Here is a 56,328-nt window from a genome sequence, read left to right as displayed (position 1 = left end):
GTGACCGTGTGTTTGTCGGCGCCGCCGATCCGCACGTCGTGCACGCCGGGCAGGCGGGACAGCCCGTCGACGGACTCGGTGACCTCGGCGCGGATCGAGGTGCGGGTGAGATGGCGCAGCTCGGTGAGGGTCCCGGACTCCACCGTACGGCCGTTGCGGATGATGCTCACCCGGTCGCACAGCCTCTCCACCTCGGACAGGATGTGGCTGGAGAGCAGGACGGTGCGGCCCCGGTCGCGCTCCTCGTCGACGCAGTCCTGGAAGACGGACTCCATCAGGGGGTCCAGTCCCGAGGTGGGCTCGTCCAGGATGAGCAGTTCCACGTCGGAGGCGAGCGCCGCCACCAGCGCCACCTTCTGCCGGTTGCCCTTGGAGTAGGCGCGGCCCTTCTTCTTCGGGTCGAGTTCGAACCGCTCGATCAGTTCGTCCCGGCGTTTCCTGCTGGCGCCGCCGCGTAACCGGCCCAGCAGGTCGATGACTTCGCCGCCCGAGAGGGTCGGCCAGAGGGTGACATCGCCGGGGACGTAGGCGAGCCGCTTGTGCAGTTCGACGGCGTCCGCCCAGGGATCGCCGCCGAGCAGGGAGACCTTGCCGCTGTCGTAGCGCAGCAGTCCCAGCAGAACACGGATGGCGGTCGTCTTCCCCGCGCCGTTGGGCCCGAGGAATCCATGCACCTCCCCGGCCTCCACGGTGAGGTCGAGCCCGTCGAGGGCCCGGACGGGGCCGAACGTCTTGACCAGTGAGGAGAGTGAGATCGGAGGCGTCATGATTTTAACGCTACTTGAATATTTCGAAATTTGCGAGAACTGGAAGAATGCCGGGTGGCTGGTTAGGGTGTGTGAAGGAGGTGCCCTACACGTGTCCACAGGCAGTGCAGAATCAGCGAGCGAGGCGTCCGCCGACCCCCAGTGGGCGACCGACGGTGAGGCCCGCGCGGTGGAACGGCTGGCGGGCCGGTTCGCCGAGACGGGGCTTCCCCGGATGAGCGCCCGCGTCTTCGCCGCTCTACTGGTGTCCCCGAACGGCGCGTTGACGGCCGCCGAGATCGGCCAGTTTCTTTCCATCAGCTCCGGCACCGTGTCCACGGCGCTGCAGAGCCTGGTGCGGATCGGCCTCATCAGCCGGGAGAACCAGCCGGGCTCGCGCCGGGACCTCTACCGGGTCCGTGAGGACCCCTGGCCCGACGTCTTCGCCATCCGCAGCCTGTGGCTGCGGGAGTTCGCCAAGGGCTCCATGGAGGACATCGAACTCCTCTCCGAGTCCAACACCGGCGGCCGCGCCCGGCTGATGGACATGCGGGACTTCGGTCTCTTCGTGATGCCCAAGCTGGAACAGATCGTCGTCGACTGGCAGGAGCACCGGGCCTCCGGGAACTGACGCGAAAAAAGAGGGGGTGCCCCGGGGCACCCCCTCTTTCTTCGTGCTGATTCAGGGAAGCACGACGATCTTGCGACCCTGGCCCGCCGCGAACTGCTCCAGCGCCTGCGGGTACTCCGCCAGCGGCATCCGGTGGCTGATGAACACCTGCGGATCCAGCACACCCGTGGCGAACAGGTCCGCCGCCCGCTCGTAGCTGTGCAGCACCGCCATGGAACCGGTGATGGTGATCTCCTGGTTGTAGATGCGGTACGGCGAAATGGTCGCCGTGGTCGCGTAGTCGGAGACCCCGAACTGCAGGAACGTGCCCGCCTTGGCGACCCGCTCCAGGCCGTCCTGGATGGCGGCGGCGTTGCCGGTCGCGTCGACGACCACGTCCCAGCCCTCCGGGCGGCCCAACTCGTCGGCGGACAGGGCCGTTCGGCTGCAGCCCAGCTTCTCCGCCGTGGCCAGCCGCTCCGGGTTGACGTCCACGACCTCCACCGAGGCGGCGCCGGTGCGCTTGGCCAGCTCCAGCATCATCAGGCCCATCGTGCCGCTGCCGTAGATCAGCACCTTCGAGGCGAGCCGGCTGTTGAGCACGTCGTAGCCGCGCACCGCGCAGGACAGCGGCTCGATCAGCGCCGCGTCCTGGACGTCGACGTGGTCGGGCAGGCGTACGCAGTTGGCGACCGGGGCGAGGGCGTACTCCGCCGCGCCGCCCGAGACGGTGACGCCGATCGCCTGCCACCGGTCGCACAGGTTGTTGCGGCCCACCCGGCAGTAGCGGCACTCGTTGCAGTACAGCGAGGGGTCCACCGCGACCCGGTCGCCGATGGCCAGTTCGGTGACCTCGGAGCCGAGACCGACCACCACCCCGGCGAACTCGTGGCCCGGCACGACCGGCAGGGTGGGCGCGAACTCGCCCTGGAGGATGTGCAGATCGGTTCCGCACAGTCCGCAGGCCGCCACGTCGACCACGACCTCGCGCGGTCCGGGAGTGGGGTCGGGCACCGTGGTGACGGTGACCTTGCCGGGGGCTTCGATGACAGCGGCCTTCACTTGACTGCTCCTAGGGACAGGCCCCGGACCAGCTTGTCCTGGGCGGCGAAACCGGCGATGAGCACCGGCAGGGAGACCAACGTGGCGGCGGCGCACAACCGGGCGAGGAAGAGACCCTCGCTGGTGATGAAACCGACCAGGAACACCGGCGCGGTCGAGGCGTTGGTCGCGGTGAGGTTCACGGCGAACATGAACTCGTTCCAGCTGAAGATGAAGCAGATCAGCGAGGTCGCCGCCAGCCCCGGCATGGCGACCGGCGCGACCACCCGCCACAGCACCGTCAGCAGGTTGGCGCCGTCGACCTCGGCGGCCTCCAGGATCTCCTTGGGCACCTCGGCGAGGAACGAGCGCATCATCCACACCGCGATCGGCAGATTCATCGCCGTGTAGAGGATGACCAGCGTCCACACGTTGTCCAGCATCCCGGCGTCCTTGACGATCAGGTACACCGGCAGCAGCGCCGCGATCGCGGGCAGGAACTTGGTGGACAGGAAGAAGAACATCACGTCGGTCCACTTCTTGACCGGCTTGATGGACAGCGCGTAGGCCGCTGGCACCGCGAGCGCGAGCACCAGGACCGTCGAAATGACGCTGGCCATGGCCGAGTTGAGAAGGAACGGGGTGATGTCGCGTTCGAACAGCAGCTTGTACTGGTCGAGGGTGACGGGGGCGAACAGGCTCGGCGGGTTGGTCGCCGCGTCCGCCTCCTGGTGGAAGGAGGTGAGCACCATCCACGCCACCGGGGCGAAGAACGCCAGCGTCGCCAGCCAGGCGATGAACGTCCAGAAGGGGGACAGGCGCGCGGTCATCGGGACACCTCCTCACGGAACAGCGACGCGATGGTGCGCAGTGCGAAGGTCGCGATCACGATGGAACCGAGCACGACGACCACACCGGCCGCGGCGGCCTGGCCGTACTCGAACTTGCGGAACATGGTCAGGTAGATCTCGTAGGGCAGGTTGGTGGTCTGTGATCCGGGGCCGCCCTGGGTGATCGTGTAGACCGCGTCGAAGGTCTGCACGACGTAGATCGTGCCGAGCAGGATGCCCAGTTCGATGTACTGGCGCAGATGCGGCAGCGTGACGAAGCGGAAGGTCTGCATCGGCGACGCCCCGTCCATCCGGGCCGCCTCCAGCACGTCACCGGGCTGCGCCTGCAGACCGGCCAGCAGGATCAGCATCATGAACGGCGTCCACTGCCACACCAGCGAGATCACGACCGCGGGCATGGGGTACGTCGACACCCAGTCGATGGTCGGCCCGTTCTCCGCGCCGAAGAGGCGGTAGACGGCGTTGAGGGTGCCGTTGAGCAGACCGTAGTCGGGGTTGTAGATGGCGTGCTTCCACAGCAGCGCCGCCGCCACCGGCATCACCAGGAAGGGGGCGATGAGCAGGGTCCGGGCCAGGCCCCGGCCGACGAACTTGCGGTCGAGCAGCATCGCCAGGGCCAGTCCGAGCACCACGCTGATGACGACCACCGACGCGGTGAGCACGATGGTGTTCAGGACCGCCGTGCGCAGCCGCTCGTCGGTGAAGACGAAGGTGAAGTTGTCCAGGCCGACGAAGTGGCGCTCGCCCGGCTTGAGGACGTTCCACTGGAACGTGGAGATGACGATGGTGGCCACGAAGGGCAGCTGGGTGACGACGATCGTGAACACGAGCGCCGGCAGCAGTGGGATACGGCGGCGCCACTTGCCGGAGCTTTGCTTGGTGCGCTGACGGCTGGGCGGTGGTGCCGTCCTGGGCGGGGCGGTGAGCGTGGTCATGGGAGGTTCCTCTGCCGATGGTCGGCGGGAGTGGGAAAGGGGCCCGGCCGGGGGAGGAGGTCTCCCGGCCGGGCGGCACGGGGGTTACTGGTAGTTCTTGGCGACGTCCTCGGCGAGCTTCTGGCCGTCCTCAAGTGCCTTGTCCACGCTGGTCTTTCCGGCGATGGCGGCGGAGATCTCCTGGGTCACCTTGGTGCCCAGGTCCTGGAACTCGGGGATGGCCACGTACTGCACGCCCACCGTCGGGCGCGGCTGCACACCGGGGTTGGCCGGGTCGGCCTGCTCGATGGACCTCAGGGTGATCTCACCGAACGACGCGGCGGCCTTCTTGTACTCCGGCAGCGCGTACGTGCTGGCCCGCTTGCCGGCCGGGACCCGCGACCAGCCGAGCTTCTCGCCGACCAGCTTCTCGTACTCCTTGCTGGAGGCCCACAGCATGAACTTCGAGGCGGCGTCGGCCTTCTTCGTGGTCTTGGGCATGGCCCACGCCCAGCTCCACAGCCAGCCGCTGCTCTGCGTCTCCACGGTCGGCGCGTACGCGTAGCCGACCTTGCCGGCGATCTTGCTGGAGCTGGGGTCCTCCAGCGAACCGGCGGCGCTGGTCGCGTCGTACCACATGGCGACCTTCTTCTGGCTCATGGCGTTCAGGCACTCGGTGAAGCCGGCCTGGGCCGCGCCCGCCTCGCCGTGCTTGCGCACCAGGTCGACGTAGAAGTTGGTGGCCTTCTTGAACTCCGGGCTGTCGACCTGCGCCTTCCAGTCCTTGGTGAACCAGGTGCCGCCGAAGGTGTTGACGACGGTGGTCAGCGAGGCGCCGAGTTCGCCCCAACCCGCCAGGCCGCGCAGGCAGATGCCGCGCATGCCGGGCTCGGCGCGGTCCACCTTGGCCGCGATGTCGGCGATCTGCTGCCAGGTCGGCCGCTCGGGCACCTTGATGCCCTTGGCCTCCATGACCTCCTTGTTGTACATGAGCATCGACGACTCGCCGTAGAACGGCAGGGCGTAGAGCTTGCCGTCGGAGCCGGACAGCGAGGTGACCATCGGCTTGAGCAGGTCGGCCTTGTCGAACTTGGCGTCCTTGTCGGCGTAGGAGCTCAGCTCGTGCAGCCAGCCGTTCTTGTTCCAGATCGGTACCTCGTAGGCGCCGATGGTGGCGACGTCGTACTGGCCGGCCTGGGTGGCGACGTCCTGGGTGACCTTGTCGCGCAGTTCGTTCTCGGGAAGGATCGTGAACTTCACCTCGATGCCGGTGTCCTTGGTGAAGTGGTCCTTCGTCAGCTTGGCGATGTCCTCCATCTGCGGGTTGCCGACCATGAGCACATTGATGGACTCGCCGTCCCCACCGGAGGCCGAGGAGCCGCCCGCGCCGCTGCAGGCGACGAGCAGGGAGCCCGCTGCCGCGGCGGTGACGGCGACGTGGATCATTCTTCGAGTGCGCATGACTGACTCCAGGGGATGTTTCGGGCGTGCGGAACCAGACCCCCTGACCTGCGGGGGTGCGGAAATCGGGGAGTTGACTGCGGCTAGGCCCGGATGACCTCGGGGCCGAGCAGGGAGTAGCGGTGTGCTTCGGAGGCGGGCAGCCCGGTGTCGGTGACGATCGCCTCGAACTGGGTGACCTCGGCGAACCGGCAGAAGCTCGCCACACCGAACTTGGTGTGGACTCCGGAGAAGACCCGGCGCCTGGCGGCCTTGAGCACCTGGGTCTTGACCTCGCTGACCGCGGGGTCGGGGGTGGTGAGCCCGTACTCGCGGGAGATGCCGTTCGCTCCGACGTACGCCAGGTCGATGACGAAGCCGGACAGCATACGGGTCGCCCAGTGGTCGACCGTGGCCAGCGTGCCGCCCCGCACCCGGCCGCCGAGCAGCACCACGGAGATGTTCTCCGAGGACGCCAGGGCACCCGCGGTGGCCAGCGAGGAGGTGACGACGGTCAGCGGCCGGTCGCGGGGGAGCGCGGCGGCGATGAGCTGCGGGGTGTAGCCCTCGTCGATGAAGACCGTCTCGGCGTCGCCCAGCAGCTGGGCCGCCGCCGCGGCGATCCTCGCCTTCTCGGGGACGTGCATGGTGGTGCGGAAGGCGAGCGTGGTCTCGAAGCCGGCGCTCTCCACGGGGTGGGCCCCGCCATGGGTGCGGCGGACCAGCCCGTGCCGTTCCAGCAGGTTGAGATCGCGTCGCACGGTCTCCCGGGAGACCTTGAGGTCGGCTGCGAGTTCTCCGACATCCACGGATCCAGAACGGCGTGCCGTCTCCAGAATCCCGCGCCTTCGTTCATCGGCGTCCACGGCGACACCTCCGTTTCACGGCTCTGTGCGCGATCCCGCGCCGGTGATTTTCCGCAACCCGTCCCGTCGGGTTCCGGTGGCCAAATTTCTACCGGCGCGGGCCACTGCTGACCAGGTTCGCCGTAGCGCCACCGATGACCGAATATGCCCGCTTTCCGGGGGTGGGAGGCCCAGCCCGAGGCCTCAGTGGGCCTTCGGGCGCGGGCGGCGCCTGCCCGCTCGGCCGTGGATCCGTGCCCGAAGTCTGCCCGCTCGTGTCTGTCCTGATCCGGCCGGTCGAACGCTACCCGCGTGGACCCGAGTGCCACAGCGAGTGCCGCACGGGTGGAACGCACCCGTCCTCATTGCTCTCTAGCACGGCGACACACCCTGTCCGATCCATCCGATCTTCTACGACTTCCACGAGAAGGGACGCATTGTGCGCCGACGTACGCGTTCACGTACGAACCCCGCCGGACCCGTGGTTCTCGCCCTGGCCGCGGCCGGGTCCGTCCTGGCCGGACCGCAGCAGGCCCTCGCCGCGGAACCGTCCGTGCGGGCCGATCTGCGCGCCGACGTGAACCGTGACGGGCGGGTCGACGTCAGCGGCGACACCGACCGGGCGGGCGAGGACACCTGGACCGTCCGGCGCGGGGCGGTCTACCTGCCCAACATCGACGACGACACCAAGCGCTGCCCCGTCAGGGACGCAGGCGGCAGACCACTGTCCGACGCCAAGCTCGCGGCCTGCAACGACGCCTCCGACACCAAGGTCAACGGCACCGCCGACACCGCCGACCTGGCCCGGGTGCGCACCGTGCCGATGCCGGACGTGGCCTCCGGTGCCCGGGGCAGCGTGAAGGTCACCACCGGCGCCCAGCACACCCGCGTCTTCCTCAAGCGGGACGGCAAGTGGGTCCTGGTGACCGGCCAAACCCGGCTGGGCGCCGCCGAGTTGCGCTCCGGCGCCGAGTTCGGCGTCGAGGCCACCGACATCATCCGCGACAGCGCCAAGTGGGACGGCCGTGCCGTGATCCGCCTGAGCGTGACCTCCGGCGGACAGACCACCACCGACTCCGTCACCCTGCGCGTGGCACCGCTGCTGACCCACCATCACCTGCAGAACGCCCAGCAGATGATGGTCACCAAGCTGCGCGGCGCCGGGGACTGGAACGAGATCCAGCGCGAGTTCGTGGGGGCCCTGGAGAAGGAAGTGAAGGCCGCCGGCATCACCCGGCCCCTGGTGACCTTCGAGAAGTACGGCGACATCTGGGCGCAGGACTTCTTCGAGCCCGCCTACGTCAGCATGACCGGACCGCGCGGACGGCGGCAGGTGATGCGGGTGATGCTGCGCTCCGACCAGCCGGGCCGCGAGGCGGGCCGTGAACTCTTCGAGAAGGTGCGCGGCCGGGACATCGGCGTCGTCCAGGCCTTCGACCGGGGCGAGCCGGACGACTGGTCACTGAACTCCATGGGCAACCTGGAGACCATCCCGCCCTACACCCTCGGCGACCGCTCCTACCCCGCCGGGCGGGTCATCCAGGGCTGGCGCAAGGACAGCGGCGAGAAGCCCTCCAAGGCCGTGACCAAGCTGCTCAAGTCGCAGGGCATGCAGGACCCGTTGCTCCTGGACACCTCCTGGCTCGGCGTCGGCCACGTCGACGAGTTCGTGCAGTTCCTGCCCGCCGACACCCCGCGCGGCTGGCGCATCGGCATCGCCGACCCCGACGCCGGGCTCCAGCTCCTGCGCGACGCCCAGCGCGACGGCCACGGCCGGACCAAGATGTTCTCGGTGCCGCGCGAACAGGGCATGCCCGCACCCCGGGAGACCATCGACGAGGCCCTCGCAAACCGCGACCTGCTGGCCGACAACAAGCTGGCGGCCGAACGCATCGCGGCCAACCTGGCGATACTCAAGCGCGAGACCGGCGTCACCGACGACGAGATCGTGCGGGTGCCCGCCCTGTACGTCCGCGAACACCAGCCCGTGGGCGAGCGGAACGGCGTCCCCGTGCCCCGCCTGACCAGGCTCGGCGCCGACACACCCCTGATGGACCGGCTGGAGGAGCACGGCCAGCACAAGTGGAGCGCGCGGGGCGAACAGGGCGACCGCGCCGCCGCCGATCCGACGGTGCAGACCAGCGCGTACGTCCCCGGCGCCGTCAACGGCATCGTGGTCGCCCGCGACCGCTATCTCGCCCCGCGCCAATGGGGTCCCGTGATCAACGGCAAGGACATCTTCACCGAGGCCGTGACCGACGTGTACCGGCGGGCCGGGATGCGGGTCTCCTACCTGGACGACTGGTTCACCTACCACCTGGGCCAGGGCGAGATCCACTGCGGCACGAACACACTCCGCGACGCGTCGGCGCCGTGGTGGGGAGGCCGCATGAGCGCGCCCTGGACCTGATCCCGGCGCTGAGGGGGGCGTCCGACGGGCACGGGCCCGTCGGACGCCCTGTCCGACCGCTCCGCCACGCTCAGCGGCTCAGCGACTCAGAAGAAGCCCAGCTTCTTCGGCGAGTACGACACCAGCAGGTTCTTCGTCTGCTGGTAGTGCTCCAGCATCATCTTGTGCGTCTCGCGGCCGATGCCCGAGCCCTTGTAGCCGCCGAACGCCGCGTGCGCCGGGTAGGCGTGGTAGCAGTTCGTCCAGACCCGGCCCGCCTGGATCGCGCGGCCCGCGCGGTAGGCGGTGTTGGCGTCCCGGGTCCACACGCCCGCGCCCAGCCCGTACAGCGTGTCGTTGGCGATCTTGATGGCGTCGTCGAAGTCGTCGAACGACGTCACCGAGACCACCGGACCGAAGATCTCCTCCTGGAAGATACGCATCCGGTTGTGGCCCTCGAAGATCGTCGGCTGTACGTAGTAGCCGCCCTTGAGTTCGCCGTCGTGCTCGATGCGCTCGCCGCCGGTGAGGACCTTCGCGCCCTCCTGCCGTCCGATGTCGAGGTAGGAGAGGATCTTCTCCAGCTGGTCGTTGGAGGCCTGCGCGCCGATCATCGTGTCCGTGTCCAGCGGATGACCGGTCCTGATCCTCTCGGTGCGGGCGATCGCCGCCTCCATGAACTCGGCGTAGTGGCCCCGTTGGACCAGCGCCCGGGACGGACAGGTGCACACCTCGCCCTGGTTCAGCGCGAACATCGTGAACCCTTCCAGCGCCTTGTCCCGGAAGTCGTCGTCCGCGCGCCAGACGTCCTCGAAGAAGATGTTCGGGGACTTGCCGCCGAGTTCGAGGGTGACCGGCGTGATGTTCTCCGACGCGTACTGCATGATCAGCCGGCCGGTCGTGGTCTCACCCGTGAACGCCACCTTCGCCACCCGCGGGCTCGACGCCAGCGGCTTGCCCGCCTCCACGCCGAAGCCGTTCACCACGTTCACCACACCCGGCGGCAGCAGATCGGCGACCAGGCTCAGCCAGTAGTGGATCGAGGCAGGAGTCTGCTCGGCCGGCTTGAGCACGACCGCGTTGCCCGCCGCGAGCGCCGGGGCCAGCTTCCAAGTGGCCATGAGAATGGGGAAATTCCACGGGATGATCTGCGCGACCACACCCAGCGGCTCGTGGAAGTGGTACGCCACCGTGTCGTCGTCGATCTCGCCGAGCGTGCCCTCCTGCGAGCGGATCGCGCCCGCGAAGTAGCGGAAGTGGTCGATGGCGAGCGGGATGTCGGCCGCCAGCGTCTCACGCACCGGCTTGCCGTTCTCCCAGCTCTCGGCGACCGCCAGCCGCTCCAGGTTCGCCTCCATCCGGTCGGCGATCTTCAGCAGGATGTCGGAGCGCTCGGTCGCCGACGTACGTCCCCAGGCCGGGGCCGCCGCGTGCGCCGCGTCCAGCGCGCGCTCCACGTCCTCCGCCGTGCCCCGCGCGATCTCCGTGAACGGCTGCCCGTTCACCGGCGAGGGGTTCTCGAAGTACTGCCCCTTCAGCGGCGGCACGTACTCACCACCGATGAAGTGGTCGTACCGCGCCTGGTAGGAGACGATCGCGCCCTCGGTCCCGGGTGCCGCGTAACGGGTCATGTCGGCCAGCCTCCTCGCAACAGCGCTGCCCGCCGTTGGACAGCTCCTGGCGGGAGGCTAGGGACGGGGAGGTTGCAAGGACGTTGCGCGGGCCGGGGCCCTCTCCGGCCTGCCCGGCGGATGCTCTCCGGGTGGGGTTGCGCGGCAGCCCGTGGGCGCGCGCTGCCGCGCCCAACTGCGCCCCGGGCCCGCCGCTGGGAGCCATGTCCCGGCTATCCGGCCACCCTCGGCGGCGCCGCCACACCCAGTTCCGACTCCAGCGCCGCCAGCCGCGACCGGACCGCCGCCGTCGGACGTACCGCGGCCAGGGCGCGCCAGATGTCCAGGTCGTCCTCGCCCCACGGCGCGTGCGCCCAGTCCGCCAGGAGGTCGGGGTCACGGCGGGCGATCAGCGCCGTCCGGAGTCCGTCCGCGAGCCGCCGACGGATCCGGGCCACCGCCGGTGCCTGCGAGCCGGGCAGCAGCGGACCCGCGTACGCCGTCGCCGCGGCGCTGACCGCGCCCACTGCCAACCTCCGTTCCACGACGGCGACATCGGACTCGACCGGGGCGGTGAGCCGGTACGGCCGCGAGGCCAGCAGCCCGGGTCCGAGGATCCGGCGCAGCCGCGCCAGCTCCGCCCGCAGGGTCACCGGCGTGACCGTCTCGTCCTCGTACAGCGCGCACAGCAGCTCGTCCCCGGTCAGGCCCTCCGGATGGCGGGCGAGCAGCACCAGGATCTCGCTGTGCCGTCGGCTCAGCCGGATCCGGCGGCCACCGGTGAGCAGGTGCGCCTCGTCCCGGCCCAGGGCGGACAGCTCGTGCCGGTCCGCCGCCGGGCCCGCCGGGGCGAGCAGCGCGAGCTGGGACTCCGCCGCCCGCGCCACCGCCTGTACGAAGCCCAGGCTGTGCGGATGGGCCAGCCCGTCGCCCCCGGTGATGTCCACCGCCCCGAGCACCCGCCCGGTCCGCGGATCGTGGACCGGCGCCGCCGCGCACGTCCACGGCTGCACCCGCCGGATGAAGTGTTCGGCCGCGAACACCTGCACCGGCCGGTCGACCGCCACCGCCGTGCCCGGCGCGTTCGTCCCGACCGCCGCCTCCGACCACCGCGCCCCGGGCACGAAGTTCATCCGCCCCGCCCGCTGCCGGGTCGTGGCGTGCCCCTCGACCCACAGCAGCCTGCCGTGCTCGTCGCACACCGCGAGCAGATGCTCCCCGTCGGCCGCGAACGAACCCATCAGCTCCCTGATCAGGGGCATCACCCGAGCCAGCGGATGCTCCGCGCGGTAGGCGCCGAGGTCGCCGTCCGCCAGCTCCACACTCGCCGTGCCGTCCGGCCCGACCCCCGCTCTCGCGGAACGCCGCCAGGAGTCGGCCACCACGGAGCGCACCGGCTGCGGCACGGTGCCCGCCGCGGTGAACGTCTCATGCGCGCGGCGCAGCACCCGCGCACGCTCGGCAGGGTCGGCCCCCGGCTCCAGGGCCACCCACGGATCGGTCAACTCGGCCTCCCGGGGACACGATGCGGCTGGGGGACATCGTCACTCCGGGTATACGCGCTGACAACCGTTTCGACGTCGGTCACCCGAACGACGGGCCGGTCGCGTTGAACGCGGGCGGTGCCGCTTTCGCGATCACATGGCCGCCTCCACGAGGGTCATGTAGCGCTCCCAGTCCCAGTGCGGCCCGGGGTCGGTGTGGTCGGTGCCGGGTACTTCGTGGTGTCCGATGATGTGCCTCCTGTCCGTCGGGATGCCGTGCCGGGCGCAGATCGCCGCGGTCAGCGCGGCCGAACGCCCGTACAGGGCACCGGTGAAGTAGCCGGGCTCGTCCACCCAGCCCTCGTGTTCGATACCGATGCTGCGTGTGTTGTGCTCCCAGTCGCCCGCGTGCCAGGCCACGTCCGCCTCGCGGACGCACTGCGCGACATGACCGTCGCCGGAGCGGACGACGTAGTGCGCGGAGACCTTCTTCTTCGGGTTCCGGAAGACGTTCAGGGTCTGGGAGTAGCGGGTCTGGGTGACATGGATGATGACGAGGTCGATGCTGTACTGCGCGGGGCGGCGGGCCCGGGTGTAGTTCGCGGCGCTCGCCGGCTGCCACTCGGCGGTGGGGTGGTCGGGAGCCTGGACATGCGCGCCCGCCCGCGGCCAGGGGAGCAGCGCGTAGGGCACGGCGGCGAGGGCTGCGCCCCGCAACAGCCGGCGTCTGCTGGTCAGTGGTCGTGCCCGTTCCATACGGGTGATGCCTCTCGGTCGGTGATCGTGATCGGGGCGCGGGGTGCCCTCGTGTGAATCACCGTACGTCGGGGAGGGGTTGGACGGAGGCGCCGATCAGGTTCCGTGGACGGCACGGGGGTTGTGGAAAACCGGGGAACTCGTGTGGGTGAACAGGTGAGGTCCCGGCGGGGCTTTCAGCCCTTACGCCCTTGCGGCGACTCCCGCCGGATCGTCCAGCACCCCGCGCACCACCCAGTGCGCGGCCCCCAGCAGCGGCCCCTCGGGGCCGAGCCGTGACACGGCCACCGGACAGGCCGGACCCGCTGTCCGTCCCGCCAACTCCGCCTCCAGCGACGGCAGCAGCCAGGGCGCGAGCCCGGCCAGTGCCCCGCCGAGCACCACGCTCTCGGGGTCCAGCAGATTCACCGCGCCGGTCAGGGCGATGCCGAGCGCGGACCCGGCGTCGTGCAGCGCGCCGCGTACCTTCGTGTCCCCGTCCGCCGCCCGCCCCGCGAGCAGCCCGACCCGGTCCTCGCCGGGCTCCAGTCCGGCCGCCCGCAGGACGGCCTCCTCACCGGCGTACTGCTCCAGGCAGCCCCGGCCCCCGCACGGACACGCGGGCCCCTCCGGCCGGACCGGCACATGACCCAGCTCGCCCGCGAAACCCCGGGTGCCGCGCAGCAGTTGCCCCTCCACCACGACGGCGGCACCGATACCGATCTCCGCCGACACGTGCAGGAAGTCGCGGGGTGTGCTGTCGCCGAGCCAGAGTTCGGCCAGGGCGCCGAAGTTCGCCTCGTTGTCCACAGTGAGCGGCACGTCGCCCGGCAGCAGCGCCCCGAGGTCGACGTCGTGCCATTCGAGGTTGGGCGCACGCACGACCGTACGGCCGTCGCGGGCCACCAGACCGGGCACGGCCACCGCGAGCCCCGCCGGCCACAGCCCCTCCGTCTCGGCTTCCGCGACGACTCGGCGTACCAGCTCGGTCAGTTCACGGACCACCGGTTCGGCCGCGCGTCCCCGGTTCGCGCCGTGCCGCACGGCCTTCGCCCGTATCGACCCGCGCAGGTCGACCGCGCACACCGCGAGGTGGTCGACGCCGATCTCCGCGCCGATACCGGCCGGGCCGTGCGCGCTGACCGCGAGTGCCGAGCCGGGCCTGCCCACCCGGCCGGGCCGCTCCGGGCCCAGTTCCTCGATGAGGCCGGACCGGATCAGCTCGTCCACGAGGGTGGACACCGCGGCACGGGTCAGGCCGATCCGGGAGGCGACGGCGGCACGGGAGAGGGTCCCCTCCGCGCTGACGGTGTGCATGACCCGCGCCAGGTTGCGGCGGCGCATGCCCTGCTGGGTGTCGGGCAGCGCGCGGCCGGGACCGGGCGGCTGGGGCTCGTGCAGCGGTGCGGTCATGCCTCCGTCAGTCCTCGCTCGGTGGATGCGGTCGCCGCGCCCCGTTCACCGGGCCCGCGACCCCCGCTCCAGCAGCGGGGCCGCGTCGGAGAGTACCCCGGCGATCCGAGCCAGGGCCGCCTCGTCCCGCTCCACGGCGTCCAGCACCGGGCCGGCTGCGGTGTTCCAGCGCCGGGCGACCGCGGCCGGGTCCTCACCGGTGAGCAGGCCGGCGGCCTGCGCCGCGGCGCCGAGGGCCACCAGTTCCTTGGCCTCGGGCACCTGCACGGGACGGCCCGACAGCCTGCGCACGGTCTCCTGCCAGGCCGTGCCGCGCGCCCCTCCGCCGATCAGCAGCAGGGGAGCGGAGCGGTCCGCGTCCGCGTCGAGGACCAGGTCGAGGGCGCCGAGCAGGGAGTGCACGGCGCCGTCGTAGGCGGCCTGGAGGAGCTGACCGGCGCTCGTGTCGTGGCGCAGGCCGACCAGCAGTCCGGAGGCGGCCGGCAGGTTCGGGGTGCGCTCGCCGTCCAGGAAGGGCAGGAACGTCACCTCGGAGGTGGGCTCCACGGCCTCCCGGTCCAGGCCGAGCAGCGCCGCCACCCGGTCCACCGCGAGAGTGCAGTTCAGCGTGCAGGCCAGCGGCAGCCAGTCGCCGTGCGCGTCGGCGAAGCCCGCGACCGTGCCCGACGGGTCGGCGGGGCGGTGCCTGGACACCGCGTACACCGTGCCGGAGGTGCCGAGGCTGAGCACCGGGGTGCCCGGGCGCAGGCCCAGACCGAGCGCGGCGGCGGCGTTGTCGCCGGTACCGGGGGCGACCAGGGTGCCCTTGGAGAAGGGCAGGTCGTGGTGCTCGCGCACGGTTCCCGCGACTTCGCCGGGCCGCACCACGCGGGGCAGCAGGGCGGGGTCGAGACCCACGTGAGCCAGGGTCTCCTCGTCGTACGCCTCGGTCCCGGACACCCACCAGCCGGTGCCGGAGGCGTCGCCGCGGTCGGTGGTGCCCTGGCCGGTGAGCCGCTCGGTGAGGTAGTCGTGCGGGAGCCGTACCGCCTTGGTGGCGCGGACGGACTCCGGCTCGTGCTCGGCCAGCCACGCCCACTTCGTCACCGTGAAGGAGGCGCCGGGCACGCTGCCGGTGCGCTCCGCCCAGGCCTTCGGGCCGCCCAGTTCCTCGACGAGACGGCGGGCCTGGGGCGCGGAGCGGACGTCGTTCCAGAGCATCGCCGGGCGCACCGGCTCGCCCCGCTCGTCCAGCGTGACCAGGCCGTGCTGCTGGCCGCCGATCGACACGGCGGCCGCCTCACGGGCCGCGTCACCGCACTGGCGCAGCGCCTCGCACAGGGCGTCCCACCACTGGCGGGGGTCGGACTCGCGGCCCGCCCCGGAGGTCACGGTGTGCGGGGCCTGGCCACTGGCCACGACCCGTCCGGTGGCCACGTCGACGACGAGGGCCTTGGTGGACTGGGTGGACGTGTCCACGCCGACGACAAGCGGTCCTTCGGCTGCTGACATCGGGGCTCTCCTCTGGTGCGGCTCGGTCTGCGCCGCTGTCGGCGGCGGTGTGCGGGATGCCCCACGTGGGGCACGTCTCTCGTCCGGGGACACCTGTTCTCTTCCCAGGGACGCGTCGGCATACTAATTTGTAAACGGCCATGACGAAATAGTCGGCAGCAAGCAACTCGCAGCAGGCAAGGAGCCGCGGCATGAACTACCAGCCCACCCCCGAGGACAGGTTCACCTTCGGCCTGTGGACCGTCGGCTGGCAGGGACGGGACCCCTTCGGCGACGCCACCCGCCGAGCCCTCGACCCGGTCGAGACGGTGCAGCGTCTGGCCGAGCTCGGCGCCTACGGAGTCACCTTCCACGACGACGACCTGATCCCCTTCGGGTCCTCCGACCCCGAGCGCGAGGCGCACATCAAGCGCTTCCGCCAGGCCCTGGACGCCACCGGCATGACCGTGCCGATGGCCACCACGAACCTCTTCACGCACCCCGTCTTCAAGGACGGCGCCTTCACCGCCAACGACCGCGACGTGCGCCGCTACGCGCTGCGCAAGACCATCCGCAACATCGACCTGGCGGTGGAGCTGGGCGCGAAGACCTACGTCGCCTGGGGTGGCCGCGAGGGCGCCGAGTCGGGCGCCGCCAAGGACGTGCGCGTCGCGCTCGACCGCATGAAGGAAGCGTTCGACCTGCTCGGCGAGTACGTCACCGCCCAGGGCTACGACCTGCGCTTCGCCATCGAGCCCAAGCCGAACGAGCCGCGCGGCGACATCCTGCTGCCCACCGTCGGCCACGCGCTCGCCTTCATCGAGCGCCTGGAGCGCCCGGAGCTGTACGGCGTCAACCCGGAGGTCGGCCACGAGCAGATGGCCGGACTGAACTTCCCGCACGGCATCGCCCAGGCCCTGTGGGCGGGCAAGCTCTTCCACATCGACCTCAACGGCCAGTCCGGCATCAAGTACGACCAGGACCTGCGCTTCGGCGCCGGCGACCTGCGCGCCGCGTTCTGGCTGGTCGACCTGCTGGAGAGCGCCGGCTACGAGGGCCCGAAGCACTTCGACTTCAAGCCGCCGCGCACCGAGGACCTGGACGGCGTGTGGGCGTCCGCCGCGGGCTGCATGCGCAACTACCTGATCCTCAAGGAGCGCGCCGCGGCCTTCCGCGCCGACCCCGAGGTCCAGGAGGCGCTGCGGGCCTCGCGCCTGGACGAGCTGGCCCAGCCCACGGCCGCCGACGGCCTCGACGCCCTGCTCGCCGACCGCGCCGCGTTCGAGGACTTCGACGCCGAGGCCGCCGCCGCGCGCGGCATGGCCTTCGAGCGGCTCGACCAGCTGGCCATGGACCACCTCTTGGGGGCGCGCGGCTGAGGACCAACCACCTTCCGGGGGTGCGTGTCTGAGGACGGACCACCTTCCGGGGGCGCGCGGCTGAGCGGGCACGCGCGCGTACGGTCCCGCGCGCGGGACGCCACAAGCGGGTGAGCGTCTCGCGCGCGGGGCCGTCCTTCGGTGCATACGGCGGAACCGTCCGGTCCGTGCCATGGGCCGGTACCAACTGCCGCGAGTCGCTCGCGTGAGCCCCGTCGGGAGGTGACCCTGGGAGGTATGGCCATCCCGCCCGTACCTCCCCAGCCGCCCGGTGAGCCGGGCGACACGCCGCCCCCAGGCGGTGGATACGGACCACCGACCAACGGATTCGGGCCGCCGCCCCCCGACGACGGCCAACCCATCTACGGCGGCCCGCCGCCCGAGGGCCCGAGGCGGCGTCAACTGCTCCTCGCCGTGCTCGCGGTCCTGGTGGCGGGCGCGGTCGTCGCCCTGGTGGTGCTGCTCAACTCGGGAAGCGACGACCCGAAGGAGGAGTCGCCCTCCAGGAGCAGCGAGAGCGCCTCCCCGAAGCCGTCCTTCAGCATCCCGACCGAGCTGCCCAGCAGACTGCCGAGCGAACTGCCCTCGTCGCTTCCGTCGGAGCTGCCGAGCGGGTTGCCCAGTGAGCTGCCGAGCGACCTGCCCAGCGAGATCGAGTCGCTGCTGCCGGACATCGGTGACGTGGAACTGCCCTGAGCACGGCGCCACGCGCGCGTGGCGCCCCGCTCACCCCTCGACCGAGGCCAGGGCCGTAGCCGGATCCTGCGCCGGACCCGCGGCCGGCACCCAGCGGCCCCGCTCCTTGCGGTACGGCCACCAGCGGCCGTCCCGCCCCAGCCGTACCTGGGCCGGCGCACCGACCACCGTCCACCGGTTGCCCCTCGCCCGCAGCGACGGCCGCTCCTCCTCGTCCCAGGCCGCGTCCAGCGCCGCACGCGCGCGTGCCAGCGCTTCCCCGGTCACGGCCCACTCCTCCTCCAACACGGCGAGCCCGGGCGCTCCGCCGAGCCGCCAGGCCCGTACGGCCAGGGCCAACTGCTCCCGGTCGCGCCCGGAGCCTTCGGCCAGGCGCTCGGCCACGGCCGGGTCGGGAGCGCCGAGGGCGAGCCGTACCGCGTCCTGCGCGAGCGGGAGCTCCTCCGCGCGGTGGTGCGGTTCCGCGCGCAGGGTGCCCATGAGCAGGCGGTGTGCCTCCGCGGCGGTGCGCGCGGCGAGGTATTCCAGGGCGGCGGGGTCGGTGTCCGCCGGGGGAGGGGTCTCCGTGTCGAGCGAGGGCGGCACCCCCGGCTCCTCGGGCGGCTCCGGGAGGTCCGGCAGCGGCGGCAGGATGTCCCCGGCCGCGAACGCCTCCGCCGCGTCCACTCCCCCCGGTTCGGGCGCCGCCCCGACCGGGCTGACGCCGCGGGCGCTGCGGGCCTGAAGGTCCTCCAGCAACGCGCTCTCGCCGCGTCCCCGCAACAGCAGCAGCACGAAGGGGTCCTGGTCCAGCAGCCGCGCCACCTGGTAGCACAGGGCCGCCGTGTGTGCGCAGTGGTCCCAGGCCCCGCAGTCGCACTCGGCCTGCAGTTCGCCCATGCCCGGCAGCAGATCGACACCGGTGACCGCGGCGTCCTCGACCAGGTGCGGCGGCATGTCGCGGTCCAGCAGCGCCGCCACATGCCCGGCGCGCTCGGCCGTCATGTCCAGGAACCGGTCCCACTGTTCGCCGGACAGCTCCTCCAGCAGGACGTCGGCGCGGTGGTGGGTGCGGTCGCGGTCCTGGACCACGGCCGTGACGCGGCCCGGGCGCACCGACACCGCGCCCACACCGCCCGCGCGTGCCAGTCTGCGGCCCGCCTTGAGCTGTTCGTTGTCCAGCGCGGAGTCCTCCAGCGCCTTGAGCCACGCCAGACCCCACCAGGTCCGCGCGAATCCCTTCCCCCGCGCGGGCGGCAGCGCCGCGAACGTGCGCTCCAGGCTCTCGTCACCGTCGTAGCGATTCATCGCGCGCCCCCTCGCAGCTCCACCAGATCGGCCAGTTCCGCGTCCGTCAGTTCCGTCAGCGCCGCCTCCCCGGCGCCCAGCACGGCATCCGCCAGCTCCTTCTTGCGGGTGAGCATGTCGGCGATGCGGTCCTCGACGGTCCCCTCGGCGATCAGCCGGTGCACCTGAACGGGCCGGGTCTGCCCGATCCGGTACGCGCGGTCCGTGGCCTGCGCCTCCACGGCCGGGTTCCACCAGCGGTCGTAGTGCACGACATGCTCGGCCCGCGTGAGGTTCAGCCCCGTCCCCGCCGCCTTCAACGACAGCAGGAACACGGGCACCTCGCCGTCCTGGAACCGGCGCACCAGCTCCTCCCGCTCGGCGATCGGCGTACCGCCGTGCAGGAACTGGGCGTGCACCCCGCGCTCGGCCAGGTGCCGCTCGATGAGGCGGCCCATGCGCACGTACTGGGTGAAGACCAGGACCCCCGCCTCCTCGGCGAGGATCGTGTCCAGCAGTTCGTCCAGGAGCTCCAGCTTCCCGGAGCGTCCGGCGATCCTCGGCCGTTCCTCCTTGAGGTACTGCGCCGGGTGGTTGCAGATCTGCTTCAGGCCGGTCAGCAACTTCACGATCAGCCCGCGCCGAGCCATGCTGTCGGCCCCGGCGATCTCCGCGAGTGTCTCGCGCACCACGGCCTCGTACAGCCCGGCCTGCTCCGCGGTGAGCGACACCGCGCGGTCCGTCTCGGTCTTCGGCGGGAGTTCCGGCGCGATGCCCGGGTCCGATTTGCGGCGGCGCAGCAGGAACGGGCGGACCAGGCGGGCGAGCCGCTCGGCGGCGGCCGGGTCCTGACCGCCCTCGACGGCCTGCGCGTAGCGCGTGCGGAAGGTGCCGAGCCGGCCCAGCAGTCCCGGTGTCGTCCAGTCGAGGATCGCCCACAGCTCCGAGAGGTTGTTCTCCACCGGAGTGCCGGTCAGCGCGACACGCGCGCGTGCCCCGATGGAACGCAGCTCCCGCGCGGTCGCCGAGTAGGGGTTCTTCACGTGCTGGGCCTCGTCGGCCACCACCATGCCCCACCGCACCTCGCCCAGCCGGGGCGCGTCCAGACGCATCGTGCCGTACGTGGTGAGCACGAACTCCCCGTCTGCCAGGCCCCGCAGGTCGCGCCGGGAGCCGTGGAAGCGCCGGACGGGTGTGCCCGGGGCGAACCTCTCGATCTCGCGCTGCCAGTTGCCCATCAGCGACGTCGGGCACACCACCAGCGTGGGACCGGCCGAGGAGTCGTCGGTCTGCCGGTGCAGATGCAGCGCGATGAGCGTGATGGTCTTGCCGAGCCCCATGTCGTCGGCGAGGCAGCAGCCCAGACCGACGGAGGTCATCCGCGCCAGCCAGTTCAGGCCCCGCCGCTGGTAGTCGCGCAGCGTGGCGGCGAGGGCCGCGGGCTGCGGGACCGGCTCCTGCGCCTCGGGGTCGGCGAGCCGCTCCCGCAAGGCCGCCAGCCATCCGGTGGGCCGCACCTCGACGCGGTGGCCGTCGACCTCCGCCGAACCCGTCAGGGCCGCGCCGAGCGCGTCCACGGGGGTCACCTTGCGGTTCTGGCGCGCGCGGGCCCGGCGCACCTCGTCGGGGTTGACCAGGACCCACTGGTCGCGCAGCCGGACGAGGGGCCGGTTGGCCTCGGCAAGACGGTCGAGGTCGGCGCGGTCGAGCTGCCGTCCGCCCAGCGCGAACCGCCAGTCGAAGGAGAGCAGCGCGTCGGCGGACAGGAACGACGGCGTGTCGGCGGTGAGCCGGGAAGGGCCCTCCTCGTCGTCGGGCGGGCCGACCACCGCGTGGGCGGTCAGTTCCCGGGCGAGCTGCCTGGGCCAGTGCACGTCGACGCCTGCGGCGGCCAGCGCCCTGGCGCCCGCGGAGAGGAGGTCGGTGACTTCCTCGTCGGCCAGCTCCACGGCATCCGGCACGGCGGCCGACAGCAGGGGAGTCAGCGGCGGCCACGCGCGTACCGCGCGTCGCAGCGCCAGCAGGGCGTCCATCGTCGCGCGGGGACCGAAGGCGGTGTTCCCGGCCCATACCTCGGCGGCGTCGGCGACCAGCGCCTGATCGCTCACCTCGTGCACCTGGAGCACGGCACGGAAGGCGGGCGCCGGGTCGAGCGTGCCCGTGTCCTCGGTCAGGCCGGGGACCTCGACGCGCAGCGAGAGGCGTACCCCGGCGTCGTGGCCCGCGGCGACATCGGCCGCCCACGCGCGGTGCTCGGGCAAGTGCTGAGGCTTCGGCGCGGCGTAGGCGGGACCGCCGGTGACGAGCGGTGCCGCCGAGGTGCGCGGCAGGGTGTCCGCCACGGCGTCCAGGAAGGCGCGGACCAGGTGCTCGGGATCGGGCAGCCGCAGCGGGCCCGTGGTGGTGAGCGGTACGGCGTGCGCCTCGGGCGGCATCGCCGCGGCCAGTCGGCGTACCCGCTCGATGTCCGCGCCGCTCAGGGGACCCATGCGCCAGGCATCGTGGTCCGAGGGGGACAGGCCGGGCAACAGCAGCCCGCGTGCGGCGAGTTGCAGCGCCAGCACGGCCGCCGCGCCCCAGAACGCGCCCGCGCGGTGCGCCTCGTCCGCTGCGCGGGCGCGGATCAGCACCGGCAGCGCGGCACGTACGGGCAGCAGTACGGCCGGAACGCTCACCCGCTCGACGCCCTCGTCGCCGGGCACGGCCACGGTCAGGGGCTCGGCCGATCCGCCCACGACGGAGGGCGGGGTGTCGGCGCCGGGGCGCCAGAAGGCGACCCTGCCGGTGCGCGCGGGATCGCCGGGTACGAAGACGGTGGAGCAGCGGGCCAGTTCGTGGAGGTCGGAGTGGGGTGCCGGGAGAGCCGTCTGCACGGGAATGGCGTATTCCTCAAATTTGACTACTGGGCTGAGTCGCCGATGGTACAGCAGGTCCGGCCCGGATCCGGCATGACGGGACTGTGTTCCGCGTCACTCCCGTGGGAGGGTGGGGGCACGCGGGAGTACCAGTAAGGGGCACACCTCAGGGGCGTCTCAGGGTCGAGGTCCGGAACCGCGGGGAGCACGGGTCCGTTTTGAGAGCAGAGAGCGGCAGTGCGCCGCGGAGGAGGCGACACACATGACAAGGAACCAGAAGATCGCCGCAGGGGGTGCGGCGGTCGGCATCATTCTGCTCATCTGGCTGCCCTGGTGGGCAGCGCTCCTGATCATCCTGGGCGTCCCGGCCGCCGCGTACCTCGCACTCGACCCCTCGCAGCGACGCAGGCTGCGCCGCGCGGGCCGCAAGGAGCTCGGCCGCTGAGGCGGCGGAGGCCCAGCCGTCAGCCGGGCCTCCGTCACCCTTGATCGACTGCCACCGTCACCCCTGACCGGCTATCGGAGCGTGCAGGAGTTGACCACGTTCACGCCGTCTGCGGGCCTGCCGACGGTCCGGCCCGCGGGCGGGCGTATGTCCCGCTCCACCCAGGCGACCAAGGTGTCGAAGGCCGAGCGATAGCAGGGCAGGATCGGCCGCAGCCGGTCGGGGTGACTGTCGTAGAGCCCGTCCACATGGGTGCCGCCCGCGATCGTGTAGTACCGGTGCAGCCGGGACCTGCCCGCGGCGCCGGTCATGCGGTCGTACACATCCGAGTCGGCCGCCTTCGGCAGCAGCGCGTCCAGGTCGCCGTGCAGGGTGATCAGCGGCTTGCCGATCCGCCCGGTGAGCGCGACCCGGGCCACCGCGCGGTGGACGGAGGCGGGCCGGGAGGTGTAGTCGTAGGCCGCGTCCTCGGCGCACGGGGCGAGGATCCGCTCCGGCGTGCTGCCGGCGGACGGGCCGGGGCAGCCGGGAGCGTACGTCGGATCGAACTCGGCGCGGTAGATCTTCTGTGTGACACCCCAGTAGGCCTTCTCGTGGTAGGGCCACAGGAATTCCGAACCGCGAGCGAAGCCCACCGCGTACAGGTCCTCGTCCCCGGCCCTGCCCAGGGTGCGCGCCACGGTCGTGGGCAGGGAGGTCAACAGGTTCGGGCCGTGCGCGATCCACAGCGTCCCCTCCCAGTCCACGCCCCCGTCGTACAGCTCCGGACGGTTCTCCAACTGCCAGCGCGTGAGGTAACCGCCGTTGGAGACACCGGTGATGTACGTGCGGCTCGGGGAGTGCCCGTAGCGCTGGGCCACGGCCTTGCGGGCCGCGCGGGTGAGCTGGGTGGTCCGGGAGTTCCACTCGGCCACCGCGTCACCGGGCCGGACACCGTCCCGGTAGAAGTCGACGCCGCTGTTGCCCTTGTCGGTCGCCGCGTACGCGTAGCCCTGGGCGAGCACTTGGTCGGAGATGGCCTTGTCCGTCGCGTACTGGCGCCGCGTGCCCGGCGCCCCGGTGACGACCAGCCCGCCGTTCCAGCGGTCCGGGAGCCGGATCACGAACTGCGCGTCGTGGTTCCAGCCGTGGGTCGTGTTGAAGCGCGAGGAGTCCGGGAAGTACCCGTCGATCTGAATCCCCGGCACCCCGGACGGCACGCGAGTTCCGGCCGCCGTGAGTCCGGCCTGGTCGGCGAGATCGGTGTAGGGCGTGCCGGCGAGCCCGGTCGTGGTCAGGTCACCGAGACAGGCGCTCTGTTGGAAGGCCGCGCCCGGCACACGGATCTGATGCCGACGTGCGCAGTGTTCCTGTCCGGCTGAGGCGCCCGCGGCGGGAGCGGGCCACAGGAGCGCCGACGCGAGCAGGGCGGTCACGGCGAGAGGAGCACCTCGGGACAAGCGCATTGCGGCCTCCAGAGCACAGGGAAACATGTCGACAGGGCGACAAGGGGAGGGAGTTGGGGGCGGAGCCGGAGCTGCCCCATGGTGCGTTTCCTTCTGTGCCTCATCCATGGGTTGGGACCACATGGATCGAGGGCGTCGCATGGTGGCCGGTTTGTGAGGCGGCGATGGGACGGTTCTTCCCCGCCCTGCCGCCCGCCGTGGGCGTACCGCTAGTGCGCCCACGGCGGAGGTAGGGCGGGCTGAACAGGACCCGCGCGGGGGAGTGTTGGACGTGCCGCCCCGGGCGAGGGGCCGGGGCCCCGGCAACGGCCCTCAGGCCGCCGCCTCCGTTCGCGCGGGGCGCAGGGCCTCCTGCTGGACGACCCGGCGGCGTCGGACCGGCATGCCCATGGTCGGGTTGGCGATGCCCCAGGCCGCGCTCTTGCAGATCAGTTCCTTGTAGCGGGCGGCCAGCCGACCGGTCAGGGCGCGCTCGACGGCCTGGTCGTCCGCGGTGACGAACTGGATCAGGCCCTCCTTGCGGCCGAGCGAGATGCACTGCTGGAAGTACCGGATCGTGTTCTTCGGGAGCTTGCCGCCGGTGAGGCGGGCCGCGATGCTGTCGGCGGCCAGCCAGGCCATCGGGACACCCGAGGCGCAGGACATGCGCAGCGGCTTGTCACCGGGGCCCATGGCCCGGGCGGCGTCGCCCACGGCGTACACGTCCGGGTGCGAGACCGAGCGCATGGTGTCGTCGACGACGATCTGCCCCCGGTCGGTGACCTCCAGGGTGGTCGCGGAAGCGATCGGGTGGACGGCGAAGCCGGTGGTCCAGATGGTGACGGCGGCCGGGACGACCGTACCGTCGGCGGTCTTCACGCGGTGCGCGTCCACCGCGGCGATCTCGGTGTTCTCGTGGACGGTGATGCCGAGCCGGTCCACGACCCTGCGCAGGTGACCCCGGCCCTTCTCGGAGAGCCAGTCGCCGAGGGCGCCACGGGCGGCCAGGGCGACATCGAGGTCGGGACGGGCCTCGGCGATCTCGGTCGCGGCCTCCAGGCCGGTCAGACCGCCGCCGACCACGACCACGGGCTCACCGGCGCCCAGGGAAGCCAGCCGCTCGCGCAGGCGCAGCGCGCCGGGCCTGCTGGCGATCTCGTACGCGTGCTCCGCGGTACCGGGCACCCCCTGGTCGTTCCAGCCGCTGCCGAGCGCGTAGACGAGGGTGTCGTATGCGAGGACTTCCTCGGCGCCGTCCGCGACGACGGTCACCGACTTCGCGTCCGCGTCCACCGCGGTGACCTTCGCGAGCCTGAGCTCCACACCCGTGCCCGCGAACAGTTCGGCGAACGGCCGGGCCTTGAGTTTCTGGCCGGTGGCGAGCTGGTGCATCCGGACGCGCTCGACGAAGTCGGGCTCGGCGTTGACGAGGGTGACGGACACGTCGTCGCGGTGCAGTCGCCGGGCGAGGCGGCCGGCCGCGACAGCTCCGGAGTAGCCGGCGCCGAGGACGACGATGCGGTGCTTCATGTGACTGCTCCTGTCTGGGTCGGTTCACCGCTGTTCTGCGCGGTGTCGATCCTTGAACCGGGCAGCTCGCCGATTCCTGACAGGATCAGGATGTGAAGCACGTCACATCACGTCGGGGTGCGGTCAGAGGGTCAGAAGCGGGGGCTCCCGGTGGTCCGCGGCGGCCCACTGTTCCGTCGCGCGGGCCAGCTTGTCGGGGTTGACCTGGCTGCGCACCGCCACGATGCCCTCCGGTGTGACTTCCAGGCAGCTGATCGCGACGACCCGGCCGTCCACGACCGCGACGATGGCGGGATCGCCGTTGGCGGTCGTCGCGTAGATCTCGGGCGCGCCCCCGACCAGGGCCCGCTTGGCCTCGCCGGGCTTGAACAGGCCGCGCAGGAACTTGGCGACCGCGAGCGCCCCCTCGAACGGCTTCGTACGGGCCGGGACCTTCCCACCGCCGTCGCCGACCGTGATCGCGTCCTGGGTGAGCAGACGCACCAGGGGCTCGGTCTCGCCGCTGGTCGCCGCGGCCAGGAACTCCTCCACGATGCGCTTGGCGGCGGCCTCGTCGATCTCGGTGCGCGCCTTGCCCGCCGCGACGTGCTTCTTCGCCCGGTGGAAGGTCTGCTGGCTGGCCGCCTCGGTGATGTCCAGGATCTCGGCGATCTCGCGGTGCGCGTAGTCGAACGCCTCCCGCAGCACGTACACCGCGCGCTCATTGGGCGACAGCCGCTCCAGCAGTACGAGGACGGCGTACGACACCGACTCGCGCTGCTCCGCGGTGTCGGCCGGGCCGATCATCGGGTCCCCGGCGAGCAGCGGCTCGGGCAGCCACTGGCCGACGTACGTCTCGCGCCGGGCACGGGCTGAAGTGAGCTGGTTGAGGCAGAGGTTGGTGAGGACCTTGGTGAGCCACGCCTCGGGCACCTCGATCCGCCCGGTGTCCGCCGCCTGCCAGCGCAGGTAGGTCTCCTGCACCGCGTCCTCGGCCTCGCTCGCCGAGCCGAGCAGGCGGTAGGCGATGGCCTCCAGCCGGGGCCGGGCGGCCTCGAACCGGTCCACATCACTCATGATCGACGGCATGACTGCGATCCTATGCGGCCCCGGGCGCCGAGCACATCGGGATTGCTCACCAGGACCGTCGCACCCGCTCCGCCCGGCGGCCTCAGCTCGGGCGCACGGCCATCCTGTCGAGGGCCTCCAGGAGGCCGGGCAGCTCCGGGCCGCGTCCCACCGGCAGGACCTCGCCGGGCTCGTCGTCGAGGAGCACGAACGCGATGTCGTCGGTTCTGGCCACCAGGGACCAGCCGGGGCCGTCGGCGCGCAGGGTGCGGGCCTGGCCCGAGGCGAAGGCGGACCGGACCCGGCCGAGCGGCGGCGGCGATTCGATGTACGCGCGTGCCTCGGCGAGAACGCGACGGATGCCGGCGTGCCCCTTTGGCTTGTCCTCCGAAGCGTCTTCGGGGGAGTTCCCCGAGGAGCCCTCGGACGAGTCCTTTGAGGCGCCTTCGGATGAGTCCTCCCCGGTCTCCTCGGGGGCCGGGAAGTCCGCGTCGTCGATCTGCTCCCGCCACGTCGCCCACTGCAGCGCGATCTCGTCCGCGCCCAGCCGGCGCTGCGCCGGGCCCCACGTGGAGGTGTCCGGCGGTGTCAGCAGCGGGCCGTCCGCGATGTCGGGCTCGGGGTCGTGCGGCGGAGGCACGTTGGGGGCGGCGACGGCGACCGCGAGCGGCCAGCCGGGCAGCGCGGCGACCACCGTGCGCTCGTCCGGCGACAGGTCGTACTCCATGCCGCAGTCCCAGGACGCGATGGCGACCGCGACCAGCGAGACGTCGTCGATGACGACCGTCCAACGGGCGCCCTCGCCGTCCTGGCCGAGCACCAGCCCGTAGCCGTCGGCCAGAGGCGCGAGGCCGAGCGCCGCGCACGCCTCGGGGTAGTCGTCGCCCAGCACGCTCGGGAACTTCGCCGGTGTCAGCAGCACCGCCGTCAGCACATAGAGCGCGTCGTCCTCGGCGGCGACGGCCTGCTCGTCCGTCCCGGCCATCCCAGCCTCCCCATCCATTCGTCCATCGGCGCGCACCCTAGTGCGCCGGGAAGGCCCTTGTCACGACTCCCGCCCCCACGCGGAGCTGCAGTTTTCCGGCTGGACGGGGTGAAATCACCCTTCCCGGGGCGACGCGGGTCACGCCGCCGGAAGCCCGAGCAGGTCCCGCGCGACGGTCCGCGGGGACTCGTCGCGCTCCCGCGCGAGGGCGATGACGGCCCGGCACGCCAGCTCGTTCACCCCGAACGACAGGGCCTCCGGTGAGACCCACCCCGCGGCCTCGTCGATGCGCTCCTGGTCGTCCTCCGCGCAGGCCGAGACGTACGCGGCGGCGGCCTCGAACAGGTTGTGCGTACGTCCGTCCTGCTGGGCGCTCTGTTCCGTGCGCCACGCTTCCCGCATGCGCCCCCAGGACCGTCGGACCTTGCCGAACATGCTGACCACCTTCCCCCTGTGCGGTTGTCATGTCGCGTGTCCATCTCCTGCCGTCCGAAACGGAGTTGCGGTTCCGGGCGGCAGCAGCGAACGGCACGCTCACGAGCATCGGGCACCCGTCCGCGGACCGGTAGTCCCCCTCAGTCCTCCAGGGAGGCGAGGGTCTCGCGCAACCAGCGGGTTTCGGCCCGGGAGGTGGCCCGGGCGATGGTGAGGATGCCGCGCCGGAACGGATCGTCGAACTCCTCCGCGCTCAGCGGCCGGTCGCCGTCGTAGAAGAAGCTGGCGGGTTCCTCCAGGAAGGCGAGACGGCGGCGCAGCACGGCCGACTGGGCGGCCGGGTCGTCGAGGTGCCGGAGGAAGGCGAGCACCGTGAACCAGCGGTTCTCGTCGGTGATGTCACGCCGGCCGGGCTCGGCCAGCCGCCGCCGCAGTTCCTGCCCGCCCGCCCCGGTGAGCGTCAGTACATGGCGGGGCGCCGCCACCGCGCCGGGCTCGGTGGTCCGCTCCAGCAGTCCCGCCTTCTCCAGCCGCTTGATCGCCGGGTAGAGCGTGCTCTCCGCGATCGGGCGCACGTGCCCGGTGAGCGCGGTGATGCGCTTGCGCAGCTCATAGCCGTGCAGGGGGGTGTCGTAGAGGAATCCGAGGATGGCGAGCTCCAGCATGGCCACATCTTCGCGTACCACGCGGGGCGTGCGGTGCTCACGTAAGGGCATGCATCGCTCTCGCAATACATCGGTTCCGATGTATTCTCCTGGAGAGACGTTCGCGACGGGGAGGGTGCCGCAGTGCAGCAGACGGAATTCGACGGCAAGGGGAGCTGCGTCCGGTGGACGGAGGTGCCGGGGGAGGAGCCCGCGCGGGTGTACGTGCACGGGCTGGGGTCGATGTCGTCCGTGTACCACGCGCACATCGCGGCCCGGCCGGAACTCACGGGGCGGCGCAGCCTGTTCGTGGATCTGCCGGGCCACGGCGTCAGCGACCGGCCCGCGCACTTCGGCTACTCCCTGGAGGACCATGCCGACGCCCTGGCCAAGGTGCTCGACGAGGCGGGACTGACCGGCGCGGAGCTGATCGCGCACAGCATGGGCGGGGCCGTCGCCCTCGTCCTCGCCCACCGGCGCCCCGAACTGGTCTCCCGGCTGGTCCTGACCGAGGCCACCCTCGACCCGCTGCCGCCGCCGTCCGCGGGCAGCCGCGAAATCGCCGCCTATGGGGAGGACGATTTCGCCGACGACGGCCACGCGCGCGTGCTGGACCGTGTGGGACCGCTGTGGGCGGCCACGATGCGTCTGGCCGACCCGCGCGCCCTGCACCGCAGCGCCGTCGGGCTCGTCCGGGGGTCGCGGCCCACGGGGCGGGAGATCCTCGCGGTCCTGCCCGTGGACCGGGTCTACGTGCAGGGCGGGCTCAACGGTGAACTGCCGGGCAGCCGGGCGCTGGAGGCCGCGGGCGTGCGCGTGGTGACGGTGCCCGGCGCCGGCCACAACGTCATGCTCGACAATCCGGACGCCTTCGCCGCCGTGGTCGCCGGGACCCTCTGAGCGCTCAGTCCGCGCGGACGGCGAGCGCCAGGAAGCGGGAGTCCTCGTCGGCGTACGACGTCATGCGCCAGCCGGAACCGGCCAGCAGGGGGCGGAGATTGGGCTCGGCACGCAGGTCGTCCGGGGTGATCTGCCGCCCCTGGCGGGCCGCGAGCGCCGCCCGGCCGATCGGGTGGAACAGCGCCAGCGTGCCGCCCGGGCGCACCACGCGGGCCAACTCCCGCAGATTGCGCGCCGGATCGGGCAGATGCGCGATCAGGCCCGCCGCGAACACGGCGTCCAGCGACTCCGACCGCAACGGCAGCGCGGCCACGTCGGCGAGCAGCAGCCGCCCGTCCCGGTCCCGTCCCGCCCGTACGGCCGCTTCCAGCATGGCCGGGGTCAGATCGGCCCCGACGACCACTCCCGACGGTCCCACGGCCGCGCGCAGGGGCGGCAGGGCGCGCCCCGTCCCGCAGCCCGCGTCGAGCACCCGGTCACCCTCGCGCAGCGCGAGGTCGGCGACCGCCGCCGCATAGGCGGGACCGTCGTCCGGGAAGCGGGCGTCCCAGTCGGCCGCACGAGCGGTGAAGAACTCCTGGACGTGTGTGTGGTCGTCGCTCATGCTCGGCATGATCCCTCACCGGCGCGGGTGAAGGCGTCACCGACAAGGAGGACGCGTCTGCGCGCATGTTCGAGCTGGAGGCGATCGTTCTGCGCGTCTTCCGTGTCATATTCCAACAGCTTTCGAAACGCGCCCCGGTTGTGCGCCCCTGCCGGGACTAGCGTCCCGGGGCCATGGGACACCTGGACCACGCCGCCCTCGGGTGGCTGACCCCCGCGCTGTCGTACGCGATGGCCTGCATCGGCGCCGCCCTGGGGCTGCGCTGCACCGTGCGCGCGCTCGCCGCGACCGGACGCTCGCGCCGCAACTGGCTCGTCACCGCCGCCTCCGCCATCGGCACCGGCATCTGGACCATGCACTTCGTGGCCATGCTGGGCTTCAGCGTCAGCGGCACCGACATCCGCTACGACGTACCGCTCACCATCGCGAGCCTGCTCGTGGCCATGGCCGTGGTCTGCGCCGGTGTCTTCGCCGTCGGCTACAGCCGCGACCGCACCCGCGCGCTCTTCCTCGGCGGGCTCACCACCGGACTCGGTGTGGCCAGCATGCACTACCTCGGTATGGCGGCGGTCCGCCTGCACGGCGAGGTGAGCTACGACCCGGTCCTCGTCGGGCTGTCGGTCCTGATCGCCGTCGTCGCCGCGACCGCGGCGCTGTGGGCGGCGCTCAACATCAAGTCGCCCGTCGCGGTCACCGTCGCCTCCCTGATCATGGGCGCCGCGGTGAGCAGCATGCACTACACCGGGATGTTCGCGGTCGGCGTGCGGGTCACGCCCGGCGGCGACGCCCTGCCCGGGGCCACGGCGATGCAGTTCATCTTCCCCCTCGCCGTCGGCCTCGGGTCCTACCTGTTCCTGACATCGGCCTTCGTCGCCCTGTCCCCGACAACGGGGGAGCGGGCGGCCTCCGCCTCCGCCCAGCGGCCGGTCGAGAGCGCCGCCCGTTAGCCACGGGCCGCCCCGGCGAACCACTTCCGAGCGAGGAGGCCATGCGTACACCCCGTAGGACCACCGCCCCCGGCGCCGAGTCGCCGCCCTCACCGCCCGTACGCGGCCGCCGAGCGCACGCCGGACCGCCCGCCGACGAAGGACCCGACGACACCCTCGGCGGCCCGCCGGACGACGCGCCCGCGCGGGGAGGCCGCTGGCACCTGCGCCCGCGCACCGTCCGCGCCAAGATCGTCTGCCTGCTGATGGTGCCCGTGGTCTCCCTGCTCGCCCTGTGGGCCTACGCCACCGTCACCACCGCTCAGGACGTCTCCCGGCTGCGCCAGGTCCAGCGCGTCGACGCCGCGATCCGCGGACCCGTCGCGGACGCCGTCGCCGCCCTCCAGGCCGAACGTGTCACCGCGGTGCGCCTCGCCACCGAACCCTCCGCCGTGTCGGACGGCGACTACAAGGAACTCACCGCGCGCACCGACGCGGCGGTGGCCCGACTGCGACTCGGTGACCGCAGCACCGTGGCCCACGCGGAAGAGTTGCCGGCCGGAGTGGCGAGCCGCCTGGAGGAGTTCGTCTCCCGCGCCGAAGGGCTCGGCGCGCTGCGCTCCGACGTCCTCGACGGCCGGGTGAGGTGGGACCAGGCCTACACGGGGTACACCAGGACCATCGCCGCCGCCTTCTCCGTCGGCGGCGCGCTCACCGGCATCCAGGACGCCGCACTCGGCTCGGACGCGCGCGTGGTGCTCGAATTCTCCCGCGCGGGGGAGGCGTTGGCCCAGGAGGACGCGGTACTGGCCGGCGCACGCGTGGCGGGCCGGCTCGACGGACAGCGGCTGCGGCTGTTCACCGGGGCCGTCGGGACCCGGCGCGCCCTGACCGAATCGGCCGTGGCCGACCTGCGCGGCCCCGAGCGCACCGCGTGGGAGGAACTCGCGGCCGGGGACGACTACGCCGCCGTCGGCGCGGCCGAGGACGCGGTCCTGGCTGCCGCACCGGGAGCACGCGCCGTGGCCGCCGCACCCCGGGCCGCCTGGGACCGGTCCCTTGCGCAGGTGCGGGACGGGATGCGCGCCATCGAGGCCGACGCGGGCCGCGGCGTCGCCGACCGGGCCGACCCGTTCACCCGGGGACTGCTCACCCCGGCCGGAGCCGCCGTGCTGCTCGGCCTCCTCGCCGTCGCCGCCTCCCTGGTGATCTCCGTCCGTATCGGCCGCGGCCTCGTCGTCGAACTGGTCGGCCTGCGCAACAGTGCGCTGGAGATCGCCCGCCGCAAACTCCCCGAGGCCATGCGCCGACTGCGAGCCGGGGAGGAGATCGACATCCGCGCCGAGGCCCCGCCCCAGCAACCCGCCGAGGACGAGGCCGGACAGGTCGCCGAGGCCCTGAACACCGTGCACCGCGCCGCCCTGCGGGCCGCCGTGGAGCGCGCCGAACTCGCCAGCGGCATCTCCGGTGTCTTCGTCAACCTCGCCCGCCGCAGCCAGGTCCTGGTGCACCGTCAGCTCAGCCTGCTGGACAGCATGGAGCGCCGCTCCGACGACCCCAACGAACTGAGCGACCTGTTCCGGCTCGACCACCTCACCACCCGCATGCGCCGCCACGCGGAGAGCCTGATCATCCTCTCCGGCGCAGCGCCGGGACGCGCCTGGCGGATGCCGGTCTCGCTGACCAACGTGGTCCGCGCGGCCGTCTCCGAGGTCGAGGACTACGCGCGCGTGGAGGTACGGCAGCTCCCCGAGGCCGCCGTGGTCGGCACCGCCGTCGCCGACCTCACCCACCTGCTGGCCGAACTCGTCGAGAACGCCGCCCAGTTCTCACCGCCCCACACGCGCGTGCGCGTCACCGGCGAACCCGTCGGCAACGGCTACGCAGTCGAGGTCGAGGACCGCGGGCTCGGCATGGGCAAGGAGACCCTCGCCGAGGCCAACCGCCGCATCGAGCAGTCCGAGGCGCTCGACCTGTTCGACAGCGACCGGCTCGGACTGTTCGTGGTCAGCAGGCTCGCCGCCCGGCACGGCATCAAGGTGCACCTGCGCACCTCGCCGTACGGCGGCACCACCGCGGTCGTCCTGCTGCCCACCGCCCTGCTGCAGAGCGGTGCCGCGGAACGCTCCCCGCGCCAGGAGGCCGAGGCGCCCCGGCCCGCCGAACGCGAGTACGCGCGCGTACCCGGCCGCGCCCCGCACCCGCACCAGGAACCGGTCGAAGCCCCGGCGGACCGGCCCGCGCTGGTGCCCCCCGCGGCGGTGGCCGCCCGGTCCGCCGCCGATCCGCCGACGCCTCCCGGCGTCACCGCCCTGCGACTCCACCGGACACCGGACGACACCGACGGCCCCGAGGGGTCCGACGGCTCCGACGACCTCCCGCGCCGCGTCCGGCAGGCGAACCTCGTCCCGCAACTGCGCCAGGCGCCGGCCGCGGAACAGGCCCCGGCCGCCCCCGAGGACGACGAGCGCACCCCCGAACTCGTCCGGGACCGCATGGCGGCCTACCGCGCCGGCTGGGCGCGCGGCGGCGGACGGCAGCCCGGCCGCGGCACCGCCCCGCATCCCCCCGCGCGCAGCGACAGCAGCGAAGGAGACCACGCATGACCCAGGACCCCGGCATGAGGGACGGCGTGGGGGTCCCCCCGCGCGAGCGAAGCCGAGAGTGGGGGAGGTCCGGTGAACTCGACTGGCTGCTGGACGACCTGGTCCTGCGCGTGCACGAGGTGCGCCACGCGGTGGTGCTCTCCAACGACGGGCTCGCCGTGGGCGCGTCCAGCGACCTGCGCCGCGAGGACGCCGAGCATCTCGCGGCGGTCGCCTCCGGCTTCCACAGCCTCGCCAAGGGCGCGGGACGGCACTTCGGGGCCGGCGGGGTGCGCCAGACGATGGTGGAGATGGACGACGGCTTCCTGTTCGTGGCCGCCGCCGGTGACGGTTCCTGCCTGGCCGTCCTCACCGCAGTGACCGCCGACATCGGGCTCGTGGCCTACGAGATGGCCCGTCTGGTGAAACGTGTCGGCGAGCACTTCTACGCCCCGCCGCGGGTCACCGCGCGGCCGCCCGCGGCGGGCTGAGCCGAGAAGACGGACCTCAACCATGACCGAAGACCTCAAGGGCGCCCCGCGCGAGCAGGGCATCCAGTGGTACGACCACGAGGCCGGACCACTCGTCCGCCCCTACGCCATGACCGGCGGCCGCACCAAGCCGGGACCCACCGGAGTCCGCTTCGACCTGATCGCGCTGGTCACCCTCGACGTGGGCACGCTCGGCACCGTCGACGACGCGGCGTTCGGACCGGAGCACCGCACACTGATCGATCTGTGCCGCCCGGAGACCCAGTCGGTGGCCGAACTCGCCGCGGGCGCCGATCTGCCGGTCGGCGTCGTCCGGGTACTGCTCGGCGACCTCCTCGAACTGGGCTGCGTCACCGTCAGCCGTCCGGTCCCGCCCGCGCAGCTTCCTGACGAACGGATTCTGCGCGAAGTGATCGAAGGGTTGCGGGCGCTGTAGATGACAGTTCAGAAACCGGCAAAAAGCAGTCGAACCCTCCGGGGAGAGGCCGCAGTTGCCATCATGCAGACTTCGCACATACGCACAGCGGTCGCACGGACACGTCAGGTGGCCGTGCGGCGCGCCCCCGACGACGCCGACCGTTGCCGGCACTCCCGAGAGAAGTGATCGATGGCCTCCGAGGACCTGGGTGGCGAGACGGCCGCCCTCGCGTTGAAGATCCTGGTCGCCGGTGGATTCGGCGTGGGCAAGACCACCCTGGTGGGCGCGGTCAGTGAGATCAAGCCGCTGCGCACGGAGGAACTGCTCAGCAAGGCCGGCCAGTGGGTGGACGACACCGACGGGGTGGACCAGAAGGTCACGACCACCGTGGCCATGGACTTCGGACGCATCACCATCCGCTCCGGCCTCTCCCTCTACCTGTTCGGCACACCCGGCCAGGACCGCTTCTGGTTCCTGTGGGACGAGCTGTCCCAGGGAGCCCTCGGCGCGGTCGTACTCGCCGACACCCGGCGCCTGGAGGACTGCTTCCCGGCCGTGGACTACTTCGAGCACCGGCACATCCCCTTCGTGGTGGCCGTCAACTGCTTCCCCGGCGCCCGCGCCTACGGCGCCCAGGACGTCTCCCGGGCCCTCGACCTCGACAAGGGCACACCCGTCGTGCTCTGCGACGCCAGGGAACGCGACTCGGGCAAGGAAGTACTCATCCGGCTCGTCGAGTACGCCGGACGCATGCACACCGCCCGGCTGCTCGACTCCGTGGGCTGACACAGCATCCGCCCGTCGGCCGCGGGATGCGGGGACTTCGGTCAACTTCGGTGGCTCGCCCCGTTCTCCTTGCTCTGGGCACGACTTGTCCGGAAGGCTGGCGGGCGGATCCTCCCCCGGCCTGGGGGAGATGTCGCACGGGGAGACGGGACATGGCGCAGAACCAGGGACTGGGCTGGCTGCTGGACGACCTGACGGAACGGGTGGAGCATGTGCGGCACGCACTGGTCCTCTCCAACGACGGCTTGGTGACGGGCGCGAGCACCGGGCTGCGCCGGGAGGACGCGGAGCACCTGGCCGCGGTCTCCTCGGGCCTGCACAGCCTCGCGAAGGGGTCCGGCCATCACTTCGGCGCGGGCAGAGTGCGTCAGACGATGGTCGAGTTCGACGACGCCGTGCTGTTCGTGACCGCGGCCGGCAGCGGCAGTTGCCTGTGCGTCCTCAGCGGCGCCGAGGCCGACATCGGACAGATCGGGTACGAGATGACCCTGCTCGTCAACCGGGTCGGCGAGCACCTCGGAGTGGATCCGCGCAAGCCTGGGGGAAATTCCCCGGAAGAGTTCTGACCTGCTGTTTTCCGCTCCCTCGCAGAGTTATCCACAGGCCCGCCACGAGATCCGGCGGATTGGTTACCTTTCTGTCACGGCTGACGCACACAGCGTGAGCACCGACGCCACGGGGGCAACCATGACCGGATCCACCCTCACCCAGCCACGCCGCACCTCCTGCACGCCCGGCCACGCGGCCCGCGAACTGGGGCTGCGGCGACGCGAGTTCGACCTCGCCGTCCACCTCGGACTCGTCCGCACGGTGCCGGACGAGGGAGGCGGCGGCACCCGCCGGGTCCCGCGCGACGAGATCGAGCGGCTGCGCGCGGCGGAGGGATTCCCCGACTCCCTGCTGGACCGCGTGTGGACCGTCGGCACCACCGAGGGCGCCAACCTGATGCAGGTGCCGCCCGGCCGCTTCACCCGCCTCGCCCGACTCGGTCTGGTGGTGCCCGTGTCCTTCTACCTCAACCGCTACCGGGCCGTCGTCTGGATGTATCTGGCCGAGGAGCTGCGGCAGTTCGCGGCGGACGAGAAGAACACCCCGCTGCTGAAGGCGCGCACGCCCGAGGGCCTGCGCGACCAGCTCGCCGGCGGCCTGGATCTGCGCGCCCGCAACTGGCGCGGACGCCACCTGGGCTTCCTGTTGCGCCAGAGCGACGACCCGTGGCAGCAGGCCGGAGCCGTCGCGGCCTTCCTCGACCCGGTGCAGATCGCGGAGATCGTCCCCGATCCCTACGAACGCTCCCACCTGAACCGCTTCCGGCCCGGTCCGCCCGCGCACGGAGCACCCGGCTCCCCGGCCGCCCGCATCTGCGAACAGATCATGACGGCGGACCACGCGGACGAGATCGGCTGGCTGCGGGCCGACCTGGCACGGGCCGTCGACGAGGCCAGGACCCAACGGCCCGCACCACGACCGAAGCCGCTCGCGCAGCGGCCGACAGCCCCGGAACCGGACGAACCCCGGCCGACCCACCGCCTGTTCGGCTGGCTGCGCCGCAGAAGCGGATGACCTGCGCAAGCGGCTGATCTGCAACGCCCGGAACAGACCCTCGCGGTCTACGGCGCCCGGAACAGATCCCCGTGGTCTACGGCCCCTGGAACAGATCCCCGTGGTCTACAACGCCCGGAACAGACCCTCCTGGACGACCGACACCAGCAGCCGCCCCTCGCGGTCGTAGATCCGACCGCGGGCCAGACCGCGCCCGCCCGTGGCGATCGGCGACTCCTGGTCGTACAGGAACCACTCGTCCGCGCGGAACGGCCGGTGGAACCACATCGCGTGGTCCAGTGACGCCATGTCGAAACCGCGCGGACCCCACAGCGGCTCCACCGGGATGCGCACGGCGTCCAGGAGGGTCATGTCACTGGCGTAGGTCAGCGCGCAGGTGTGCACCCACGGATCGTCGCCGAGCGGACCCACGGCACGCATCCACACCGCGCTGCGCGGCTCGGCGTCCTTGACGTCCGCGGGAGTCCAGCGCAGCCGGTCCACATAGCGGATGTCGAAGGGCTGGCGGCGCGCCATCCGCTCCAACTGCTCCGGCAGCGCGCCCAGATGCTCCCGGATCTCGTCGACGACCGTCGGCAGCGACTCCGGGTCCGGCACCTCACGGGCCGGCGGCAGCTGGTGCTCGAAACTCCCCTGTTCAGGCTTGTGAAAGGAGGCGGTGAGATTGAAGATCGTGCGGCCCTGCTGCACGGCGGTGACCCGGCGGGTCGTGAACGACCGCCCGTCCCGCACCCGTTCGACCTGGTACACGATCGGCACCCCCGGTCGGCCCGGGCGCAGGAAGTACGCGTGCAGCGAGTGCACCGGCCGTTCCCCGTCCGTGGTCCGGCCCGCCGCGACCAGCGCCTGGCCGGCCACCTGGCCGCCGAAGACCCGCTGCAAGGACTCGTTCGGGCTGCGGCCACGGAAGATGTTGACCTCGATCTGCTCCAGGTCGAGCAGGTCGACAAGCCTCTCGGCCGGATTCGTCGTCATGTCTGGCATTCTCCCGTGCTCACAACTGGCCCACGTCGGTGACCCGCACCACCGCGCGGCCCTCCGCGTCGGAGGCCGTCAGGTCGACCTCCGCGCTGATGCCCCAGTCGTGGTCGCCGTTGGGGTCGTCGAAGATCTGCCGGACCCGCCACAGCCGGTTCTCCGGCTCCTCCTCGATGATCAGCAGCTTCGGGCCGCGCGCGTTGGGACCGGTGCCGAGGTCGTCGTACTCGTCCCAGTACTTGTCCATCGCCTCGCCCCAGGCGTCCGCGTCCCAGCCCGCGTCGGCGTCCATCTCGCCCAGCTCCTCGACCTGGTCGAGGGCAGCCAGCTCGACCCGGCGGAAGAGGGCGTTGCGGACCAGGACCCGGAAGGCGCGCGCGTTGGTGGTGACCGGCTTGACCTCGTCGGCCTTCTCCTGGGCCTCCTCGGCGGTCATCTCCTCCGGGTTGGCGAGCTGCTCCCACTCGTCCAGCAGACTGGAGTCGACCTGGCGGACCATCTCGCCCAGCCACTCGATCAGATCCTGCAGGTCCTCGGACTTCAGGTCGTCGGGGATGTTGTGGTCCAGGGCCTTGTAGGCGCTGGCCAGGTAACGCAGCACGATGCCCTCGGTACGGGCCAGCTCGTAGAAGGACACCAACTCCGTGAAGGACATGGCCCGTTCGTACATGTCCCGGATCACGGACTTCGGCGACAGCGGATGGTCGCCGACCCAGGGGTGGCTCTTGCGGTACGTGTTGTACGCGTTGAAGAGCAGCTCCTCCAGGGGCTTGGGGTAGGTGATGTCCTGGAGGCGCTCCATGCGCTCCTCGTACTCCACCCCGTCGGCCTTCATCGCGGCGACGGCCTCGCCCTTGGCCTTGTTCTGCTGGGCGACCAGGATCTGCCGCGGATCGTCCAGCGTGGACTCCACGACGGACACCATGTCCAGCGCGTAGGACGGCGACTCCGGGTCCAGCAGCTCGAACGCGGCCAGCGCGAAGGTGGACAGCGGCTGGTTCAGCGCGAAGTCCTGCTGCAGGTCGACGGTCAGCCGCACGATCCGGCCCTCGGCGTCCGGCTCGTCGAGCTTCTCCACGATGCCGCCGTCCAGCAGCGAGCGGTAGATGGCGATGGCCCGCCGGATGTGCCTGAGCTGCTGCTTGCGCGGCTCGTGGTTGTCCTCCAGCAGATGCCGCATCGCCTCGAAGGCGTTGCCGGGCCGGGCGATCACCGACAGCAGCATGGTGTGGGTGACCCGGAACCGGGACGTCAGCGGCTCCGGCTCGGAGGCGATCAGCTTCTCGAAGGTGTTCTCCGTCCAGCCGACGAACCCCTCGGGCGCCTTCTTGCGGACCACCTTGCGCCGCTTCTTCGGGTCGTCGCCGGCCTTGGCGAGCGCCTTCTCGTTCTCGACGACGTGCTCGGGCGCCTGCGCGACCACGAAGCCCGCCGTGTCGAAGCCCGCCCGTCCGGCCCGGCCCGCGATCTGGTGGAACTCACGGGCGCGCAGCGTGCGGACACGGCTGCCGTCGTACTTGGTCAGCGCCGTGAACAGGACCGTGCGGATGGGCACGTTGACGCCCACGCCCAGCGTGTCGGTGCCGCAGATGACCTTCAGCAGACCGGCCTGCGCGAGCTTCTCCACCAGACGGCGGTACTTGGGCAGCATGCCCGCGTGATGGACACCGATGCCGTGCCGCACGTAACGGGACAGGTTGCGGCCGAACTTGGTGGTGAAGCGGAAGTTGCCGATCAGCTCGGCGATCTGGTCCTTCTCCTCGCGCGAGCACATGTTGATGCTCATCAGGGCCTGCGCCCGCTCCACGGCCTGCGCCTGCGTGAAGTGCACGATGTAGACCGGCGCCTGCTTGGTCTCCAGCAGTTCGGTCAGCGTCTCGGTGAGCGGGGTCAGACGGTACTCGTAGGACAGCGGCACCGGGCGGGTGGCCGAGCGGACAACGGCGGTGGGGCGGCCGGTGCGCCGGGTGAGGTCCTTCTCGAACATCGAGACATCGCCGAGCGTGGCCGACATCAGGACGAACTGCGCCTGCGGCAGTTCGAGGATGGGGATCTGCCAGGCCCAGCCCCGGTCGGCCTCCGCGTAGAAGTGGAACTCGTCCATGACGACCTGGCCGACGTCGGCGTGCTTGCCGTCGCGCAGCGCGATCGACGCCAGCACCTCGGCGGTGCAGCAGATGACCGGGGCGTCGGCGTTGACGGAGGCGTCGCCGGTGAGCATGCCGACGTTCTCGGTGCCGAACAGCTTGCACAGTTCGAAGAACTTCTCCGACACCAGTGCCTTGATGGGGGCCGTGTAGAAGGTGACCTCGTCCCGGGCCAGCGCGGCGAAGTGGGCGCCCGCCGCGATCATGCTCTTTCCGGAGCCCGTGGGCGTCGACACGATGACATTCGCGCCGGACACCACCTCGATCAGCGCCTCCTCCTGGTGGGGGTAGAGAGTGAGCCCCCGCTCCTGTGCCCACGACTCGAAGGCTTCGTAGAGGGCGTCGGGGTCGGCGGTCGGCGGCAGCTGATCGATGAGGGTCACCCACCCATCTTGCCTGCCGACCGGCCTGACCGGGGAATCGGCTGCCGAACCGAAGATCGTGACCGCTACGCTGTGTCGCCGACAGCAGGTCAGCGCCCACCGTCAACTGGACAGCGGCGCACGAGGAATGGGGCGGGCAAGGGCCATGATGGGACCAGCACACTCACTGTCGGGCGCCGCGGCCTGGCTCGGCGTCGGCGCGGCTGCCGCGGCGGCCGGACGGCCGATGCCCTGGCCCGTCGTCCTGGTCGGCGCGCTGATCTGCGCCGGCGCGGCCCTGGCCCCGGACCTCGACCACAAGGCCGCCACCATCTCCCGCGCCTTCGGACCCCTCTCACGATGGCTGTGCGAGATCGTCGACAAGCTCTCCTACGCCGTCTACAAGGCCACCAAGAAGCAGGGCGACCCGCGCCGCTCAGGCGGTCACCGAACGCTCACGCACACCTGGCTGTGGGCCGTCCTGATCGGGGCGGGCACCTCGGTCCTGGCGATCACCGGGGGCCGCTGGGCGGTACTGGGCATCCTCTTCGCGCACATGGTGCTCGCCATCGAGGGCCTGCTCTGGCGGGCGACGCGCGGTTCCAGCAGCGATGTGCTGGTCTGGCTGCTGGCCGCGACCAGTGCCTGGATCCTGGCCGGGGTCCTGGACCAGCCGAACAACGGCGCGAACTGGCTGTTCACCGAGCCGGGGCAGGAGTACCTGTGGCTCGGCCTGCCGATCGTGCTCGGTGCGCTGGTGCACGACATCGGGGACGCGCTGACCGTGTCGGGCTGCCCGATCCTGTGGCCCATCCCGATCGGCCGCAAGCGCTGGTACCCGATCGGCCCGCCGAAGGCCATGCGGTTCCGGGCGGGCAGTTGGGTGGAGCTGAAGGTGCTGATGCCCGCGTTCATGCTGCTCGGGGGAGTGGGCTGCGCGGCAGCGCTCAATGTGATCTGAGCCGGGGCGGCGGGCCCCGGTCAGGAACCCTCGGTGTCCCCCGCGCCGTAGCGGCGCTCGAAGCGGGCGACGCGGCCCTCGGAGTCCACGGTGCGGGCCTTGCCGGTGTAGAAGGGGTGGCTCTCGGAGGAGATCTCCACGTCCACGACCGGGTAGGTCTCACCGTCGTCCCACTCGATGGTCTCTGCGCTGGTCGCGGTGGACCGGGTGAGGAAGGCGTACCCGGCGGCACGGTCCCGGAAGACGACCGGGCGGTAGTCGGGGTGCTTGTCCTGCTGCATCGGGGCTCCTCGGGGGTCGGCGCGACGGCGGCTTCAGCCGGACAGGGCGTCCTCGTCGACGATGTGCATCGCGGCCTCCTCGGCCGAGGCCGCGGCGCCGTCGATACCGACGTCCGTGGCGACCAGCGCGCTCTCGTCGTCCTCGTGCGCGCCCTCGTCGGGGGCGACGAGCCGGCCGGAGCGGGTGGCGCCGACCTCGTTGTCCAGCAGCTCCCCGTCGGTGCCCTCGCAGTCGCCGAGACCGTCGCCGTCGGGGGTGGCGAGGTCGGGCAGCTCCTCGGCGAGCCGTTGGTCCAGCGTCTCGCCCTGATGGCGTTCCGCGGCCGTCACACCGCTGCGCTCCACCGCCCAGGGCCGCTCCGGCGGGGACCAGCCACGGTCCAGGGGATCGTCGACGCCGTCGCTGTCCAGGGTGTCCTCGGCGTCGAGCAGCCCCGCGTCGTCCTGGATCTCGGACGCGTCGGGCTGGTAGACGTCGTCCCCCCATCCGTCGGCGCTGTTCACGGATACCTCCAGGTGCTGGGGACGGGCCCGTCGACATCACCGTCGACGACGGGCCGGCGCGCGGGGCACAGGCCGCGCCCGTCACGAACCGCAGGCTTCCCGGGCGCTCCCCGAACCGGTGCCGCTTTCCAGACTTCCACCCCTGTTCCCACCCGCGCAACGGCACGGGCCCGCGCCGGGGACGGGAGGCAGGCGGGACCGGGGAGCGGAGCCGCGGGAGGGGTGACGGCGGTAGCAGCAGCATGTGGGGCGTGCGGCCCGGGGACAGGAGCGGCGACCGGCGCCGAGGCGGCGAAGGGGACTGCGGCGGCGACAGGGCCCGAGCCGGTGACTTGGCCCGCGGCCGTGACAGGGCCGCCGCCCTCGCCGCCCCCGTCCGGCGGGCGCCGCAGTCGCCTCCGCCGCCCCCGCAGGAAGGGCACGCCAGCCGTCGCCCCTGGCGCTCCCACCGGGAGGGCGCCTCAGCCGCCGCCCCCACCGGGAGGGCGCCTCAGCCGCCGCCCCCGCACCTCACCCGTGCCACGACCGCCACAGCGCCGCGTACGCCCCGTCCGCCGCGACCAGCTCGTCATGGCTGCCCAGCTCGCTGATCCGGCCGCTCTCGACGACGGCGATGACATCGGCGTCGTGAGCGGTGTGCAGTCGGTGGGCGATGGCGACGACCGTCCTGCCGTCCAGCACCCGTGCGAGGGAACGCTCCAGGTGGCGGGCGGCCCGCGGGTCGAGGAGGGAGGTCGCCTCGTCCAGGACCAGCGTGTGCGGATCGGCCAGCACCAGCCGGGCCAGCGCGATCTGCTGCGCCTGCGCCGGGGTGAGCGCCAGCCCGCCCGAGCCGACCTCCGTGTCCAGTCCGTCGTCGAGGGCCCGGGCCCAGGAGTCGGCGTCGACCGCGGCGAGCGCCGCCCACAGCTCCGCGTCCACGGACTCCTCCCACGTCCCCGCGTCGGCGGGGAGCCGGGAGTGGGGCAGGGCGAGCAGCAGGTTGTCGCGCAGGGAGCCCACGAAGACGTGGTGCTCCTGGTTGACCAGGGCCACGTGCTCACGGACCCGCTCGGCCGGCATCCGGGACAGTTCGGCGCCGCCGAGGGCGATGCGGCCCTCCCGGGGCGCGTAGATGCCCGCGAGGAGCCTGCCCAGGGTGGACTTGCCCGCGCCGGAGGGACCGACCAGCGCCAGCCGGGTGCCGGGGGCCACCTCCAGGGACACCTTGCGCAGCACGTCCACGCCGTCGAGGTAGCCGAAGTGGACACGGTCGGCATGCACGTCGCGTCCGTCGGGGGCCAGCGAGGAGTCCCCGGCGTCCGGCTCGATGTCCCGCACCCCGACCAGCCTGGCCAGCGACACCTGGGCGACCTGGAGCTCGTCGTACCAGCGCAGGATCAGGCCGACCGGGTCGACGAGCATCTGGGCGATGAGCGCGCCGGTGGTCAGCTGGCCCACGTCGATCCAGCCCTGGAGGACGAAGACGCCGCCGAGTATCAGCACCGAGCCGAGGACGGTGACGTGCGTGACGTTGATGACCGGGAACAGCACCGAGCGCAGCCAGAGGGTGTAGTTCTCCCAGGCCGTCCACTCCTTCACCCGCTGCTTCGTCAGCTCGATGCGGCGGTCGGCGAGCCGGTGGGCCTCGACGGTGCGACCGGCGTCCACGGTCTCGGCGAGGACCGCGGCCACGGCGGCGTATCCGGCGGACTCGGAGCGGTAGGCGGAGGGCGCCCGCTTGAAGTACCAGCGGCAGCCCACCACCAGCACCGGCACGGCGAGCAGCACCGCGGCGCCCAGCGGCGGCGCGGTGAGCACGAGCCCGCCCAGCAACAGCGCCGCCCACACCACGCCGATGGCCAGCTGGGGCACGGCCTCGCGCATGGCGTTGGCGAGCCGGTCGATGTCGGTGGTGATCCGGGACAGCAGGTCGCCCGTTCCGGCCCGCTCCAGCACACCGGGCGGCAGCCCGACGGACCGGACGAGGAAGTCCTCGCGCAGGTCGGCCAGCATCCGCTCGCCGAGTATCGCCCCGCGCAGCCGGACCTCCCGGACGAACACCGCCTGGACGGCGAGCGCGGCCAGGAACAGCGAGACCGTGAACCCCAGATGAAGCTCCCGGGCGTCCTCCGACACCCGTTGGACCAGGTCGCCGAGCAGCCAGGGTCCGGCCATGGAGGCCAGTACGGCGGCCGTGTTGACGCCGATCAGGACCAGGAAGGCGCGGCGGTGCCGGCGGAACAGTTCGGTCACGTAGGCGCGTACGGTGGTCGGGGCGCCGACGGGCAGGGTGTGCGCCGTCGTCGGGGCCGCGGGGTCGTAGGCCGGTGGCGCCACGCCGATCATGCGGATTCCTCGATTTCTTCCAGTGCGTCGAGCCGGGCGGCCCCGGTCAGCCGGGCCTCTATGTCAGGTCCCGGTTGGCCGCCCATGTCGGGTCCCGGATGGCCACCCGGTCGCGCAGTCCCGTCGGCCCCGGCCACGGCTCCTTCGCGCACCGCCTCGTGCCGTGCCGCCGCCTCGTCGTCCGTCTCCCGGGTCACCACGGCCCGGTACAGCGGCTCCTTGTGGATCAGTTCGCGGTGCACGCCCACCGCCGTGGCCTCGCCCTCGTGGACGAGGACGACCCGGTCGGCCCGGTCCAGGAGCAGCGGCGAGGAGGTGAACACCACGGTGGTGCGACCGGAGCGCAGCTCCCGCAGACCGCGCGCGATCCGCGCCTCGGTATGGGAGTCGACGGCGGAGGTGGGTTCGTCCAGGACGAGCACCTCGGGGTCGGTGATCAGGGAGCGGGCCAGGGCCAGGCGCTGGCGCTGGCCGCCGGACAGGGAGCGCCCGCGCTCGGTGATGAGGGCGTCCATCGGGTCGGCGGCGTTGAGCGATCCCTGTGCCAGTGCGGCCAGTACGTCCTCGCACTGTGCCGCCGCCAGGGCCTCCGCCGGGGCGACGGCGCCGGACTTGGGCACGTCGAGCAGTTCGCGCAGGGTGCCGGAGAGCAGTACCGGGTCCTTGTCCTGGACCAGGACGGCCGTGCGCGCGGTGTCGAGCGGCAGTTCGTCCAAGGGCACCTCGCCCAGCCGGACCGAGGTGCCGGGCTCGGCCGGGTGTCCGCCGAGCCGTTCGGCCAGGCGTCCGGCCGCGTCCGGGTCACCGCAGACCACTGCGGTGAACAGGCCCGCGGGCGCGAGCAGTCCGGTGTCCGGGTCGTACAGATCGCCGGACGGCGGCTCACCGGCGCGGGATCCGTCGGTGTCGGTGGCCCGCTCCAGCGCCAGCACCCGCGCGGCCCGCCGGGCCGAGGGGCGTGAGAAGGAGTAGGCCATCGCGATCTCGGCAAAATGCCGCAAAGGGTATGTGAGGAGCATGATCGAGCTGTAGGCGGTGACCAGTTCACCAACGGCGATGCGGCTGTCGCGGGCCAGATGGACGCCGTACCAGACGACCGTGATCAGGAGCAGGCCGGAGAGCAGGACCTGGATGGCGTCGATCAGCGCCCACATCCGGGCGCTGCGGACGGCGGCGTGGCGGACCTCCTGGGAGGCGCGGCGGTAGCGGTCGAGGAAGAGTTCCTCGCCGCCGATGCCGCGCAGCACGCGCAGTCCGGCGACGGTGTCGGAGGCGAGTTCGGTGGCCCGGCCCGCCTTCTCGCGCTGGAAGTCGGCCCGTCTGGTGGCCCGGGGCAGCAGCGGCAGTACCGCCACGGCCAGGACCGGAAGGCCGACGGCGACCACGACGCCGATCGCGGGCTGGTAGAGCACCAGGCCGACGCAGACCAGCACGATGGTGACCGCGGCCGCGGTGAAGCGGGAGACGGCCTCCACGAACCAGCCGATCTTCTCGACGTCGCCCGTGGAGACCGCGACGACCTCTCCCGCGGCCACGCGCCGGGTCAGCGCGGAGCCGAGCAGCGACGCCTTGCGGGCCAGCAGTTGCTGGACGCGGGCGGCGGCGGTGATCCAGTTGGTGACGGCGGCGCGGTGCAGGAAGGTGTCGCCGAGGGCGACTGCGGCGCCGCTGAGCACCAGCAGTCCGCCGGCGAGGGCGAGTCGGCCACCGGAGCGGTCGACGACGGCCTGGACGGCGAGGCCGACACAGAACGGCAGCGAGGCCACGGCGGCGAAGTGCAGCAAGCCCCAGGCGAGGGCCTTGCACTGTCCGCCCAGCTGGTTCCGGAAGAGCCACCACAGGAAGCGGGGACCCGAGCGGGCGTCCGGGACGCCCGGGTCGGTATACGGAAGGTCTTGAATCTGCATGACGTCCCAGTGGCTCGGGTCGGTGGGCGGGAGAGAGAAGCGGTGGCCACCGCTCGCGGTGACAGCAAACCGTGTCAGGTTCGCGTCGGGGCAGGGGTGGTGGCAAGCGGTTTTCGCCGCGGTGGAAACGATTCGGCTGCACCCACCCGCCCCACCGGACCCACAGCTTCCGCCTGGCCCCGCACAGCAGGGCCCAGGGTGTTCGCCGACGGGAACCCAGAAAGCAGGGAGCGCTTTCCGTCCGGCGGGGCGACGGGCTTGCGCCACCCCGGCCGACGCCCCATTGCGCCGCCCCCGGGCGCCCCCGTAGAACACCCCCCATGAAGAGCCGGATCGTCATGTCCATGCTCGCCGGAGCGACTCTCCTGGCGAGCACGCTCCTCGGAGCGACACCCGCGTCCGCCCAACAAGCCGACACCCCCACCGAGTTCGGATCGGACTGGCACGACCCGGTCACCGCCGCGCCACCCGTCACCGCCCCGAGCACCAAGGCCTGCCGAGTGACGCTCGCCGAGGCGCAGTTCCGCGACTTCACGCCGTACCGCGGCACCTACACCCCGCCCGGCACGTGCGGCGACCGCTGGAGCAAGGTCGTGCTGCGCCTCGACGGCAAGGTCAAGGGCCGCCAGTACGACCGGCTCGGCCACCTGAGCGTCGGCGGCGTCGAGATCTTCCGCACCTCGACCCCGCAACCCTCGCCCGACGGCATCGAATGGTCCGTCGAGAAGGACGTCACCCGCTACACCGACACCCTCCGTCGTCCCGGCGATGTGGAGATGCTGATCGGGAACGTCGTCGACGAGACGTACACCGGCATCATCGACGTAAAGGTGACCCTGACCTTCTACGCCGGAAGACCCGCACATGCCGCCGACACCCCCGACCGGATCCTGCCCCTGGCCAACGGCACGATCACCACCCCGCGCAACAGCGAACGTATCGTCGCCGAGGTGTACGCCACCGGCTCCGGCGGCGGCTGCGAGGAGTACTGGTACCTCACGGTCCCCGAATCCGCCCCTTACTCCTGCCAGGCCGCCGACGGCCCGAACCGCGAGGTGCAGATCCGGGTCGACGGCCAACTGGCCGGGATCGCCGCCCCGTTCCCGCACGTGTGGACCGGAGGCTGGTCCAACCCCTTCCTCTGGTACGTGATTCCGGGGCCGCGCGCCTTCGACGTCCGGCCCATTGAGTACGACCTGACGCCCTTCGCGGGGATCCTCAACGACGGCCGCCCGCACGACATCCAGGTCTCCGTCGCCGGGCTCCCCGAGGGCCGTCCCGGCTGGAGCGCACCCGTGAACGTCCTCGTCTGGCAGGACGAGAACAGCGCCCGGGTCACCGGAGCGCTCACCGCGCACCGCGACCGGGGTCTCGACAACTCCTCCACCTACACGCCCGGTTCGCGGCACCGGGTGGACACCGGGAGCGCGCACCGCCTGACCGTCGCGCGCTACGTCGACACTTCGCACGGCCGGGTGACCACCACCGTCCGCCGTTCGCTGGCCCACACCTCCGTCCACCAGTGGACCGACGGCGAGACGACGGACGCACTCGACGCCACCTGGCGCGACACCGAGTCGGTCACGGCCGACGGACGCGGACCGGCCCGGACGACGCACACGCACCGGACGTACACCATGGACGGCACCACCACCCTCGGCGCCGACGACCGGCTGCGCACCGTCCTGACCCTCGGCGACCAGGCGACGTCCGAGAACACGCGCGACGGACGGCGCAGCGCCTGGTCCCGGCTCGACGACACCTATCGCGGCGACGCGACCTGGACCGTCAACGTGCCCCGCGACCAGCGCCACGCGGTCGGCACATCGACCGAGCGCTACCGCCTCCACGGCTCGCACGTGCCCGGCGGCTGCTACGACCGCTCGCTGGCCACGGCGCAGGGCACGCTCACCGAGGACCGGCGGCGCTGCTGACACAACCGAGGGCTCCTTCGCCGGCGGAACCGGCGGAGGAGCCCACGGTTCAGTACCGTACGGCGCTCTGCAGCAGCGGCGGATACACGACCGACTCCTCTCCGTCCACCGTGGCCCCGGCGAACTGGAGCATCGACCGGATCGAACCGTTCACCGGGGAAGGGTAGTTGAGCTCCGGCTCGGACACCTTGTCCAGCGCCTCCAGGTGCTCCGGGGCCAGCCGTACGTCAAGTCCCGCGAGATTGCTCTCCAGATGCTCCAGCCGCCGGGCCCCGACGATCGGTACGACCGTCCCCGGGCGCGACCGCAGCCAGGCCAGGGACACCGCCGCCGACGAGGCGCCCAGCTCGTCCGCCACCGCGGCGACGGCGTCGATCACCTCGTACTCCCGCTCGCTCGGCCCGCCGACGAAGGCCGAGCGGGCGGAGTCGGTGACCTCGGCGCCGCGGCGGTACTTGCCGGAGAGGAAGCCGTTGCGCAGCGGGCTCCACGGCACCAGTGCCATGCCCTGGTCGGCGGCGAGCGGGGCGAGTTCGCCCTCGACGGTACGGGCCAGCAGCGAGTACTCGACCTGGAGGGCGATCAACGGGGTCCAGCCCTTGAGCAGGGCCAGCGTCTGCGCCTGCGCGGTCAGCCAGGCGGGGGTGTTGGAGAAACCGACGTAGCGGATCTTGCCCGCCCGGACCAGGTCGTCCAGGGTGCGCATGGTCTCCTCGATCGGGGTGTGGCGGTCCCAGTTGTGCAGCCAGTACACGTCGAGGTAGTCGGTGCGCAGTCGCCGCAGTGACTCGTGGAGCTGCGCGATGATCGAGGCGCGGCCCGCGCCACCGCCGTTGGGGTCACCGGGGAAGAGGTTGCCGAAGAACTTCGAGGCCAGGACGACGTGTTGGCGGCGTCCGGGGCGCGCGGCGAAGTAGTCGCCGAGGATCTTCTCCGAGTGGCCGTTGGTGTAGAAGTTCGCGGTGTCGATGAAGTTCCCGCCCCGGTCGAGGTAGGCGGAGAGGATCCGCTCGGACTCCTCGACGCTGCACCCGGCGGCCCCCGGGTCCTCGCCGAAGGTCATCGCGCCGAGCGCGAAGGGGCTGACGCGCAGACCGGAGCGGCCGAGGGTGACGTAGTGATCGAGTGGCATGATTGTGCTCCTTGATTGGTGAATCGGGCGGATCGACTGAGTCAAGGGAACCGTGAATCACCACGTCATCGGTAGACCGATCCGATTCAGCTCTTGCACAATCCGATCGCTTCCAGGGTGATCGTGCCGATCGCACCCTTACAGTGAAGCGTGCGCACGAGAGAAGAACTGCTCGACGAGGTCCGCGGGATCATCGCGGACCGGACGGCGACCGGAACCTCCGGCACCGGGATTCCAGGGCTGCTGCTGTCCCGGGTGGAGACGGCTGAGCCGGACTACTCCCTCACCGAGCCGCTGCTGGTGGTCATGGCGCAGGGCGGCAAGCGGCTGCTGCTCGGTGATCAGGTGTACGAGTACCGGGCCGGGGACTGCCTCGTGGTCACCGCCGATCTGCCGGTCACCGGTCACTTCATCAACGCCCGCCGGGAGGAACCGGCGCTCGGCATGGCCCTGGAACTGCGCCCCGCCGCCGTGGCACCCCTGCTCCTGGAGGCCCCGCCCCTGCCCACGGCGCCCGCCACCGCACTCGCGACCGGGCGGGCAGACGTCGACCTGCTGGACGCCGTGGCCCGCCTGCTGCGCCTGCTGGACCGCCCCACGGACGCGCCGGTGCTCGCCCCGCTCATCGAACGCGAGATCGTCTGGCGCCTGCTCACCGGCCCGCACGGCGCGATGGTCCGCCAGATCGGCATGGCCGACAGCAGCCTGTCCTACGTCGCCCGCGCCATCCGCTGGATCCGCGAGCACTACGCCGAACCGATGCGCGTCGAGGACCTCGCCCGGCTCACCGGAATGAGCAGTTCGGCCTTCCATCGCAACTTCCGCGCCGTGACGGCGATGAGCCCGCTGCAGTTCCAGAAGCGCATCCGGCTCCAGGAGGCCCGTTCCCTGCTGGTCGCCCGGCCGGGTGATGTCGCGGGCGTCGGCCATCTCGTGGGCTACGACAGCCCTTCGCAGTTCAATCGTGAGTACCGCAGGATGTTCGGCGCACCGCCGGGACAGGACGCCAACCGCCTGCGCGCGGCGGGCACGCCTTCCCCCGTACGGCAGTTGCCCTGAACCCCTGGCTGCGTGCCGCCTGAACCCTGGCTACGCGCCGCAGCCGCGGGCGTCCCCGTCCACCAGCGTGTCCAGCAACCCCCCGAGCACCTGACGCTGTTCGGCCGTCAGCGGCGCCAGGATCTCCCGTGCCGCGGACCGCCGCGCTGCGTGCAGGGCCCGCAGCGCCTTCAGACCGTCCTCGGTGAGTTCGATGCGGATCACCCGGCGGTTGGTCGGGTCCGGTACCCGGCGTACCTTGCCGCTCGCCTCCAGCCCGTCCACCAGGGACGTGACGGCACGCGGGACCACCTCAAGCCGAGCGGCGAGGTCGGCCATCCGGGGCGGGGAGTCGTAGTGGGCGAGGGTGCGCAGCAGACGGGACTGGGCCGGGGTGACGCCCAGGCCGGAGAGTTCGATGTGCCGCTTCTGGATCCGGTGCACACGCCGGGTCAGACGCAGCAACTGCTCGGCGAGCGAGCCGTCGGGGTCGGCCGCGGTGGCGGAGTCGGAGATCACCGGATCGGGGCTGGTCATACGGGAACAATAACAGGACCACGTTCATTGTGAGTATAGGTAACAATGAGCTAAGCTCCGTCAGTCCCGTACTCACCCCTCCGTAGGAGCCCATGCACCCCGATCACCAACCCACCTGGACACCGCCGGACGACAGCGACCAGCAGCCCCGGCAGGTGCGCCGCATCCTGCGTCTGTTCCGCCCCTACCGCGGGCGCCTCGCGATCGTCGGCCTGCTGGTCGGCGCCGCGTCCCTGGTCTCCGTGGCCACACCGTTCCTGCTGAAGGCGATCCTCGACGTCGCCATCCCCGAGGGCCGCACCGGCCTGCTCAGCCTTCTCGCGCTGGGCATGATCCTCAGCGCCGTCCTGACCAGCATCTTCGGCGTCCTGCAGACCCTGATCTCGACGACCGTCGGCCAGCGCGTCATGCACGACCTGCGCACCGACGTGTACGGCCGCCTCCAGCGCATGTCGCTGGCCTTCTTCACCCGGACCCGCACCGGCGAGGTGCAGTCCCGTATCGCCAACGACATCGGCGGGATGCAGGCGACCGTCACCTCCACCGCCACCTCCCTGGTCGCCAACTTCACCAGCGTCGTCGCCACGATCATCGCGATGCTCGCCCTCGACTGGCGGCTGACGGTCGTCTCCCTGCTACTGCTCCCGGTGTTCGTGTGGATCAGCCGCCGCGTCGGCAACGAACGCAAGAGGATCACCACCCAGCGCCAGAAGCAGATGGCCGCGATGGCCGCCACGGTCACCGAGTCGCTCTCCGTCAGCGGCATCCTGCTCGGCCGCACCATGGGCCGCTCCGACTCGCTGACCAAGGCCTTCTCCGACGAGTCCGAGGCCCTGGTCGATCTGGAAGTGCGCTCCAACATGGCCGGGCGCTGGCGCATGGCCGTCATCACGATCGTGATGGCCGCGATGCCCGCCGTCATCTACTGGACCGCGGGCCTGGCCCTCCAGTACGGCGGCCCGGAGGTCTCGATCGGCACCCTCGTCGCCTTCGTCTCGCTCCAGCAGGGCCTGTTCCGCCCCGCCGTCAGCCTGCTCGGCACCGGCGTCCAGATCCAGGCCTCGCTCGCCCTCTTCCAGCGCATCTTCGAGTACCTCGACCTGCCCATCGACATCACCGAACCGGAGAACCCGGTCCACCTCGACGAGATCAAGGGCGAGGTCCGCTTCGAGGGCGTCGAGTTCCGCTACGACGACCAGGGCGCCCCCATCCTCGACGGCCTGGACCTGACCGTCCCCGCCGGCGGCAGCCTCGCGGTCGTCGGCCCGACCGGTGCGGGCAAGTCCACGCTCGGCCACCTGGTGCCCCGCCTGTACGACGTCACCGGCGGCCGGGTCACCCTCGACGGGGTCGACGTGCGCGACCTGGACTTCGACACCCTGGCCCGCGCGGTCGGCGTCGTCTCGCAGGAGACGTACCTCTTCCACGCCTCCGTCGCCGACAACCTGCGCTTCGCCAAGCCCGACGCCACCGACGAGGAGCTGCACGCGGCGGCCAAGGCCGCGCAGATCCACGACCACATCGCCGCCCTGCCCGACGGCTACGACACGGTCGTGGGCGAGCGCGGCTACCGCTTCTCCGGCGGCGAGAAGCAGCGGCTGGCGATCGCCCGGACCATCCTGCGCGACCCGCCGGTCCTCGTCCTCGACGAGGCCACCAGCGCCCTGGACACCCGCACCGAGCACGCCGTGCAGCAGGCCATCGACGCGCTCTCGGCCAACCGCACCACGCTCACCATCGCGCACCGCCTGTCCACCGTCCGGGGCGCCGACCAGATCGTGGTCCTGGACTCCGGCCGCACCGTCGAACGCGGCACCCACGAGGAACTGCTGGCGCTGGACGGCCGGTACGCGGCGCTGGTGCGCCGGGACGCGCAACTGGAGCCGACGAGCTGAGGGCGCCACCGGGCCCACCGGCCTGACCAGGCCCTACCCGGTCAACCGGATGGCCCCGTCCCGCTGCCGACAAAATGAAGATATGCCGGGTTTGTGACCATGTGCGAGTTACCGTGCCCGCATGCACATGAACACTCCGTCACGGAAAGCGATCCGACTGACGCGCCGGGGCCGAATCGTCCTCATCGCGACCGGGGCCGTCGTGGCCGGCACCGCCGTGGCGGTGCCGCTGCTGAGCATGGACGGCGAGGCCGAGAAGAAGCCCACCACCCTGGTGATCCCGGAGGGCTGGCGGTCCGGACAGGTCTACGAGGCCGTCGACAAGGCCCTCGCCCTGCCCGCGGGCACCACCAAGAAGTCACTGGCCAAGGCCGATCTGAAGCTGCCGACCGACGCGGACGGCAACCCGGAGGGCTACCTCTTCCCGGCCACGTACCCGCTGGAGACCAACGGCAAGAAGGCGACGCCTCAGGCGCTGCTCAAGGCGATGGTCGACACCGCGAACAAGAAGTTCAACGGCGCCCCGATCGCCGCGGGCGCCCAGCGCAACGCTATGAACGTCTACCAGGCGGTCACCATCGCCAGCATCGTCCAGGCCGAGGCGGCCACCAAGGCCGACATGGGCAAGGTGGCGCGGGTCGTCTTCAACCGCCTGGAGCGCGGCATGCCGCTCCAGATGGACTCCACCATCAACTACGCCCTCAACCGCTCCACGCTGAAGACCACCGAGTCCGACACCCGGATCGACAGCCCGTACAACTCGTACCAGCGCATGGGCCTGCCCCCGACCCCGATCGACAACCCGGGCGAGGAGGCGGTGCGTGCCGCGATCAACCCCACGCCGGGCGACTGGCTGTACTTCGTCACCGTCAAGCCCGGCGACACCCGCTTCACCGCCGACTACGCCGAGCACCAGCGCAATGTCGCCGAGTTCAACCGCAACCAGCGCAGCACCCCGCCCGAGGAGAAGTCGAAGTGACCGCGTGGGACATCACGCGGCGACCGGGCGCTCCTCGGCCAGCAGCCGCCTGATGTCCCGTACGGCCGCGCGGCCCGCCCGGTTGGCGCCGATGGTGCTCGCCGAGGGGCCGTAGCCGACCAGGTGGATCCGCGGATCGGCGACCGCCCTGGTCCCCTCGACCCGGATACCGCCGCCCGGCTCCCGCAGTTTCAGCGGCGCCAGGTGATCGATGGCGGCCCGGAACCCGGTCGCCCAGAGAATGACGTCCGCCTCCACGCGGCGGCCGTCCGCCCACTCCACGCCGTGCGGGGTGATCCGCTCGAACATGGGCTGCCGGTCCAGCACCCCGTCCGCGAGGCCCTGCCGGATCGCGTCGTTGAGCGGCAACCCGGTGACCGACACCACGCTCTTGGGCGGCAGCCCCTGCCGCACCCGCTCCTCCACCAGCGCCACCGCGGCCCGCCCCAGGTTCTCGTCGAAGGGGCCCTCGCGGAACACCGGGGGCCGCCGGGTCACCCAGGTAGTGTCGGCCGCGTACGGGGCGATCTCCAGCAGGTGCTGGGTACCGGAGGCGCCGCCGCCCACCACGATCACCCGCAGCCCCGCGAACTCCTCCGGCCCCGGGTACTGCGCGGTGTGCAACTGCCGCCCCCGGAAGGTCTCCTGCCCCGGGTAGCGGGGCCAGAACGGCCGGTCCCAGGTGCCGGTGGCGTTGATCAGCGCCCGCGTCGACCAGTCCCCGGCCGAGGTCTCCACGAGCAGCCGCCCGTCGTCCCCCTCGCGCACGGCCCGTACGTCCACCGGCCGCCGTACGCGCAGGTCGAAGGCGCGCTCGTACTCCGCGAAGTACTCGGCGATCACCTCGGCGGACGGCCGCGCCAGATCGGCCCCGGTCAGCTCCATTCCGGGCAGCGCGTGCATCCCGTGCACCTTGCCGTACGTCAGCGAGGGCCACCGGAACTGCCAGGCGCCGCCGGGCCCGGGGGAGTGGTCCAGCACCACGAAGTCACGGCCGGGCTCGAATCCGGTGCGGCGCAGGTGATAGGCGCCGGAGAGCCCTGCCTGACCGGCGCCTATGACGACTACCTCGGTGTTGTTCACGTTTCTACCAACCATGCGGGGGTCGAGGATCTTCCCGGGGCCTCAGCGCTCGGCCCGGTGGGGAAGCTCGTGGACGATCACGCCCCCGTCGATCACGACGACACGATCGGCCAGGCGCACGGCCGCCTCCGCGTCCCGCGTGGCGAGCAGCACGGCACACCCCTGGCGCCGCCACAGGTCCCCGCTGGGCGCCCCGAACGGCTCGTCCAGCAGCAGCAGTTCGGGTTCGCGCAATAACGCCCGCGCCAGCCAGACGCGTTGCACCTCGTCGGCGGAGAGGGACTTGGCGCGGGCGTCCGTACGGTGGGCGAGCCCGACCGAGTCGAGCGCCCGCCGGGCACCGTCACGGCCCGGCTTGCCCGGCACCCCGAGCAGGACGCACCGCCAGACCCGCTTCCACGGCGGCAGCCGGTGCGGGTGCAGGGCGGCGGCCTTGCGGCGCGGTACGAGGACGGTGCCCGCGATGTCACAGTCGAGCCCGGCCAGTACCCGCAGCAGCGTGGACTTGCCGCTTCCGGGACGGCCGAGGAGGGCGACGAACTCACCGGGCCGGATGTCGAGCGTCAGCCCGTCGAGCGCGCGCCGGCCGTCGTAGGAGCGGGTGAGACCGTCGACGCGGACGGCGTGCGGGGGCTTGACGGTGCGGCGTCCGGTGTACGGACTCGCCGGCCGGTGGAGGTCGGTCGCCATGGCGGCAGCCTTTCGCGGGTGCGGACGACGAGCGGCCGTCGGCCGGACACGCCGTACGACCGACCGTAGGAACCCGCCGGAGCGTGGGTCAACGCGGGCCGGGGGAACTTCATACGGCCGTCACACACGGGCCGGGCTCCCGCGCCGCTGCCGGAACGGATGACGGAGGATGGGCGCATGTCAGACACCTTCACCACCCGAGTCCTCAACGTGACGTCCGGTTCCTCGGAGACGGTCGTCGATCTGACCCGCGACTGCGAGGCATTCCTGCGCGAGGCGGCCGGCGGCCGGGACGGCCTGCTGAACGTCTTCGTCCCGCACGCCACCGCCGGTGTCGCCGTCATCGAGACCGGCGCGGGCAGCGACCACGACCTCCTCGCCGCCCTGCACACCCTCCTGCCCGCCGACGACCGCTGGCAGCACCGCCACGGCAGCCCCGGCCACGGCCGCGACCACGTCCTCCCGGCGATCGTCCCGCCCCACGCGACGCTCCCCGTCCTGAACGGCCGCCTGGAGCTGGGGACCTGGCAGTCGGTGTGCCTGGTCGACACCAATAAAGACAATGTCAACCGTCAGGTTCGACTGAGCTTCCTGGGGTGAGCTTGCTGGCTTGAGCAAGATCGTCCTGGGTGTGGCCGCCAAATCTCCGTACCTTGCGTGTTCGAAACGGAGATGTCTTGCGCGGTACGGACCTGAACATGATCGAACGCCCCTACGACGGATGCGGGAAGTGCCTGCTCGGCGTGCGACGTCTGTCGCGGATGAAGCTCGCGACGTCGTCGCCGGAGCGGCAACGGGAGGACGTGCTGACCGCTGCCGCGTCTGTCGGGGGCCACATCATCGGCTGGGCCGATGACTGGGAGGTGTCGGGCGCCACCGACCCGATGACCCGGCCGAAACTGGGCCCGTGGCTTCGCGATGAGAGGGGTCCTTACGACGGGCTGGTGGCTGCAGCCGTGGACCGGCTCGGCCGCAACGTCGTGGACTGCCTGAACACTGGCTACAAGATGCGTGACGAGGGGAAGCTGCTCGTCACCTACGGGCA

The 56,328-nt window shown here is 71.9% G+C and carries 50 protein-coding genes (1 of these 50 only partly in view); 20 read left to right on the top strand and 30 right to left on the bottom strand.

The annotated features are described in order from the left end of the window. Window positions 1-767, bottom strand: the 5' portion of a protein-coding gene (locus tag GA0115233_RS16210) for an ABC transporter ATP-binding protein (protein WP_093720930.1). The gene continues 163 nt to the left of window position 1, outside the view; only the first 767 of its 930 coding nucleotides appear in the window; the start codon lies at window positions 765-767; its stop codon lies beyond the left edge, outside the window. Between the two features lie 91 nt (window positions 768-858). Here GA0115233_RS16210 and GA0115233_RS16205 point away from each other — a divergent pair, with 91 nt between their 5' ends. Next, window positions 859-1,377, top strand: a complete 519-nt coding sequence (locus GA0115233_RS16205; RefSeq protein ID WP_176711802.1) for a GbsR/MarR family transcriptional regulator — start codon at window positions 859-861, stop codon at window positions 1,375-1,377. Window positions 1,378-1,428: 51 nt separating this feature from the next. On the opposite strand, the gene GA0115233_RS16200 is transcribed toward GA0115233_RS16205, so the two are convergent. From GA0115233_RS16200 to GA0115233_RS16180, 5 genes are all read right to left on the bottom strand, one after another. Continuing rightward, window positions 1,429-2,418 carry a zinc-dependent alcohol dehydrogenase family protein gene (locus GA0115233_RS16200; protein ID WP_093720928.1) on the bottom strand — a complete coding sequence of 330 codons (990 nt, stop codon included), beginning with the start codon at window positions 2,416-2,418 and terminating at the stop codon, window positions 1,429-1,431. Beyond that, the gene (locus GA0115233_RS16195) at window positions 2,415-3,227 is read right to left on the bottom strand and encodes a carbohydrate ABC transporter permease (protein WP_093720927.1); all 813 of its coding nucleotides are present in this window, start codon (window positions 3,225-3,227) and stop codon (window positions 2,415-2,417) included. The genes GA0115233_RS16200 and GA0115233_RS16195 overlap by 4 nt, the downstream gene beginning before the upstream one ends. Next, window positions 3,224-4,183: a carbohydrate ABC transporter permease gene (locus GA0115233_RS16190; RefSeq protein WP_093720926.1), complete on the bottom strand. Its 960-nt coding sequence runs from the start codon at window positions 4,181-4,183 to the stop codon at window positions 3,224-3,226. Before GA0115233_RS16190 ends, GA0115233_RS16195 begins: the two co-directional genes overlap by 4 nt. Window positions 4,184-4,267: 84 nt before the next feature. After that, on the bottom strand, window positions 4,268-5,623 hold the full coding sequence (locus tag GA0115233_RS16185; protein WP_176711801.1) for an ABC transporter substrate-binding protein: 1,356 nt from the start codon (window positions 5,621-5,623) through the stop codon (window positions 4,268-4,270). An 83-nt stretch (window positions 5,624-5,706) separates the two neighbouring features. Beyond that, window positions 5,707-6,468 carry a DeoR/GlpR family DNA-binding transcription regulator gene (locus GA0115233_RS16180; RefSeq protein WP_093720924.1) on the bottom strand — a complete coding sequence of 254 codons (762 nt, stop codon included), beginning with the start codon at window positions 6,466-6,468 and terminating at the stop codon, window positions 5,707-5,709. Window positions 6,469-6,928: 460 nt separating this feature from the next. Between GA0115233_RS16180 and GA0115233_RS16175 the strand changes: the two genes are divergently transcribed. After that, window positions 6,929-8,857: a protein-arginine deiminase domain-containing protein gene (locus GA0115233_RS16175; protein ID WP_093720923.1), complete on the top strand. Its 1,929-nt coding sequence runs from the start codon at window positions 6,929-6,931 to the stop codon at window positions 8,855-8,857. Window positions 8,858-8,943: 86 nt separating this feature from the next. On the opposite strand, the gene GA0115233_RS16170 is transcribed toward GA0115233_RS16175, so the two are convergent. From GA0115233_RS16170 to xylB, 5 genes are all read right to left on the bottom strand, one after another. Then, window positions 8,944-10,467: an acetaldehyde dehydrogenase ExaC gene (locus GA0115233_RS16170; protein WP_093720922.1), complete on the bottom strand. Its 1,524-nt coding sequence runs from the start codon at window positions 10,465-10,467 to the stop codon at window positions 8,944-8,946. A 212-nt stretch (window positions 10,468-10,679) separates the two neighbouring features. Continuing rightward, complete coding sequence (locus GA0115233_RS16165; RefSeq protein WP_093720921.1) at window positions 10,680-11,951, bottom strand: GAF domain-containing protein; 1,272 nt, start codon at window positions 11,949-11,951, stop codon at window positions 10,680-10,682. A gap of 132 nt (window positions 11,952-12,083) precedes the next feature. After that, entirely contained in the window at window positions 12,084-12,686 is a 603-nt protein-coding gene (locus GA0115233_RS16160; protein WP_093720920.1) for an N-acetylmuramoyl-L-alanine amidase, read from the bottom strand. Between the two features lie 183 nt (window positions 12,687-12,869). After that, window positions 12,870-14,078: an ROK family transcriptional regulator gene (locus GA0115233_RS16155; protein WP_093720919.1), complete on the bottom strand. Its 1,209-nt coding sequence runs from the start codon at window positions 14,076-14,078 to the stop codon at window positions 12,870-12,872. 45 nt (window positions 14,079-14,123) lie between these two features. After that, entirely contained in the window at window positions 14,124-15,569 is a 1,446-nt protein-coding gene (xylB, locus tag GA0115233_RS16150; protein ID WP_093720918.1) for a xylulokinase, read from the bottom strand. A 191-nt stretch (window positions 15,570-15,760) separates the two neighbouring features. On the opposite strand from xylB, the gene xylA reads away from it, so the two are divergent. After that, entirely contained in the window at window positions 15,761-16,927 is a 1,167-nt protein-coding gene (gene xylA / locus GA0115233_RS16145) for a xylose isomerase (protein WP_093720917.1), read from the top strand. Between the two features lie 237 nt (window positions 16,928-17,164). Beyond that, window positions 17,165-17,623 carry a hypothetical protein gene (locus GA0115233_RS16140; RefSeq protein ID WP_093720916.1) on the top strand — a complete coding sequence of 153 codons (459 nt, stop codon included), beginning with the start codon at window positions 17,165-17,167 and terminating at the stop codon, window positions 17,621-17,623. Between the two features lie 30 nt (window positions 17,624-17,653). Here GA0115233_RS16140 and GA0115233_RS16135 read toward each other — a convergent pair whose 3' ends face one another. Both GA0115233_RS16135 and GA0115233_RS16130 read right to left on the bottom strand, forming a co-directional pair. After that, the gene (locus GA0115233_RS16135) at window positions 17,654-18,910 is read right to left on the bottom strand and encodes an SWIM zinc finger family protein (protein WP_093720915.1); all 1,257 of its coding nucleotides are present in this window, start codon (window positions 18,908-18,910) and stop codon (window positions 17,654-17,656) included. Continuing rightward, a complete protein-coding gene (locus tag GA0115233_RS16130) occupies window positions 18,907-21,762 on the bottom strand; it encodes a DEAD/DEAH box helicase (protein WP_255310217.1) in 2,856 nt (951 codons plus the stop codon). The genes GA0115233_RS16135 and GA0115233_RS16130 overlap by 4 nt, the downstream gene beginning before the upstream one ends. 244 nt (window positions 21,763-22,006) lie before the next feature. On the opposite strand from GA0115233_RS16130, the gene GA0115233_RS16125 reads away from it, so the two are divergent. After that, complete coding sequence (locus GA0115233_RS16125; protein ID WP_093720913.1) at window positions 22,007-22,189, top strand: hypothetical protein; 183 nt, start codon at window positions 22,007-22,009, stop codon at window positions 22,187-22,189. A 71-nt stretch (window positions 22,190-22,260) separates the two neighbouring features. Here GA0115233_RS16125 and GA0115233_RS16120 read toward each other — a convergent pair whose 3' ends face one another. The 6 genes from GA0115233_RS16120 to GA0115233_RS16095 form a co-directional block, all read right to left on the bottom strand. Then, window positions 22,261-23,634, bottom strand: a complete 1,374-nt coding sequence (locus GA0115233_RS16120) for a tannase/feruloyl esterase family alpha/beta hydrolase (RefSeq protein ID WP_093720912.1) — start codon at window positions 23,632-23,634, stop codon at window positions 22,261-22,263. Window positions 23,635-23,946: 312 nt separating this feature from the next. Next, on the bottom strand, window positions 23,947-25,143 hold the full coding sequence (locus GA0115233_RS16115) for an NAD(P)/FAD-dependent oxidoreductase (RefSeq protein WP_093720911.1): 1,197 nt from the start codon (window positions 25,141-25,143) through the stop codon (window positions 23,947-23,949). Window positions 25,144-25,266: 123 nt separating this feature from the next. Next, window positions 25,267-26,211 carry an RNA polymerase sigma-70 factor gene (locus tag GA0115233_RS16110; RefSeq protein WP_093720910.1) on the bottom strand — a complete coding sequence of 315 codons (945 nt, stop codon included), beginning with the start codon at window positions 26,209-26,211 and terminating at the stop codon, window positions 25,267-25,269. A gap of 82 nt (window positions 26,212-26,293) precedes the next feature. Continuing rightward, complete coding sequence (locus tag GA0115233_RS16105; protein WP_093720909.1) at window positions 26,294-27,175, bottom strand: hypothetical protein; 882 nt, start codon at window positions 27,173-27,175, stop codon at window positions 26,294-26,296. A gap of 138 nt (window positions 27,176-27,313) precedes the next feature. Continuing rightward, window positions 27,314-27,610 carry a hypothetical protein gene (locus tag GA0115233_RS16100; protein ID WP_093720939.1) on the bottom strand — a complete coding sequence of 99 codons (297 nt, stop codon included), beginning with the start codon at window positions 27,608-27,610 and terminating at the stop codon, window positions 27,314-27,316. Between the two features lie 140 nt (window positions 27,611-27,750). Further along, on the bottom strand, window positions 27,751-28,275 hold the full coding sequence (locus tag GA0115233_RS16095; RefSeq protein WP_093720908.1) for a PadR family transcriptional regulator: 525 nt from the start codon (window positions 28,273-28,275) through the stop codon (window positions 27,751-27,753). A 123-nt stretch (window positions 28,276-28,398) separates the two neighbouring features. Between GA0115233_RS16095 and GA0115233_RS16090 the strand changes: the two genes are divergently transcribed. Further along, window positions 28,399-29,154, top strand: coding sequence for an alpha/beta fold hydrolase (locus GA0115233_RS16090; protein WP_093720907.1), 756 nt, complete (start codon window positions 28,399-28,401; stop codon window positions 29,152-29,154). Between the two features lie 4 nt (window positions 29,155-29,158). Here GA0115233_RS16090 and GA0115233_RS16085 read toward each other — a convergent pair whose 3' ends face one another. Continuing rightward, entirely contained in the window at window positions 29,159-29,758 is a 600-nt protein-coding gene (locus GA0115233_RS16085; protein WP_093720938.1) for a class I SAM-dependent methyltransferase, read from the bottom strand. 173 nt (window positions 29,759-29,931) lie between these two features. Here GA0115233_RS16085 and GA0115233_RS16080 point away from each other — a divergent pair, with 173 nt between their 5' ends. From GA0115233_RS16080 to GA0115233_RS16050, 7 genes are all read left to right on the top strand, one after another. Then, a complete protein-coding gene (locus GA0115233_RS16080) occupies window positions 29,932-30,705 on the top strand; it encodes an MHYT domain-containing protein (RefSeq protein WP_093720906.1) in 774 nt (257 codons plus the stop codon). 41 nt (window positions 30,706-30,746) lie between these two features. Continuing rightward, window positions 30,747-33,290, top strand: a complete 2,544-nt coding sequence (locus GA0115233_RS16075) for a sensor histidine kinase (RefSeq protein ID WP_093720905.1) — start codon at window positions 30,747-30,749, stop codon at window positions 33,288-33,290. A 14-nt stretch (window positions 33,291-33,304) separates the two neighbouring features. After that, window positions 33,305-33,760 (top strand): roadblock/LC7 domain-containing protein, encoded by a 456-nt coding sequence (locus GA0115233_RS16070; RefSeq protein ID WP_093720937.1) that lies wholly within the window; start codon window positions 33,305-33,307, stop codon window positions 33,758-33,760. A gap of 22 nt (window positions 33,761-33,782) precedes the next feature. Beyond that, window positions 33,783-34,196, top strand: coding sequence for a DUF742 domain-containing protein (locus tag GA0115233_RS16065; protein WP_093720904.1), 414 nt, complete (start codon window positions 33,783-33,785; stop codon window positions 34,194-34,196). Window positions 34,197-34,367: 171 nt separating this feature from the next. Next, entirely contained in the window at window positions 34,368-34,964 is a 597-nt protein-coding gene (locus tag GA0115233_RS16060) for a GTP-binding protein (RefSeq protein ID WP_093720903.1), read from the top strand. Between the two features lie 152 nt (window positions 34,965-35,116). Beyond that, window positions 35,117-35,530, top strand: coding sequence for a roadblock/LC7 domain-containing protein (locus GA0115233_RS16055; RefSeq protein ID WP_093720902.1), 414 nt, complete (start codon window positions 35,117-35,119; stop codon window positions 35,528-35,530). A 121-nt stretch (window positions 35,531-35,651) separates the two neighbouring features. Continuing rightward, window positions 35,652-36,527, top strand: coding sequence for a DUF6397 family protein (locus tag GA0115233_RS16050; protein ID WP_093720901.1), 876 nt, complete (start codon window positions 35,652-35,654; stop codon window positions 36,525-36,527). Window positions 36,528-36,632: 105 nt separating this feature from the next. Here GA0115233_RS16050 and GA0115233_RS16045 read toward each other — a convergent pair whose 3' ends face one another. Both GA0115233_RS16045 and GA0115233_RS16040 read right to left on the bottom strand, forming a co-directional pair. Further along, entirely contained in the window at window positions 36,633-37,502 is an 870-nt protein-coding gene (locus GA0115233_RS16045; protein WP_093720900.1) for an acyl-CoA thioesterase, read from the bottom strand. 19 nt (window positions 37,503-37,521) lie between these two features. After that, entirely contained in the window at window positions 37,522-40,035 is a 2,514-nt protein-coding gene (locus GA0115233_RS16040; protein WP_093720899.1) for a DEAD/DEAH box helicase, read from the bottom strand. A gap of 145 nt (window positions 40,036-40,180) precedes the next feature. On the opposite strand from GA0115233_RS16040, the gene GA0115233_RS16035 reads away from it, so the two are divergent. Beyond that, a complete protein-coding gene (locus tag GA0115233_RS16035; protein WP_093720898.1) occupies window positions 40,181-40,975 on the top strand; it encodes a metal-dependent hydrolase in 795 nt (264 codons plus the stop codon). A gap of 20 nt (window positions 40,976-40,995) precedes the next feature. On the opposite strand, the gene GA0115233_RS16030 is transcribed toward GA0115233_RS16035, so the two are convergent. From GA0115233_RS16030 to GA0115233_RS16015, 4 genes are all read right to left on the bottom strand, one after another. Then, complete coding sequence (locus tag GA0115233_RS16030) at window positions 40,996-41,256, bottom strand: type B 50S ribosomal protein L31 (protein ID WP_093720897.1); 261 nt, start codon at window positions 41,254-41,256, stop codon at window positions 40,996-40,998. A gap of 33 nt (window positions 41,257-41,289) precedes the next feature. Next, the gene (locus GA0115233_RS16025) at window positions 41,290-41,760 is read right to left on the bottom strand and encodes a DUF5709 domain-containing protein (protein WP_093720896.1); all 471 of its coding nucleotides are present in this window, start codon (window positions 41,758-41,760) and stop codon (window positions 41,290-41,292) included. Between the two features lie 510 nt (window positions 41,761-42,270). Next, window positions 42,271-44,088 (bottom strand): ABC transporter ATP-binding protein, encoded by a 1,818-nt coding sequence (locus GA0115233_RS16020; RefSeq protein WP_093720895.1) that lies wholly within the window; start codon window positions 44,086-44,088, stop codon window positions 42,271-42,273. Continuing rightward, window positions 44,085-45,995 carry an ABC transporter transmembrane domain-containing protein gene (locus GA0115233_RS16015; protein ID WP_255310216.1) on the bottom strand — a complete coding sequence of 637 codons (1,911 nt, stop codon included), beginning with the start codon at window positions 45,993-45,995 and terminating at the stop codon, window positions 44,085-44,087. Before GA0115233_RS16015 ends, GA0115233_RS16020 begins: the two co-directional genes overlap by 4 nt. Before the next feature lie 320 nt (window positions 45,996-46,315). On the opposite strand from GA0115233_RS16015, the gene GA0115233_RS16010 reads away from it, so the two are divergent. Further along, window positions 46,316-47,929, top strand: a complete 1,614-nt coding sequence (locus GA0115233_RS16010; protein ID WP_176711800.1) for a peptide-N4-asparagine amidase — start codon at window positions 46,316-46,318, stop codon at window positions 47,927-47,929. A gap of 49 nt (window positions 47,930-47,978) precedes the next feature. Here the strand turns inward: GA0115233_RS16010 and GA0115233_RS16005 are convergent, their stop codons facing one another. Continuing rightward, window positions 47,979-49,061 (bottom strand): aldo/keto reductase, encoded by a 1,083-nt coding sequence (locus GA0115233_RS16005; protein WP_093720894.1) that lies wholly within the window; start codon window positions 49,059-49,061, stop codon window positions 47,979-47,981. A gap of 150 nt (window positions 49,062-49,211) precedes the next feature. Between GA0115233_RS16005 and GA0115233_RS16000 the strand changes: the two genes are divergently transcribed. Further along, entirely contained in the window at window positions 49,212-50,120 is a 909-nt protein-coding gene (locus tag GA0115233_RS16000; RefSeq protein WP_218063481.1) for an AraC family transcriptional regulator, read from the top strand. Between the two features lie 30 nt (window positions 50,121-50,150). Here GA0115233_RS16000 and GA0115233_RS15995 read toward each other — a convergent pair whose 3' ends face one another. Then, on the bottom strand, window positions 50,151-50,636 hold the full coding sequence (locus GA0115233_RS15995; RefSeq protein ID WP_093720893.1) for a MarR family winged helix-turn-helix transcriptional regulator: 486 nt from the start codon (window positions 50,634-50,636) through the stop codon (window positions 50,151-50,153). A 92-nt stretch (window positions 50,637-50,728) separates the two neighbouring features. On the opposite strand from GA0115233_RS15995, the gene GA0115233_RS15990 reads away from it, so the two are divergent. After that, on the top strand, window positions 50,729-52,531 hold the full coding sequence (locus tag GA0115233_RS15990) for an ABC transporter ATP-binding protein (protein WP_093720892.1): 1,803 nt from the start codon (window positions 50,729-50,731) through the stop codon (window positions 52,529-52,531). A gap of 121 nt (window positions 52,532-52,652) precedes the next feature. After that, a complete protein-coding gene (gene mltG / locus GA0115233_RS15985) occupies window positions 52,653-53,510 on the top strand; it encodes an endolytic transglycosylase MltG (RefSeq protein ID WP_093720891.1) in 858 nt (285 codons plus the stop codon). Window positions 53,511-53,522: 12 nt separating this feature from the next. On the opposite strand, the gene GA0115233_RS15980 is transcribed toward mltG, so the two are convergent. After that, a complete protein-coding gene (locus GA0115233_RS15980; protein ID WP_093720890.1) occupies window positions 53,523-54,593 on the bottom strand; it encodes an NAD(P)-binding domain-containing protein in 1,071 nt (356 codons plus the stop codon). Between the two features lie 42 nt (window positions 54,594-54,635). After that, window positions 54,636-55,283, bottom strand: coding sequence for an ATP-binding cassette domain-containing protein (locus GA0115233_RS15975; protein WP_093720889.1), 648 nt, complete (start codon window positions 55,281-55,283; stop codon window positions 54,636-54,638). A gap of 177 nt (window positions 55,284-55,460) precedes the next feature. Between GA0115233_RS15975 and GA0115233_RS15970 the strand changes: the two genes are divergently transcribed. Continuing rightward, a complete protein-coding gene (locus tag GA0115233_RS15970; RefSeq protein ID WP_093720888.1) occupies window positions 55,461-55,883 on the top strand; it encodes a secondary thiamine-phosphate synthase enzyme YjbQ in 423 nt (140 codons plus the stop codon). A gap of 98 nt (window positions 55,884-55,981) precedes the next feature. Beyond that, window positions 55,982-56,328, top strand: a 347-nt coding sequence (locus GA0115233_RS15965; protein ID WP_255310213.1) for a recombinase family protein, incomplete at its 3' end; no start/stop codon positions are given.

This window comes from Streptomyces sp. DI166 (assembly GCF_900091315.1).
Taxonomy (GTDB): domain Bacteria; phylum Actinomycetota; class Actinomycetes; order Streptomycetales; family Streptomycetaceae; genus Streptomyces; species Streptomyces fuscus.
The sequence above is the reverse complement of the archived record's forward strand: the minus strand, read 5'-3'. Positions and strand labels throughout refer to the sequence as shown.

Excerpts from the sequence above, each read along its gene's own strand:
- GA0115233_RS16195 (WP_093720927.1), bottom strand. The coding sequence starts at position 3,227 with ATGACCGCGCGCCTGTCCCCCTTCTGGACGTTCATCGCCTGGCTGGCG.
- GA0115233_RS16190 (WP_093720926.1), bottom strand. The coding sequence starts at position 4,183 with ATGACCACGCTCACCGCCCCGCCCAGGACGGCACCACCGCCCAGCCGT.
- GA0115233_RS16185 (WP_176711801.1), bottom strand. The coding sequence starts at position 5,623 with ATGCGCACTCGAAGAATGATCCACGTCGCCGTCACCGCCGCGGCAGCG.
- GA0115233_RS16170 (WP_093720922.1), bottom strand. The coding sequence starts at position 10,467 with ATGACCCGTTACGCGGCACCCGGGACCGAGGGCGCGATCGTCTCCTAC.
- GA0115233_RS16160 (WP_093720920.1), bottom strand. The coding sequence starts at position 12,686 with ATGGAACGGGCACGACCACTGACCAGCAGACGCCGGCTGTTGCGGGGC.
- GA0115233_RS16155 (WP_093720919.1), bottom strand. The coding sequence starts at position 14,078 with ATGACCGCACCGCTGCACGAGCCCCAGCCGCCCGGTCCCGGCCGCGCG.
- xylB (WP_093720918.1), bottom strand. The coding sequence starts at position 15,569 with ATGTCAGCAGCCGAAGGACCGCTTGTCGTCGGCGTGGACACGTCCACC.
- xylA (WP_093720917.1), top strand. The coding sequence starts at position 15,761 with ATGAACTACCAGCCCACCCCCGAGGACAGGTTCACCTTCGGCCTGTGG.
- GA0115233_RS16140 (WP_093720916.1), top strand. The coding sequence starts at position 17,165 with ATGGCCATCCCGCCCGTACCTCCCCAGCCGCCCGGTGAGCCGGGCGAC.
- GA0115233_RS16135 (WP_093720915.1), bottom strand. The coding sequence starts at position 18,910 with ATGAATCGCTACGACGGTGACGAGAGCCTGGAGCGCACGTTCGCGGCG.
- GA0115233_RS16125 (WP_093720913.1), top strand. The coding sequence starts at position 22,007 with ATGACAAGGAACCAGAAGATCGCCGCAGGGGGTGCGGCGGTCGGCATC.
- GA0115233_RS16120 (WP_093720912.1), bottom strand. The coding sequence starts at position 23,634 with ATGCGCTTGTCCCGAGGTGCTCCTCTCGCCGTGACCGCCCTGCTCGCG.
- GA0115233_RS16115 (WP_093720911.1), bottom strand. The coding sequence starts at position 25,143 with ATGAAGCACCGCATCGTCGTCCTCGGCGCCGGCTACTCCGGAGCTGTC.
- GA0115233_RS16110 (WP_093720910.1), bottom strand. The coding sequence starts at position 26,211 with ATGCCGTCGATCATGAGTGATGTGGACCGGTTCGAGGCCGCCCGGCCC.
- GA0115233_RS16105 (WP_093720909.1), bottom strand. The coding sequence starts at position 27,175 with ATGGCCGGGACGGACGAGCAGGCCGTCGCCGCCGAGGACGACGCGCTC.
- GA0115233_RS16100 (WP_093720939.1), bottom strand. The coding sequence starts at position 27,610 with ATGTTCGGCAAGGTCCGACGGTCCTGGGGGCGCATGCGGGAAGCGTGG.
- GA0115233_RS16095 (WP_093720908.1), bottom strand. The coding sequence starts at position 28,275 with ATGCTGGAGCTCGCCATCCTCGGATTCCTCTACGACACCCCCCTGCAC.
- GA0115233_RS16085 (WP_093720938.1), bottom strand. The coding sequence starts at position 29,758 with ATGAGCGACGACCACACACACGTCCAGGAGTTCTTCACCGCTCGTGCG.
- GA0115233_RS16080 (WP_093720906.1), top strand. The coding sequence starts at position 29,932 with ATGGGACACCTGGACCACGCCGCCCTCGGGTGGCTGACCCCCGCGCTG.
- GA0115233_RS16075 (WP_093720905.1), top strand. The coding sequence starts at position 30,747 with ATGCGTACACCCCGTAGGACCACCGCCCCCGGCGCCGAGTCGCCGCCC.
- GA0115233_RS16070 (WP_093720937.1), top strand. The coding sequence starts at position 33,305 with ATGAGGGACGGCGTGGGGGTCCCCCCGCGCGAGCGAAGCCGAGAGTGG.
- GA0115233_RS16065 (WP_093720904.1), top strand. The coding sequence starts at position 33,783 with ATGACCGAAGACCTCAAGGGCGCCCCGCGCGAGCAGGGCATCCAGTGG.
- GA0115233_RS16060 (WP_093720903.1), top strand. The coding sequence starts at position 34,368 with ATGGCCTCCGAGGACCTGGGTGGCGAGACGGCCGCCCTCGCGTTGAAG.
- GA0115233_RS16055 (WP_093720902.1), top strand. The coding sequence starts at position 35,117 with ATGGCGCAGAACCAGGGACTGGGCTGGCTGCTGGACGACCTGACGGAA.
- GA0115233_RS16050 (WP_093720901.1), top strand. The coding sequence starts at position 35,652 with ATGACCGGATCCACCCTCACCCAGCCACGCCGCACCTCCTGCACGCCC.
- GA0115233_RS16045 (WP_093720900.1), bottom strand. The coding sequence starts at position 37,502 with ATGACGACGAATCCGGCCGAGAGGCTTGTCGACCTGCTCGACCTGGAG.
- GA0115233_RS16035 (WP_093720898.1), top strand. The coding sequence starts at position 40,181 with ATGATGGGACCAGCACACTCACTGTCGGGCGCCGCGGCCTGGCTCGGC.
- GA0115233_RS16030 (WP_093720897.1), bottom strand. The coding sequence starts at position 41,256 with ATGCAGCAGGACAAGCACCCCGACTACCGCCCGGTCGTCTTCCGGGAC.
- GA0115233_RS16020 (WP_093720895.1), bottom strand. The coding sequence starts at position 44,088 with ATGATCGGCGTGGCGCCACCGGCCTACGACCCCGCGGCCCCGACGACG.
- GA0115233_RS16015 (WP_255310216.1), bottom strand. The coding sequence starts at position 45,995 with ATGCAGATTCAAGACCTTCCGTATACCGACCCGGGCGTCCCGGACGCC.
- GA0115233_RS16010 (WP_176711800.1), top strand. The coding sequence starts at position 46,316 with ATGAAGAGCCGGATCGTCATGTCCATGCTCGCCGGAGCGACTCTCCTG.
- GA0115233_RS16005 (WP_093720894.1), bottom strand. The coding sequence starts at position 49,061 with ATGCCACTCGATCACTACGTCACCCTCGGCCGCTCCGGTCTGCGCGTC.
- GA0115233_RS15995 (WP_093720893.1), bottom strand. The coding sequence starts at position 50,636 with ATGACCAGCCCCGATCCGGTGATCTCCGACTCCGCCACCGCGGCCGAC.
- GA0115233_RS15990 (WP_093720892.1), top strand. The coding sequence starts at position 50,729 with ATGCACCCCGATCACCAACCCACCTGGACACCGCCGGACGACAGCGAC.
- mltG (WP_093720891.1), top strand. The coding sequence starts at position 52,653 with ATGCACATGAACACTCCGTCACGGAAAGCGATCCGACTGACGCGCCGG.
- GA0115233_RS15975 (WP_093720889.1), bottom strand. The coding sequence starts at position 55,283 with ATGGCGACCGACCTCCACCGGCCGGCGAGTCCGTACACCGGACGCCGC.
- GA0115233_RS15970 (WP_093720888.1), top strand. The coding sequence starts at position 55,461 with ATGTCAGACACCTTCACCACCCGAGTCCTCAACGTGACGTCCGGTTCC.